Raw genomic sequence first — 55,866 nt, 5'->3', positions numbered from 1 at the left:
CGAGCAAGAGTTCTCGACGATCTTCCCCAAAATTGCGGGGGCATACATAGTTAGCGATGTCAAAGATGCGGCATTGCTCGAGTCCGTTTTTGCCGAATATAAGCCAGCGATCGTGTTTCATGCCGCAGCCTATAAGCACGTGCCATTGATGGAAAATTTCAATGCATGGCAAGCTGTGCGCAACAATGTACAAGGCACGCTTTGCCTTGCGCGCGCGGCTGTCCGGCACGGCGTGCGAGAATTTGTGCTGATCTCGACAGACAAAGCGGTTAATCCGACCAATGTTATGGGCGCTACCAAACGTCTGGCCGAGCGCGTCTGCCAGGTCATCCAATCAATATCCCCTTCCACACGGTTTGTGATGGTGCGTTTTGGCAATGTCCTGGGCAGCAGCGGCAGTGTCATTCCCAAATTTCGAGAACAGATTGCTGCCGGCGGCCCCGTTACCGTGACGCATCGCGAAATCACACGCTATTTCATGTTGATCCCAGAAGCTTGTCAGCTTGTGCTGCAGGCCGCGTTGCAGGCGAGCCAAGGGGAAGAGGGAGGGCGCATCGTCGTGCTCGACATGGGTGAACCTGTTCGCATTTATGATCTAGCGCGGGACATGATCCGTTTGTCCGGCTACACCGAAAGTGAAATCCGAATCGAAGTCACCGGGTTGCGTCCAGGTGAAAAGCTTTACGAAGAACTGCTGGCTGACAGCGAACACACGCTGGCGACACCACATCCGAAACTTCGCGTCGCAAAGCCAGATCACTCGGCGAACGAGTCATGGTTGCAAGAGATAGACGCTTGGCTAGCGATGCCGTTTTACGGGGAAGCGGAGACCAAGCAGCGACTAAAGCACTATGTGCCTGAATATTCTCCCGCAGTATAGCGATCATGATTGTAGTATTGGGCGAATGGGTCGGCATCTGCGGGCTACGCTTGCAGCCACTGGTCGGTGCGATCGAGGCCGAGGTGCTTGAGCGGGTGTGCTGCATGCCGACGAGACGCCAGTGCAGATGCTCAAGCCCGGCAACAAAGGCAAGACGCATCGGGCCTACCTGTGGGTGTACACGCCGAGTTCCTACGATGGCCTTCATCGCCGCCCCCTGGGGGTGATCTATGGAGGCGACAACTATTCTGCCGCGGGGGGGGCGTGAACAAGACCAATTTTCAATTCTGATATATAGCACCACTGGTAAGGATAAGTGCCTGATCCAATATGCCCAAGATAGGTCCGACAGGATTCTTTATTAAGTTTGAACCCATAGCTCAATAGTACAGACTTGGCCGTGTTCTGTTCTATCGCATCCTTAGTTATGTTTTCCACGCCCTGACGCCAGTAGCCTGGAATCAATGCATAAGTCGTTCCTCCACGTGTCATAACTATATGATGAATTTTTTCATCATATGCAGGCATTGCCCGCGGAAAGGGACCTTCAAGCGAGGCAAACGCAAGCTTATCCGGAAACATGGGAACCAACCAGGCCATTGGTGGATCCCCCGACGTTAGAAGAACGGTAGCTTTCGTCGGTTGTGCAATCGCAGGCACATCGACTGAAAACATTTTCCAAGCCCAACGATCATGTCCCCACGTATGCGCACCCCCGATAAGAACACCAAGCGAACTGATCGTAAGCAACACGGTGGATACTTTTTGTGCCCGATACCTTCCCAAAATCTGAGTGAACAGCAGATAGAGAAAGAGAGGTGCGCAGATTTCAATGGATACCAGGTAGCGCTGAATGCTGAAAAGTTTCATCCACAACAGGTACCCGATGCAGACATAGACAACAACGTATCCAGTTGGAGTGGTAAATTCTGGGACATTTTCGATATTGCGACGACGTCGTAGAAAAACCGTGGCAAGCCACCACCAAAAGACGATATACGCAATTGCCCATATTGCCTGGTGCAGCCTGATTTGCCCGGTACGCTCGGAGTCGATAGAAAAAACGAACGGAAAAACCAGGGCCTCCCAAAACGAATGAGGGAACCACTTGGCATCGACGGCACCGACAGGATAAGTCAGAGGGCTAGGGAAAATTGAGCTGTATTGTGGATAAATCGGATTCCCGTACATGTGCCACATCTTGAAGAGCCAGAATCCGCCTGTCGTGGCCAATCCTAGCAGTACGCCCAGACCGAATATGAACGCAACACGTAGTCTCGCCGACGCCGATAGAGAGACAAACAGCAGCCCCGCGCACAATGCGGCAGAGTAAACCACGGTAGTGAGTTTCAACCCTGCGCCGAGACCAGAAACCACCCCTCCCATTAGGATGATCAGTGCGACGCGAAAATTGAACTTACCCATTTGCGGCAACACGGACAGGATGATCAGCAGGGAAGCAAGGCTGAAGAGCGACGTGGTGTTGTCGCCCATAGAATTACCAATCCCTGACATAAAATTGGCGGTAAAGCACCCCGACAACGCTAGCCAGAATGCCGTTCGATTACGACATGGAGTCGGCAAATCGGCCAGTACTCGATGGCAGATTGCGAGAATCAGCACGAAATTGCATCCATGCAGTACCCCCATCGCGAACCCGACGAATACAGCCGGTAGCGACATAGCCATTATGTAATAGGGGATATCGAGCAGAGGATTGAAATAGCTCTGCATGGCGGCCGGAGCCAAGTCGATTGTTAGTTTTCCATGTAACGCAGCAAACGCGTTGTACAGATGGTAGTTACGTAGATCCCAATTTGAATCAGCGCCTTGCATCAAGGAGTAGACGCCAAAAACCAGCGGAACTATCCAGCACGCGATCTTCAGCGAGCGCTTTTGACTCATGTCCGGAAGGAAGCGGGAAAATGACATTTATCAGACTTGGTTATATCGTCGATATGAATGAAGATTTTGCTTATCGCCTGAACACCCAGTGCTTCGCCGCGAAAAAATTCACGAATATTCCCGCGATAGATCCGAACGCCACCCCAATGAGAGGTACAAAGCGTCCGTTGTGAAGGTGGATGACGATAAGTGAGTAGGTCACATAGTTGACGCTTGCGCCACCAAGCATCGAACAAAAGTAGCGCCACCATTCGGCAAAAATTGATTTCGCGGCTTGCTGGCGAAACGCATGGCGACGATTGATGACCCAGGTTGTCCAGACTGCAGCAAGAAAGGACAATCCTCTTCCCGAAAAAAAATTGAATCCACAGGCGAGCGCCGCGTAGAGCACCGCGACATCCACTAAAAAGCCAATTGCTCCTGCAATCGCAAACAGCGCAAACTGCCTGTTGATCATCAAGAACCAGGCCCAGGAATCATTAAATAGGCAAGCTGTTTCGCCTCGATGCGACCGCGGGTCACGGTATCAAGAATCAAGCCACAGACAAGAAACAACATGCCGAGCAACATAAGCGCGGCACACAACATGGCTGTTGGATATCGCGGAACAAGTCCAATTTGGAGATAGGTAACGAACAATGGAATAGCAAGTACGATAGAAAACAGCGCACAGATTGCCGCGCCCAACGAAAAAAACGTCAATGGTTTCTCAGTTCTGAAAAGCCTGGCGATCATGACGAGGATACGGAATCCATCGCGATAGGTATTGAGCTTACTGGCGGATCCTTCGGGACGCGCCTTGTAGACGGTAGTGATTTCCCCCACGGGCATTCGTAGTTCCAGGGCATGCACGGTCAGCTCAGTTTCTGTCTCGAAGCCAGATGCATGTGCGGGGAATGACTTGACGTAGCGCCGGGAGAATACACGGTAACCCGAGAGCATATCTGTGAACGTGTCGCCAAACACCGATGCGACGCATCGAGTAAGTAAGATGTTGCCGAACTGATGCCCGAATCGATAAGCGGCCTGCTCTTCGCTTTTCCGCGCTCCGACGACCATATCGAGTCCTTCAGTTCGCAGTTTCTCGATCATCTGCACCGCCGCTTCAGCAGCGTAGGTGCCATCACCGTCAACCATGACGTAAATGTCCGCCTCAACATCGGCGAACATGCGGCGAATCACGTTCCCCTTGCCTCGCAGACGCACCTCTCGAATCATCGCACCAGCTTCACGCGCGCATTTGACAGTGTCGTCAGTCGAATTGTTATCAAACACGTATATCAATGCATCGGGTAGCACACGTTGAAAGTCGCTGACAACGTCCGTAATGGTTTGAGCTTCATTCAGACATGGAATCAGAACAGCAATACGACACGGCGTTGAGAGGTTCATTTATCTAAAATTTAGGATTGAATCGCTGATATTGAATTATAGAATGTCGCAGTGGGCAATACTGTGCGTTGCAGCGCACTCGTTCGATGGCACCGAGGCAATTGACGTGCCGGTGCTGGCGGTAGGCGCCATCTAAGAACTTATCCGTAAATTATATTGACGCTGGCAGGTACTTTGCGAAAGGCGATGATTGCCGCGGCAAGGTGGTTGAGGGCGACGAAGCTACGCTCGAGTTTCTCGTAGCGCACGAGCAGCTTGCGGAAGCGATTGAACCAGCTATGGCAGACCTCGACGACCCAGCGCCGTGCCTTCTTGGTCGGATCGTGCTGCTTGATGTCGGCTTCGGTACGTCGACCGACGACATGAGGGATGTAGCCGTTGCGCTCGATAGTGCGAAGGTGCTCGGCCCCACGGTAGCCCGCGTCGGCGCACAGATGCTTGTTTCGCCGATGCGGCGGCCCCTTGCGCCTGACGACGATGGTGGTGAGCACCTCGTCAAGCCGCTTGCAGTCATGGACGTTCGCCCCGGTCACGACGAGCGACAACGGGACACCACGGCCGTCCACCAACAGGTGGCGCTTGCTGCCTTTTTTTTCCCCGATCGGTCGGGTTGGGGCCGACGGCTTGCTGCGCTAGCGGCGCTTTCATCATCGCGCCGTCGACACTCTGCCAGCGCCAGGCAATGCCCTGCATCTGGTCGTACTCGGCCAGGCCCGCCTTCCACAGGGCTTGGAAAAATCCCGCGGCCTCCCACTCAAGGAATCGCTTGTGGATGGCGCTTGCACTGCCGAAGCGCTCCTTGGGTAGCGCTTTCCACTGGCAGCCCGTGCGCAGCACGTAGACGATCGCCTCGAACACCAGCCGAGCCGGCTTGGGTGGCCGGCCAGCCCCTGGCTTGCGTACATAGATCTTGTCTGCGGCCGAGCGCGCAGGAATCAACGGCTCCACCCGCCGCCAGAACTCATCGGTCACCACCCACGACTCAACACGTTTGGCCAAAATGTCGATCCATCGCCGCGCCCAATGCGGCTCAGTTCGGCATTTTACCTATTTACGGATAAATTCTAAGTCTGGTCGAACGGCTGCAGTCCGTGCCCCTTGTCTTCGGCTTAGTTGCGGCGAGTCCCCTACGTTTAAAAGAGATAGCTCATAGGCTCTACTTTCCGCGCATGCCGCCGGCCTTGTGTTATGCGGCTTCGAGCGCCAAGCGTGGATGCATTCCGGCCCTGACCGCAAGAGCCATCAACATATCGAGGCTGAACTTGTCCCATTTGCCGCGCACCAGGTCGGATACGCGCGGCTGACCGATGCCCAATACTGTCGCTGCCTGTGCTTGCGTCCAGCCACGCGCCTCGATCGTCTCGCGCAGCGATGCCATGAGGTCCGCACGCAGCTTGAGCAGCGTAGCCTCTTCGCTGGAAAAGCCGAGATCGGTAAACACGTTGCCGCTCGATTCGATGATGGTTTCATTCATAGCTCAACCTCCGATTTGCCGGTAGCGGCGCGCTGCAATCTCAATGTCCGTCTTGGGGGGCTTCTGTGTCTTTTTCTGGAAAGCGTGCAGTACGTACACTGCATCCTCGAACTTCGCCACGTAGACCACGCGCCACTCCCCTTCAACGTGGATGCGCACTTCATAGGCCCCGGGCCCGACGGTTACCAGCGGTTTGAAGTCCGAGGGCATCAACCCGCGCTGTATGGCATCCAACTCAAATCCGGCATGGCGCCGAGCCTCAGCAGGGAAGTTACGCAAATCGTCCTGCGCGGAGCCAATGAAGCGGAGGGGTTTCATGCAAATGATTATATAAGCACTTAGATATTGACGCACGTCGCGTCCAGTCGCATAATTTTGACTCGCCCGCGAAACATCGTGGGCCTGGTTTGACAGCCAGAAATACTCAAGGCGGACGTTCCGCCACCCGGCGGATTTTTTACGTCCGTAGCCGATGCACGCCTTCTATGGGCGGCAGCGGTGGGAGCCTTCGGGCTGCCGGTTTCCTTGAGTGCCGGTCTGTCAACCCGCCGTCTGCTGCCCACCCGTTTGACAGCGGGAACAGCTTCAACGCTACTCAAGGAGGCCATCATGGCTAACCATCACTCGCGCACGTCTGCGCAATCTTTCTTTCCTCTCGGATCAAAAGGTGACCATCTTTTCAGCGTCAGGGCTGGCGCGTCGGTAGAAGACGTCTTGAATCAGGTCCATTGCATTTTGCTTTCGGCCTTGGAGGTTGCGCTGGAGACTGCTCGCGCTGCCGATACCTCGAAAGCCTGGGCCACGGTCTATCTGCTCGAGATGGCGCAGGCTGAACCGCCCCGGGTTTTGCGGAGGCTCTAACTCTTGAGAGAATAGAGCCATGAGCAAGAGCAATACGAGCAAGTTTTCCCCGGAAGTGCGTGAACGGGCGGTGCGCCTGGTGCAGGAGCACCGTGCGGACTACCCATCGCTGTGGCTGGCGGTCGAGTCGATCGCGCCGAAGATTGGCTGTTCATCGCAGACCCTGCTGACCTGGGTCAAGCGCCAGGAGATCGACAATGGCAAGCGCGAAGGGCTGACAAGCAGCGAACGCGACGAGCTCAAGCGGTTGCAGCGCGAGAACAAAGAGCTGCGCCGAGCCAACGATATCTTGCGCACGGCCAGCGCTTTTTTCGCGCAGGCGGAGCTCGACCGCAAGTTCAAGCTGTAAACGCCTATATCGACCGGCACCGCGATGCTTACGGGGTCGAGCCGATCTGCAAGGTTTTGCAGGTTGCCCCGTCCGCTTACCGGCGCCATGCTGCCCGCCAGCGCGATCCGTCGCTGCGCAGCGCCCGCGCCCAACGCGATGACCATCTCAAGCCCCAGGTCCATCGGGTTTGGCAGGAAAACCTGCGGGTGTACGGCGCGGACAAGGTCTGGCGGCAGCTGAACCGCGAAGGTATTGTGGTGGCCCGCTGCACGGTCGAACGTCTGATGCATGCCCAGTGTCTGCAAGGCGTACGGCGCGGCAAGCGGGTGCGCACCACGGTGCCCGATGAAACAGCCGTGCGCCCGCTCGATCGGGTGAACCGTCAGTTCTGGGCCGATCGACCCAATCAGCTCTGGGTCTCGGACTTCACCTATGTCTCGACCTGGCAAGGCTGGCTGTACGTGGCCTTCGTCATCGATGTCTACGCCCGGCGCATCGTCGGCTGGCGCGTGAGCACTTCCATGACAACCGACTTCGTGCTTGATGCCTTGGAGCAAGCCCTCTATGACTGACCCTGTCTCGTTTCCACGTACATCAAGTCATGCAGCCGAACGGGCATTCTCCCATGCGACAGGGGCGAGGAAGCCGTTGGCCGAGTGCAGGCGCTGGCGGTTGTACCAGCCCTCGATCCAGTCGACGATGTCTAGCCGCGCCTGCGCCCGCGTTTCGTAGCGTACCTGGTAGACACGTTCGACCTTCAGCGTCTTGAAGAAACTCTCCATCGGTGCGTTGTCCCAAGCATTGGCCCTGCGGCTCATAGACATCGTGATGCCCAGGCCGGCCGCCAACGCTCGGTAGCGCCCGCTGGCATACTGCGATCCGCGATCGGTATGTACGAGCAGACCCTTTTCGGGCTTGCGTTGCCACCAGGCCGATTGCAGCGCGGCGCATACCAAGCCCGCATCGATGGCCTCGGACATCGACCACCCCACGATCCGCCGGCCTGCCAAGTCCATCACTGCCGCAAGATACAGCCAGCCCTCGCCGGTGGGCACATACGTGATGTCGGCCACCCAGGCTTGGTCGGGCTGCCAGCCATCGAAACGTCGATCCAGCAGGTTCGGCGCCACCGGCAGGCGGTGGGCCGAGTCGGTAGTCACCACGAACGGCCTTCTGTACACCGGCCGCAGCCCTTGGCGCCGCAGGCTTTTGCGAACCCGCTCGGCACCGACGATCTGGCCCTGCTGGCGCAGTCTTTGCACGATTCGAGGACGTCCGTAGCTGCGGCGGCTGGCCTGGTGGAGAGCGGCCACCTTGGCATCCAGGGCCTGATTGGCCAACGCCCTCTTGCTGGGCGGGCGCACGCGCCATTGGCAGTAGCCGCTGCGCGAGACACCCAGCACGCGGCACAACCGGCTAACAGGGTACTGGTCGCGATGTTTGTCGATCCAGGCGTACTTCATCGCGACACTTTGGCGAAGTACGCCGTCGCTTTTCGCAGGATTTCTACATCCAGCTTCGCTTCGGCCAATTCCCGGCGCAGGCGGCTGTTCTCCGCCTCCAACTCACTGATGGGGCGACGGGTAGGCGCCTCCCCCGCGACTGCCCCTACGCCGGTGCTGGCCGAGGCAACGCTCCGCCTTGACCAGTTTCCCAGCGTGGCCACCGGCACGCCAAGGCGCCGTGCCGCTTCGTGCCCGCCCACCGAGGCCGCGAGCCTGACAGCCTCTGCCTTGAATTGCTCTGTGTACTGCCTCTTGGGCAGCCTGCCTTCTTTCATCTCGATTCTCCGTACCTTTGAAGTTAACAACTTCTTGATGTACGTGAAATCGAGGCAGGGTCAGTCGCCGTAAGATGCCGGCCTGACAAGGATTCGATGTGACAACCATGAGCTGGGCGGCGAAAGAATTCAAGGATATTGACCTGGGTGATCAGCGCTTGAACAAACGGGCGGTGCGGCTGGCGGAGCGATTGGCGGAGAAGCCTACGGCGAGCATTCCCGGTGCGTGCGGCGGTTGGGCGGAAACGGCGGCGGCCTACCGCTTTCTAGCGCAAGAGGAGTTAGCGTGGAGCGATATCCTTGCGCCGCATTGGCAATGCGCGCGTGAGCGGATGCGCACTGAGCCGGTCGTGTTGTGTATCCAGGACACGACGGAATTGGATTTTAACGGACAAGCGATAAATGGTTTGGGGCCGCTATCGTACGAAGCGCAACGCGGCATGTACCTGCATCCGACCTATGCGGTCACGCCGGCCCGCGAGCCGCTGGGCGTCCTTGATGCATACATGTGGGCACGCACACCCAAAGACGCGGACGGCGAGCGCAGTGACATCAAGGAAAGTACGCGCTGGATTGAAGGCTATGAACGCGTGGCCGAACAGGCGGACGCGCTGCCGCAAACGCGTTTGGTCTACGTGGCTGATCGCGAATCAGACATCATGGCGTTGATGGTCAAGGCTCGGGAACTGGGCCATCCGGCGGACTGGTTGATTCGCGCACAACATAACCGCAGTCTGCCCGATGGCGGCAAATTGTGGGACGAGGTGGTGCGGAGCGAGCCGCTCGGTGAGATTCGCTTCCACTTGCCATCGCGAGCCGGACAGGCAGCACGCGATGTGCGGCAACAGCTGCGGGCGCAATCGGTGGCGTTGCCGGATGGTCAAGGTGGCGTTCTCGCTGCGACCTGTGTCATTGCTCATGAAGTCGGCGCACCCGCCGGCGTTGAACCGGTGCAATGGCGGCTGCTGAGTAATCGGGTGGTCCACGGCCTGGAGGCGGCGGTCGAACTGATTGACTGGTATCGCGCACGCTGGGAAATCGAGATGTTCTTCCACGTGCTGAAGAACGGCTGCCGCGTGGAAGCCTTGCAACTGGCCACGGTCGAGCGGCTGGAGCGGGCGTTGGCGTTGTTTATGGTGGTGGCGTGGCGCATCGCCCGGCTGATGCGACTGGGTCGCACCTGTCCCGAGCTGGAGGCCGAACTTCTGTTTGAGCGCGACGAATGGCGGGCGGCGTACATCCTTCACAAGAAGAAGCCACCGAAGACACCACCTTGTCTCAACGAGGTGATTCGACTCGTCGCCATGCTCGGCGGCTTCCTTGGCCGCAAGGGTGACGGCGAACCCGGCGTGAAAACACTTTGGCAGGGGTTACAGCGCGTGATCGATTTTGCCTCTGGACTCAAATACGCACGCGAACTTCAGGACGAGTGAGTTGTGTGTAATGGAATGCGTCAAAAGGCCAAGGAGATGAGTCATGAATAAGCTCTCACCCACTGAAATGGCTTGGTTCATCGGAAATTCGCTTCTCGGCGCGGCGCGCCTGGCCGAATCGAGAATCGACGGTGACGAAACTCAGGATCGTATCGAAAGAAGCCGCCTATTTTGCCTGCTCGAACAACTGGCGCTCTTGGCTGAAGGCCTGGGCAACGAACTGAGCGAGCGTGAAATGCCCAGTACGGATACCTGCGATGCGGAGGTGGGTCATGAGTAAGCCCACCATGAGCCCTGCAGAAAGCATCGGCCGCATCGTGGCTTTGGCCAGGCTCGGCGAAGACGTCGCGGCGCAGGCATCCGAATCGCTGGGCCACGCTGTCGAAAAGATGCAGGGTGAGCACCTGCCCGAAATCCTGGCGCGAGAGTCCACCGTCGCGGCGCCACAAGCACCTGTGCGCAGACGCCAGTTATCGCGGTGCCGACAACGCTCGCACCATCGAAAGGCATGATTACTGGGTATTTCGGCTGAACATGAACGCAGATTTCGGCGGATCGTGAACAGCTGATTCGGGTGAGCGTGAACACGGATTTCGTTCGAACGTGAACGATTTTGTCTGTGTCCGGAATTGCTGTTCACGATGCCGTAACGGCGCCGTATGACGGCGTGACGGTGTTGCGCATAGGACCCACTCACGTGGGTATCGTCTGGACTTTTGTCCGGAGAAGACGATGCCCGCGCCAAGGATGACTATGCGTAAGATCAAAGACGTATTACGTCTGAAACTGGAGGCCGGACTCACACACGAGCAGGTCTCGGCGGCGTTGCGTATTTCCAAGGGCGTGGTGACCAAGTATCTGACGCTGGCCAGCGCGGCCGGACTGGATTGGGTCGCCATGGCCGCCATGGACGAGAGTGAACTGGAGCGACGCCTGCTTGCCAAACCTGTTCGGCAATCGGACTATGTGATGCCGCACTACGGCCGCGTCCACCAGGAGCTGCGGCGCAAGGGCATGACGCTGATGTATCCCTGTTGCGGCAGTGCAAGCGCAAAACTACTCTTATGACATAGTAAGACTAAGTGTTGGAGGTACGCTTTGACGGCGTTGCCGCCGATAATGGCGGGCGCTTGCTCCGGCAACAACCGACCCATGACCCTGCACCTGAACCCGCGCAAGCTGCTGTTGAGCAAATGGACCGCGCTTGCGCCCAAGAACAAGGAAAAGCACTTCCTGGTGGTGCGCGTGCTGGTGCCCGATGATCCGCTTGTGCCCATCACCGAGGTGGAGCTGGAGGCGGTCTACAGCGGGCGCAGCCGCGTCATTGCCTGGAAAACGCTGACCGACACGACCGTCTGGCGGCAAGGCTGGTGTTGATCCGCATCTACCCGACTTCGCGACCTATGACTCTTTCGATTGCCATTATCGGCGCCGGCCTGGCCGGCCTGTCGTGTGCCGTTGCCCTGCGCGAGGCCGGGCACCATGTCAGCGTTTTTGAAAAAAGCCGCGGGGCGGGCGGCCGCCTGAGCACCCGTCGCAGCGAGCCCTGGCAGGCCGATCACGGCGCACAGTACTTCACCGCGCGTCATCCCGATTTTCAGCGCGAGGTGCAGGCGTGGCTTCAGGCCGGCGTGGCGGCCGAGTGGCCGGTTGTGCCCGTGGTGCTGGGCGGCGATCGGCCCCCATCCCACGACGCGCCGGTGCGTTACGTGGGCGTGCCCGGCATGTCGGCCCCGGCCAAGCGGTTGGCCCAAGGGCTGGACCTGCACACCAGCCAGACCATCCAGGCGCTCGAGCGTGATGGCGACGGCTGGCGGCTGCGCAGCGCCGAGCAGGGCTTGCTGCCCGAGGTCTATTCGCACGTCGTCGTGGCGATTCCCGCGCCGCAAGCCGCGCCGCTGCTGGCGCACGCCTGCCCGCCGCTGTCGGCCGCGGCCGCTGCCCAGACGATGCAACCGTGCTGGACGGTCATGGCCCAGTTTGCCGCGCCGGTATCGCTGGGCTTTGAGGCAGCCTTTGTCAACGCCGGCCCGCTGCGCTGGCTGGCCCGCGATCGCAGCAAGCCGGGACGCAGCGGGCAGGAGTGCTGGGTGCTGCAGGCCAATGCCCAGTGGAGCGTCGCGCATCTGGAAGACGACGCGCAGCAGGTGGGCCGGCGCCTGCTGGCCGCCTTTGGCGAGCTGGGCGCACCGGCGCCGCAGTCGTTTACCGTGCATCGTTGGCGCTACGCCGACTGCCACGCGGGCAATCTCGGCAGCGCCTGGGATCCTGAACGCGGCATCGGCCTGTGCGGCGACTGGCTGCACGGCGGCAAGGTGCAGGGCGCCTGGTTGAGCGGCCGCCATCTGGCGCGGCAGGTGTTACAGGGCGTTCAGGCCGCGAATTCATGCGCGCGTACCGGGACACCTTCCATCAACTGTCCAAATGAGTCCGTGCAAGTGGGGCAATCGCCAGGTACTGCGCTTCGTGCACGATGAGAGCCTGGCCCAGCAGGGTGGCGCGCCCGGCCCGCGCGACAAGGGGCTCCTGAATTCGGCCTTGTCTCGTGCACTGAACCGGGTTGCCTACGGCGATGCCCCCGGAGGTTGCAATCAACCCGGAAGCGCCAGTCTCGAAGAGGTCGCGATGACCGGCTGCTTGTGCTGCTTATGCTGCTTACGTAGTTCGATCGCATCGACTTGCGACAAACTGACGTCCTCATCGTTCAGGTGGAATACCCGGATAGCGCTGTGTACTTGGGTTACCTGATCATCCAGTGAGCTTGCCGAGGCGGCCAACTGCTCGACCATCGCCGCATTTTGCTGCGTGATGTCATCGAGCTGCGTGACGGCGGCATTGACTTGCGAGACGCCGGTGGACTGTTCCTTGCAAGCGGTGTTGATTTGTTCCAGTAACCCCATCACTTGCTTGACTGAATCGATCACTTCGGTCATGCGTTCTCTGGCCTGCTCGGTTCGTTGATCGCCCTCGGCTACCCATTGAGAGGATTCTTCGATCAGCGCTTTAATTTCCTTGGCCGCCTGGGTCGTGCGATGGGCCAGCGCGCGCACCTCGCTTGCCACAACCGCGAAGCCCTTGCCTTGCTCGCCCGCGCGTGCGGCCTCCACGGCTGCGTTGAGCGCCAGGATATTGGTCTGGAATGCGACCCCTTCAATCACTTGGATAATGTCGCCGATGCGCCCGGAGGCCTGATTGATGTTTTTCATCGACTGCACCACATTTTCTACGGCCATGTGGCCGCGCTCGACTGCCGCGCTGGTGGTTTGGGCGACGCTTGCGCCTTGCTCGGCCAAGGTCGCCGTGTTTTGCACGGTACCGTTGATCTGATCCATGGCGGCCGCGGTCTGCTCCAGGCTGCTCGATTGAGATTCGGTGCGCGAGGACATGTCCTGGTTGCCGGCGGCGATTTCCTGTGAGCTGCTGCGCAGATTCACGACTTCGTCCTGCACGTCGCGCACAACCGTGCGAATGGATAAGGACATCTGCGCCAAGGCAAGCTGAATCCGGGCGAACTCTCCCTTGCCGCCGGTTTCGATGTCGCCGGAAAAATCGCCCGCCGCGAGTCGATTGGTCGTGCTCAGCACGCCGTTGAGGGGTCGAATAACCATGCGTATTTGCAGGGTTGCCATCACCAGCGCGCAAACCAGAACCGCGACGATATCGACCCAGGCCGGGTTTCTGTTCCATACCAAAAATGCCGGAAGCGCTGCCGCGATCAGCGTCGTCAGAAAAAACCGACCGCGCAGCCCCATGGTCAGTATTCGCCTGAGCCGGCCCACCAGGGTATTTTTCATAAGCTCACCATGGCGCAATACATGCGTGAGCCGGCCGCGATCTGCTTCTCTACGCATCTTGGCATAGAGGTGCTCGGTGTCCTGGATCTCTTGCGGTGTCACGTGTGTGCGCACCGACAGATAGCCGATGATCTCATCGCCGTTGCGCATGGGCGTCGCATTGGCGCGTACCCAGTAGTAGTCGCCGTTCTTGCGGCGATTTTTGACCAGGGCAGTCCAGGGCAGACCGGACTGAATGGTTTCCCACATGTCTCGAAAGGCTTCAGCCGGCATGTCGGGGTGCCGAACCAGGTTATGGGACTGCCCGAGGAGTTCAGCCTGCGTATAACCACTTACTGCAATGAAGTTGGTGTTGCAGTAAGTGATACGCCCCTTCAGATCCGTAATCGAAATTAGGGTCTGGTCGGAAGGAAAGTCATAGCCCTGCTGGGTAACAGGCAGATTCATTCGCATCGTTGTCTCCTGGGCAAATCATGAAGCGCTGAGTAGTTCAAGGTTGAACGTTTTTGTTAGGCACTTTCACGGATGATCGTTAAAGATCATGCTGACCTGCGCGGGCAAAAGAGATGCTGAGTGTGTCCGCGAATCTTGCAAATAGTATCTGCTTATTTCTATCGAACACACTCTACTGCAATTGTAAATTAATGTAAGGCCTCGAAAAATCAAAGATGCCGAATGTTTTTTAATTCGCGGCGTGCGGCTGCACCGGCGCCTTGAACACCCGGTTGTCGATGGTTTGCAGGGTCAGGACGGATCCCGCTGCAATCGCCTGCCCCGGGACCGCGGGCAGCGTGATGGTGGCGCGCGCGCCCATGTTCGCCGCCAGGCCCATCAGGGCGGGCTTGAACTTGTTGTAGGCGTAGTCGTTCACGATGGCCGATTGCGGCAGGTGGGCCAGGGCGTCCGGGCCCCACGCTTGCTGGACCTTGCCCGAGGCATCGAGCAGCTTTGCATCGACGATGTGCGCCGGGGCTTCCGGCGTGCCCCCGTCCAGATAGACCGTGAAGGTGACGCTGCCGTCGGCGGACGACGTGGCATGCGTGATGGTCAGGTGATGCACGGTCGCGCTGGTCGGGCCGGAATGGAACGGCGTGAGAATCGAGCCACGATAGTAGTTGTAGGTCAGCATGACGAAGGCCATGGTGACGACGGTCAGCGTCAGCGCGAGAGGACGCAGCACCTTGGACGCGAGCGGGCCGCTCGCCATCCAGGTAAACCAGGGCTTGGCCGCCAGGTCGGGCTTGCGGCGCGCGATCACGGCATCGAGGGACCATGCCGAGCTGCCGGCCAGGAACAGCGCCACGCCCATGCCGAAATTGCAGGCCGCCATCGTCCATTCGTCGATGCAGGTCGCGCCTTGCCAGCCATAGAGCAGCATCAGGACAAAGCTCAGGCCCATGGTCGCCAAGGCGGAAAGACGGGTGAGCAAGCCCACCATCAGGAACAGGCCGAAGAACAGCTCGATGGCGCTAAAGACGATGATGCTGCTATAGAGCAGCGCGAAGTGCCGCAGCAGGAAGTCGACGATGTGGCCGGTGCCGAGCAGGGCGCCGGGCATGGCGCTCTGGAATTTGTTGGCCATCCAGCTGGCGGCATGCGGGTCGAGCTTCTGCGGGGCGTAGATGAATCGGCGCGATCCGCCGCCCCAATAGATAAAGCCCTGGACGAATCGGACGGCCAGCATGGCGTAGGCCATGAGCGCCCATGCGCCGGAGGCGGCCAGCCCCGGTTCGTTCGCGGCATTCTTGGGCAACAGTGAGGTTTCGTGAAGGACTGCTCGGGTCGATGTCATGATTGGGCTCCTGAAAGATCGCCGCAATAAATTTCTTTTAGTAATAAATATATATCTAAATGGTATTTCATAAAAAACCTTGATGCAAGCGTGGTTAAGGAGGCCGCAGAGGACGGCCGAGCCGGTTCCGGGGCGCGAGTCGCCGGTGCTGAGGTACTATGTGCGGCCATTTCGCCGCCCCCTATGTCCACCCGCATCCTTATCGTCCGTACGTCTTCGCTGGGGGATATCGTCCATACCCTGCCGGCGATTTCGGATATCGCGCGCTATGTCCCTGGCGCGCGGATCGACTGGGTCGCGGAAGAGGCGTTTGCCGAAATTCCGGCCTGGCATCCGGCGGTGAACGAGGTGATTCCCATCGCGCACCGCCGCTGGCGCAAGACCTGGTGGCGCGAGAGCACCCGCCGTGAACGCAGCAAGATCGTCGATCGCCTGCGCGGTGTGCGCTACGACGTGGTGCTGGACATGCAGTCGCTGCTCAAGTCGGCATGGCTGGCGCGGCAGGCTCAGGGCACCCGGCACGGGCTGGACTGGCAGTCGGCCCGCGAGTCGATGGCCTCTTTGTTCTACGACGTGCGGCACCGGGTGTACTTCTGGCAGCCCGCGGTGGTGCGCCAGCGCCTGCTGGCCGGGCTGACGTTCGGCTACGCGTACGCCGGCGAGCCCGATTACGGCCTGCAGGGCTTTCTGGCCCAGGCGCGCGGCAAGCGCAATTACGCGGTGATCATGCCGTCGGCCAGCCGTGACGACAAGCTCTGGCCCGAGCAGGATTGGCATGCCGTTTTCGAGCGCCTACGCAACGAGGGCTGCGTCTTGCGCGTGCTGGCCGGCAATGCCGCGGAAACCGCGCGCGCGCAGGCCCTGACTGCCGGGCAGGAGGGGGTGCAGGTCATGCCGCGCATGAACCTGACCGGCGTGGCCACGCTGCTGGCCGGCGCGCGCATGATGGTGGGCTTGGATAGCGGCGTGACGCATTTGTCGGCGGCATTGGGACGCCCGACGGTGGGGATCTACTGCGCTTCTTCCCCGGTGCGCACGCCCTTGATCGGCTCGGCCTATACCGCCAGCCTGGGCGAGCAGGGCGCGCCGCCCTCGCGCGATGCGGTGCTGGCGGGCGTGGAGCAGGCGCTGGCGGAGCAATAGGCGGCCGGATCGGTAGGGTGTGTTCTGTGTGGCGGCGTGCTTGGCACGCCGTTTTTCATGGTCGGTCGCGACGGTGCGCTGTCGGGCGAGGATTTGAATTTAAGAAATAGTTTGAAAAAAAATGATATAAATTGCTCGAAAATAGGCTTCGTTCCCTGGTAGGCGGCTTATGTCGAAAGTGGTGATTGGTCCATGAAAGATTCCATCCAAACCCAAACGGCAACGCCTTTGCCGGACGACGCAAACGAGGCTCAGGCAGGCAAGGCAGGCATCGATCCCGCGGCCGACGTGCACGCGCCCGTGCCCACGCCCCGCGGCGTGCGGCAGGATGACGCAGCGGACACGGCGCGCATTCTGGTGGTCGATGACAATGCCGACATGCTGGATGTCTACCAGAAAATATTGAGTCCTCCAGGCTCCGACCGCTCGAAGCGCTTGAGCGTTCTTGAAAACGCGCTGTTTGAGGCCGAGTCCGCGGCCGAGCCGGCGCAGGAGAACCGGCATTTCGCGCTGGATCTGGTGTCCGACGGCAAGACGGCGCTTGCGCATGTGATCGCGGCGCGCGAGCAGAACCGACCCTTCGCCATGGCATTCATGGACGTTCGCATGCCCGGCGGTTGGGATGGCATTGAAACAGTGCGCCAGCTGTGGCGCGTCGATCCGGATATTCATGTCGTGCTCTGTACGGCGTATTCGGATTATTCGTGGGAGCAGATGCTCGCCCAGCTGACGCATCCCGACCGCTTTGTGGTGTTGCGCAAGCCGTTTGACGTAACGGAGGTGCGCCAGCTCGCCCGTTCGTTTTGCGAGCGCTGGATCAAGCTGCGGCGAGAGCGGGACCGGATGCGGGTCATGGTGCAGCGATTCAGCCAGGAGAGCCAGAAGGCCAGGCAGGCGCTCGAAGCCTCGGTGCGGCGCACCAAGCGCATTCTCGAATGCGACGGCGACGTGGCATTCGTATTCGATAGCCAGTGGTGCGTAACCTATATGAGCCAGACCGCCGAGGCGGCGTTCGGCTTGGGGGAAGACCAGGTGCTGGGCCAGAACTTCTGGCGGGCGATTGCCGGCTCCGAGCACACCGAAACCTATCGGATCAGCCACGATGCGGTCCAGTCGCAGACAGCGCGCAAAACGGTCGAATTTTGCAGGGTGCTCAATCAACTGATCGAGGTGGCGGTCTACCCTTATGGCGATGAGGTGTATCTATGCATCCGCAACCTGGCCGACCCTGCCGAGGGCGCAGCCGCGCGCGAGGCGTCCGAGGCGGCGATCCACAACGATCGCCTGACCGGGTTGCCCGACCGGCTCTCGGCATTGCGCTACCTGCACCATGTGCTCGATAGCCGGCGCGCAGAGGACGGCCCCTTGGTCGTGCTCAATTGCGACATCGACCGGCTGCGCGAAATCAACGAGCTGGTCGGTTACGACGATACCGACACCTTTCTTGCCGAACTCGGCCGCCGTATTCGGGCCTTTGCCGCAGGCCGCGCGTTTGCGGCGCGGGTCAGCGGGGGCGAGTTTTTATTTATTTTGCGGGGCGACGACGCGAGGGCGCCACGTCCCTGGGCCGACCGGCTGCTGCAGACGCTGACCGAGCCGTTCGTCGTCAACGGCGTCAAGCTGGAGGCATCGCTCAGTGTCGGCTTTGCCGAGCAGACCCGCCAGTATGAGACCGCGGGCGACCTGATGCATAACGTCCTGGCGGCCTTGGCGCTTGCCAAAGCCGATCGCGGCGGCGGCGTGCGGTGTTACGAGCGCGAAGCCGGGGCCGACCGCCACGCCAAAATCGAACTGCGCCAGGAGATGACGCTTGCCCTGGGCGCCGCCGACGATTTGCGGCTCTATTATCAGCCCCAATTGTGCCTGAGGACCGGTCGGCTCTACGGCGCGGAAGCTCTCATCCGCTGGCGGCATCCGCGCTGGGGCATGCTGGCGCCGGCCGATTTCATCGGCGTGGCCGAAGAGAGCTCGCTTATCTTGCGAATCGATGCCTGGGTGATCGACCGCGCTTGCCGGCAGATCGCCGACTGGAGACGCCGCGGGGTCGTCAAAGACGATTTTGTCGTGTCGGTCAATATTTCACCCCGGGGCATGTGCGACGAACAGTTTGTCAAAATCGTGCAGCAGGCCGTCGAGCGCTATGGTGTGCCCGCGGCGCGCATCGAGCTGGAGATTACCGAGAACATGATGATGCGCGATCTCGAGCAGGCGGTCAGTTCGCTCAACGCGCTCAAGGCCATTGGAGTGCGCGTGGCCCTGGACGATTTCGGCGTTGGCTATTCCAACCTCGACTACATCAGGAATTTTCCGATCGACAAGCTGAAAATCGATCGGGGATTTGTGAAGAACCTTGAGAAAGACGCGCGCTCGCTGCTGCTTGTCGAAGCCATAATCAAGCTTGCGAAATCACTCGATCTTTGCGTGGTGGCCGAGGGGGTGGAGAACGAATTTCAACGCACTTTTCTGCAAGAGAGCGGCTGCGATCTCGTGCAAGGGTATCTGACGGGCAGGCCGCTGGCCGTGGACGTGTTTGAAAAATTCTCCCAAGAGCACTGATTTCATCATGAAATGGATCGACCGCCGAGCGCACTCGGCGTGGCGCCTGGGCGCGGCCGCCGCTTCGCTTGTCACGCTGGTGCTGCTGCTGGCCGCCACGCTTTGGCTTTGGACAAACGCCGAGCGTGATTCAAACCGCGTTGCGCGGCAGTCGTTCGATTACCAGGTCAACCGGAACCGATTCTCGATTGAGCAGCGTCTTCTCGCTTATCGGGAGACCTTGCTCGGAGCAGCCGGTCTTTTCGATGCGAACGGCGATATGACCCGGCAGGCCTGGCACGCTTATGTTCAAGCGCTGCGAATCGAACACAATTATCCGGGTATTCAGGCACTGGGATTCGCTGTGCAAATTCCCCCCGATGGTTTGGCGGCGCATATTCGCGCGATTCGCGCCCAAGGGTTTCCCGATTACACGGTCTACCCTCCCGGTGTTCGGCCGGACATGACCGCGGTCGTTTTCGTCGAGCCTTTCGATTGGCGAAATCGGCGTGCGTTTGGCTATGACATGTTGACCGAGCCCGTGCGCCGCGAGGCAATGCAGCGCGCACGCGATACTGGCCAAGCCACTGCTTCGGGGAAAGTCACTCTGGTGCAGGAGACGAAAACGGGCGTGCAGAACGGGTTTCTCATGTACGAACCCGTATACCGCGGTGATGCGTCGCCGTTGACCAAGGCAGCGCGGCGCGCGCAACTTTTTGGCTACATTTATGCCGCGTTTCGCATGAACGACCTCATGAGCGGCATTCTGGGGCAGGACGATGTGTCCAAGACGCATGTCGAAATTTTCGACGGCGGCGATTTGTCGGCAACGCACCTGTTGTACGACAGTGTCATGGCGACGGATCCGGGCGCGTCCGTGCCGGCTTCAGCTCGCCCCGCATTCATGAAGGTAGTGCCCATTGAGTTCGGAGGGCGAGTCTGGACTTTGAAGTTCACGTCCTTGCCCAAGTTCGACGCCGCCATCGACGTGCAAAAGCCACGCCTCATTCTTGCCGCCGGATCGCTGATCAGCGTGTTGATGGCCTTGGTGATCTGGTCGCTGCTTGTCAGCAAGGAGCAGTCGATCGGTTTGATCAATGCCAATCACAAGCTCACCGATGAAATCGACGAGCGGATTCGTCTTGAGACCGAATTAAAGCAAGCCAAAGAGGCCGCCGAAGCCGCCAATGAGGCAAAAAGCGAGTTCCTGGCCAATGTCAGCCATGAATTGCGTACCCCGCTCACTTTGATTTTGGCGCCCGCCAGCCAGCTGTTGGCCACAACCGAGCCGCCTGGGAATTGGCGTGTCCAGATCGAGAGATTGCAGCGCAACGCGCTCATATTGCTCAATCGCGTGAACGAGCTGCTCGATTTTTCGAAGGCGCAGGCCGGAAAATTCAAGGCGCATATCGAAGCGGTAAATCTGACTGAACTCGTCGATATGCTGGCGGGCGATGCCGCGGTCGTTGCGGCGTCGATGGATTTGACGCTGGAGTGGTCGGTGGACGCCGAAGTGGGCACGGTGTTCATGGACCGAGAGCATCTGGAGCGCATCTTGCTCAATCTCATCGGCAATGCCTTGAAATTCACGCCGGCGGGCGGAACGATTCGCGTCGATGCCCGCGCCGTCGATAACGAAAAATTCGAATTGCGCGTCCAGGATACGGGCATCGGCATTGCGGCCGAAGATTTCGCCATTCTGTTCGAGCGCTTTGCCCAGGTGGACACGTCCGCGACCCGTCGCAACGGCGGCACCGGCATCGGTCTGGCGCTGGTCAAAGCGCTGACGACATTGATGAAAGGAGAAATCGCGGTTCATAGCCGGGTCGGGGAGGGAACCGAGTTCGTTCTTGAATTTCCTCGGCTTTCGCCGCAGGCTGCCGAGCAGCAAGCGTCCGATGCGCCGGCCGAGATCACCACGCCGCTGCAGCAAGCGCTGCGGCAGGCCTATTTCACCGAAGGCCTTGCGGGGCGCACGCGCGAGGACGTGGAAATTCCGTCGCCCGACGGCACGCCAGGCAAGCTGGTGCTTGTGGCGGACGACAGCGCCCAGATGCGCGCTTACATACGGGAATTGCTGTCCGACGCGTGGAGCGTCGTTTGCGTCGAGGACGGCGAAAAGGCCTGGCATGCCCTCTTGACCCGGCCGTTCGACATTGTGGTTTCGGATGTAATGATGCCGCGACTTGACGGGCTGCAACTGGCCGAGCGCATGAAGAGCAACAGTGCGCTACGCCATATTCCCATCATTTTGCTCACGGCCCGTGGCGATAGTCTCTCGAGTTCGTCCGGACTGGACCGCGGCGCGGACGATTATCTTGCCAAGCCATTCGTGCCCGAGGAGTTGCGGGCCCGATTGCGCGCGGCGGCGCGCATGAGCGATGTGCAGGCGACGCTGCGCGAAAAGTCCCGCGAAGCCGGCATGAGCATGCTGGCCACGGGAGTGCTGCACAATCTGGGCAACGTGCTGAACAGCGTGACCACGGGTGCCACCTTGATCAAGGAGCAACTCGATCGCAGCAGCGTGGCCGGCCTGTCGAAAGTGGTTGCGCTGCTCGAGCAGCAAGGCATGGACTTGTCCGGATTTTTCACCCACGACCCGCGCGCGCCCTTGCTGCCGCGCTATATCGCTGAGCTTTCCGGTCAGTTGAACGAGGAAAGGGATATGTTGCTCAAGGAGGCCTCGGTGGTTATCGATTGCTGTGAGCATGCCCGGGAGGTCATCAACAGCCATCGGCAGTTCGCCCAGCCCACCGACGATGTATCGGAAGTTTTGCTGGCGGGCGACCTGATGGACGCGGCTTATAAAATTGCCAGCGCCGCGTTCAATGTGGATGGTGTCCGTGTCGAGCGCCGTTATGAGCCGGCCGTCAGCCTGGTTACGGACCGCCATAAAGTGCTGCAGATCCTGATCAATCTGATCGCCAACGCTTTGCAGGCGATGGCGGATATGCAAGACAAATCACAGCTCGCACTTGCCGTCAAGTCGACGCAGGGCCGCGTCCAGATGATGGTCGAGGACAACGGCGCCGGCATCGATCCGACGCATTTGGCGGTATTGTTCAATCAGCGCTTCACCACGCGTGCCGAAGGCAACGGAATCGGCTTGCATTCCAGCGCCACCTGGGCCCGGGAACTGGGCGGCCAGATGCGCGTGACGAGCAAAGGTATCGGCCATGGTTCGATTTTCGTCCTGGATTTGCCTACGAATCCTCTGATCGAGAAGAACCAGAATCAGGCGCCGGATTACATCGTCATCTGATTTCACTGGCATCCCCTGGGATGCCTAGCGCCCCAGCGCCACCTTGTCCGCGTTCAACTCCTGCACCACGGTGCGGCTTTCATCCCCGGGCCGCACGCCCAGCCAGCCTTGTCCCAGGGCGTAGGCCCAGACATTGGCCAGCAGTATCAACAGGAACAGGATGCGCATGTCGAAGTCCGTTCTTAGGTGATGAGTCTGCCGGGATTATCCCGTATTTATTCCGGCCGTTGCTCGGTTTGCAACACCCACGCGGCCAGTCCGTCCAGCACGGGGCTTTCCACGTAGATCAGCCCGGTGGGTACGCTGCGCGCGGCGCCGGCCTGCGCCAACAGCGTTTCCACTTCGGCGCGTACTTCGGACCAGCCGCCGCCTGTCACGTAGATGTCGGGCGTTGCGCCGAAACGCGTGCGCGCGGCCAGCCACTGGCGCACGAGGGCGCCGGCCTGGGCGGCGGCCACGCCGCTGCTGATGGCCTGGTCGGTATCGGTGGGGTAGGCGGTGGCCAGGCCCTGCGCCAGCGGCAGGTTGGCGGTGCCGTGGGCCAGGGCCGCGCGCATCATGGCCGGGCCGGGCAGGATCAATCCGCCGAGAAAGACGTTTTCGCTGCTGACCGTGTCCAGCGTGGTGGCGGTGCCGAAGCTGGCGATCATCAAGGGCGGGTGCCGCGCGGGCTGGCGGGCCAGCACCCCCAGCATGGCGGCCCAGCGGTCGGCGCCCAGTTGTTCGGGATGCGCGTAGCCATTGCGCAGAATCAGGGTCTGCTTTTCGGCGCGCAGCCATGCGGTGCCGCCGCCGCCGGCCTGTTCGACGACGCGGGCGATGGCATCGCCGCGCTCGGCGCCGGCCACGTTGACGCCGACTGCGCGCGTGGGCTTGGCGGGCAAGGCGCGCAGCCAGTCTGCCAACGCCTGCAGGTTCGCGTGGTCGAAGGCGTGCGTATCGGCCTCGCGGTGTGCCGCGCCGGCAGGCAGCAGGCCGAGCTTGAGGCGGCTGTTGCCGGCGTCGATCAGCAGAATCATGAGAGCGGCCGGATGGAGACCTCGCCCACGATGATGGGCTGAATGGCGCCCTCGGCGGTGCGCAGCAGCAGGCGGCCATGCGCGTCCAGGCCCTGGGCGATGCCTTGCTGCACGATCTTGCCCTGGTCGATGACGTTGACCGGCTGGCCCGCGAGGGCGTCCACGCGGGCATAGCGCCGCGCGAAGGCGCCGAAGCCCTCGCGCTGCACATCGAGCACGGCCTGGTGAAAGCCGTTGGCCAGGGCGCGGACAATTTCGGCGACCCCGACGGCGGCGGGCGCACCGGTCTGGCCCCAGTCGGCGATGGGGCGTTCCAGGGCCTGGGAAAGCGCCTGGGCATCGCGCAGGTTTATGCCGATGCCCACTACGACGGTATGGCCGGCGCCGGGGCCGCCGGGATTGCGCAGCGACTCCACCAGCAGGCCGGCCAGCTTGGCCTGGCCCCATTGCAAGTCGTTGGGCCACTTGACGGTGAGCTGGCCGGCGGCGTCCTCGCCGATCAGCGCGCGCAGGCTTTCGCAGGCGGCCAGGCCGGTCAGCGGCGAAAGGGCCGGCAGCTCGGCCGCGAGCAGTTGCACATCGAAGGCGAAGGACACCATCAGCGCCGCGCCGGCCATGTTCTGCCAGGATCGGCCCATACGTCCGCGGCCGCTGGTCTGCAGATGCGCGCCCAGCAGCCAGGGTTTGTCCTGCGGATGTTCGCGCGCCCGGGCCAGCAGGTCGGCGTTGGTCGAGCCGGTCTCTTTCTTCCAGTCCACTTGCCCGAAGGCCGGCAGCCAGTCCGCCAGCAGGTGCGCGAGCGTGGGCGGGGCGGGCAGGGCCAGGGGCGTGGGCGGGGCGGATGTACGCAGCATGGGCCGATTGTAGGCCGTGATGCGTTTTTTTTTGAAAATCGGCCAACCTGACCGATCGATGCCCCAGGGGAAATATCGGCCGGGCGATTGGGTCCCGTATATCATTGGTGCGTCCCGCCTTTCAGCATCCTTTCGCTGTTGTCGATCATCCATGCCCAGCGCTTCGATCCCCCCAGTGCAGCCCGTACGCCGCGACGGCGGCGTGTGTTATCTGGCGGGAGACTGGACGGCGGTGGCCCTGGCCGAGGCGGGGGCCGTGACCTACCGGCGGCAGGAATTGCCGCCCGTGGGGCAGGACATGGATTGGGACCTGCTGGGCGTGACGCGGCTCGATACCGTGGGCGCGCACCTGATCTGGCATGCCTGGGGCGGCAAGCTGCCCACGCGGGCGCACCTGTCCGACAGGCAGCGCCTGGTGTTCCAGGTGCTGGCCGATCATGCCGGGCAGGCATTCGCCGCGCCGCGCCAGCGGGTCGACCGACTGGAATGGTTGCGCAAGATCGGCGACATGTGGGGCAACGCGGCCGAGAACGGCCGGGCCATGCTCGTGTTGTTTGGCCAACTGGTGCTGGATTTCCTGGGGCTGCTGGCCCGGCGCTGGCGGGTGCCCTGGAAGCCGATTTCCGCGCAGGTCTATCACACCGGCGCGCAGGCCCTGGGCATTACGGCCCTGGTGGGTTTTCTGATCGGCGTGGTGCTGTCGTATCTGTCGGCGCAGCAATTGCGCGTGTTCGGAGCGGACCGCTTCATTGTGCAGCTGCTGGGCGTGTCCATCGTGCGCGAGCTGGGGCCGGTGCTGGCGGCCATCCTGGTGGCGGGGCGTTCGGGATCGGCCATCACGGCCGAGATCGGGGTGATGCGCGTGACGCAGGAACTCGACGCCATGCAGGTGATGGGCATTTCGCACAGCCGCCGCCTGATTCTGCCGCGCGCCGTGGCGCTGACTATTTCCATGCCGCTGCTGGTGCTCTGGACGGATGCTCTGGCCCTGCTGGGCGGCGCGCTGGCGGCCAAGGCGCAGCTCAATCTTTCGGTGATGTGGTTCCTGCGCGCCTTGCCCGATGCGATCTCGATGACGAACTACGGCATAGGCCTGCTCAAGGGCGCCACGTTCGGCGCGCTGATCGCGTTGATTTCCTGCCACTTCGGCCTGCGCATCAAGGCCAATACCGAGAGCCTGGGGCAGGGCACGACGACGTCGGTGGTGACCTCGATCACCGCTGTGATCCTGGTGGACGCGATGTATGCGATTCTATTTAGTTCGGTGGGGCTGTGATGGGCGATGCCACAGACGATCCCGTGATTTCGGTGCGCGGCCTGCGCACGGCGTTCGGCGAGCATGTCGTGCACGACAATCTGGATCTGAGCGTGCGGCAAGGCGAGATTCTGTCCATCGTCGGCGGCTCGGGCTCGGGCAAGACCACGCTGCTGCGCGCCATCATCGGGCTGGACCGGCCCGCGGCCGGCGTGGTGCGGGTGCTCGGACACGACCTTTACGAGATGAAGCAGGTGGAATTCCGGCGCCTGTCGCGGCGCTGGGGCATGCTGTTTCAGGCGGGGGCGCTGTTCTCGGCGCTGTCGGTGTTCGACAATGTGGCTCAGCCCCTGCGCGAGCTGCGCGCGTTTCCGGAGGACCTCATCGCCGAGGTTGTAATGTGCCGCCTGGCCATGGTGGGATTGACTGAGCAGGACGCGGGCAAGCCGCCTTCGGATCTGTCCGGCGGCATGGTCAAGCGCGTGGCCCTGGCGCGCGCTCTGGCCCTGGACCCGAGCCTGCTGTTCCTGGATGAGCCCACGTCGGGCCTGGACCCGCAGCGCTCGGACGAGTTCGTGGCGCTGGTGCGCGCCTTGCATCGCGAGCTGGACTTTACGGTGGTGATGATCACGCACGATCTGGACACGCTGGTCGATCTGTCCTCTCGTGTGGCGGTACTGGCCGACAAGCGCGTGATCGCATGCGACGTGTTGCAGCGGGTGGTGCGGGTGGATCATCCCTTCATCAGGGAATTTTTCCTGGGCGAGCGCGGCCGCCGCGCCCTGGGTGCGCTGTTATCTGAAGAGAAGGTGGGGCATGGAGAATCGTAGTTATGCCTTGATGGCGGGCATATTCACACTCGCCCTGATCGTTGCGGCCGTGATCGTGGCGATCTGGCTGGAGCACGACAAGAAGGCCGTGGTGGTCTACGACATCGTTTCGGCGCATTCGGTGGGCGGCTTGTCGGTGCAGTCGTCCGTGCGGTTCCAGGGTGTGCCGGTGGGACACGTGGAGTCGATGACGCTGGACCAGGAGCGGCCGGGCCGCGTGCTCATCCGCATTGCCGTCAAGCCCACCACGCCCATCACCGACCGGACTTGGGCCGAGCTCGACATGCAGGGCATCACAGGCCTGGGCGTGGTCGCGCTGCATGACCCGGGTACGTCCACGCACCGCCTGCAGACATCGGCCGCGCACCCGGCGCGGATTCCCCTGCAGCCGGGCCTGCTCGAGCGGATCGAGGAAAAAGGCAGTGGACTGCTGGACGACCTCGACCAGGCGGCCGGCCAGGTCAAGCGGCTACTTTCGCCGCAGAACATGCAGGCCGTCTCGGCGACGCTACAGAATGCGGAGCAGGTCTCCGCGCAGATCAAGGCGGCAAGCGCCAGCCTGGGGCCGCTCGTCAAGAGCCTGGACGCCGCGGCGATGCAGACGAGCGATGCCGCGCGCCGGGCCAGTGCCGCGCTGGCCCGGCTTGCCGCGCCCGATGGGGTGCTGGCCTCGGCCACGCAAAGCCTGCGCCAGATCAGCCTGGCCGCGGCGCGCTTGAACACGCAAACCCTGCCCGATGTCAGCGACATGGCCGGCCAGGTGGGCGAGACGGCGCGCGGCGCCTCGTCCATTCTGCGCCGTGTGGGCGATACGCCGCAATCGCTGTTGTTCGGCCTGCCGCCGGCGCAGCCGGGGCCGGGCGAGGCTGGGTTTGCCGGGTTTGGAGAAAAGCGATGAGGCCTTCGATGCAGAGCCGCGTGAAATGGATGGGCGTCTTGTGTCTTGCGCTGGCCCTGGCCGGCTGCAGCCTGGGCAGGGTGGGGCCGGCGCCCGTGCTCTACGACCTGGGGGCCGGGGAAGGCCCGGCACCCGCGGGGGCGCAGGCGCACAAGCCGGTTGCGCTGATTTTCGATGCTGCGCCCACGCTGGGCGATACGGGCATGATCTGGCGCGTGGCCCATGGCGACCGTCCCAGGCTCTACGCCCGGTCGCGCTGGTCCGTGCCGCCGCCGGATCTGGTCAGGCTGCGCCTGACTGAACGCCTGGCGCGCCTGGGGCCGGTTCTACCCGACAACGCGGTCGGCCTGCCCCGATTGCAGGTGACGCTGACGCGTTTCGAGCAGGTGTTCTCGTCCGACGGCGCCACGAGTGCCGGACAAGTGGCTTTGCAGGCGGTGCTGCTGCGGGCCGATGGCCAGGTGATCGCGCAAAAGCGGGTGCGCTGCTCGGCCGCCGCCGCAACCCAGGATGCCGGCGGCGGAGCGCGCGCGCTCCGCCAGGCCACCGACGCGGCGGCCGATGAACTGGCGGCCTGGCTGGGCGGCGCGCTGCACTGAGACCGGCCGCATGGGCCAGGACTGAAGAAGAACGGATCGATATGGCAATACATACTGAAATCGTCGGTTTCGAAGGCGCGGCGGGGCGCATCGACTGCGCGCTCGATTGGCCCGAGGGCGCGCCGCGCGGCTGGGCGCTGGTGCTGCATCCGCACTCGCTGCAAGGCGGCGCGCGCGACAACAAGGTGGTGACGACCATCGCCCGGGCCTGCCTGCAGCATGGACTGGTGGCTGTGCGGCCGGACTTTCGCGGCGTGGGCGCCTCGGAAGGCGCGTTCGACAAATCGATAGGCGAGACCCAGGACATGCGGGCGCTGGTGGCGCAGTTTCGCGCGCGCCATCCCACGCTGGCCGCCCAGCCCTGGGTGCTGGGCGGGTTTTCCTTCGGCACCTCTGTTGCGGCTGGCCTGCATGCCGGGCTGGCGGCCGCGGGCGATGCGCGCCTGCCCGTGGCGCTGATACTGGCCGGCGCCGCCGTGCAGCGCTTTCAGCCGGCGGACATCCCGGCGCCGGCGCACACGTTCATGGTGCATGGCGAACGGGATGAAGTCGTGCCTTGCGCCGAAACCATGGACTGGGCGCGCGCGCGCAGCCTACCCGTAGTCGTCATTCCCGATGCGTCGCACTTCTTTCACGGCAAGCTGCTCATCCTGCGGCAACTGGTGCTGGATAAGTTGACGGTTGCCTTAGCAGCTTGACCCCTGGCCGATTGTTGTCGTGCGCTGGCGATAGGGCCGGGCAATCCGAAGCGTTGTCATCACACGCAACAAATACATTGCATTTCTTGCAAAATGGGGTGCGTCCATGCCGTCGTCGCCGTAAAGCGGCTGCCTATAATTGCACGCTATTGCCCGCCGTACGCGCGCTTGTCTTCGCTTGTCTTTTTACGTACTGGATGTTGTCGCTGATGAAGAAGCTATCCCCGTCTTATGCCCGTCTTGCCGTAGCGAGCCTGTTGATGCCGGCGGCGATCCTTGCCGTGGGCGTGCCCGCAGCCTGTGCGGCCGACGCGACGCCTGCCGCTTCCTCCGCCACCGCCGCGTCTACGCGCATCGCGGGGCTTTCCTCCTCCTCGTTTGCGTTCGTCGACCCCAAGGCGCTGGACGTGAGCAGCCTTTCCGTGGTGCCCGCGCCCTCGCTCGACGCCAAGGCGTGGATCGCGGTCGACATCACCAGCGGCCAGATACTGACCGAGTCCAATGCCGACATGCAGGTCCCGCCTGCGTCGTTGACCAAACTCATGACCTTCTACCTGGCCGCCGACGCGGTCGATGAGGGCCGCCTGCCGCTCGACCAGCAGGTGACGGTGTCCGAGAAGGCCTGGCGCACGGGCGGCTCGCGCATGTTCATCCAGCCGCGCCTGCCGGTCACGGTCGATCAGCTCCTGCAGGGCCTGATCGTCGATTCGGGCAACGACTCCGCGGTGGCCCTGGCCCAGGCCGTGGCCGGCAGCACCGACGCCTTCGTCACCTTGATGAACCAACAAGCCCAGAAATTGGGCATGCGCAATACGCATTTCGACAACGTCGACGGCCTGCCTGATCCGCAGCACATGACCACCGCGCGCGATCTGGCCATCGTGGCCGCGCACATCATCAACGACCACCCGACGCTGTTCCACTACTTCAAGCAAAAAGAATTCACCTACAACAACATCAAGCAGCCCAACCGCAACAGCCTGCTGTGGGCCGACTCGTCGGTGGACGGCATGAAGACCGGTTTTACCGACGCGGCCGGCTATTGCATGATCGCCACCGCGCTGCGCGGCGACCGCCGTATCCTGACGGTGGTGCTGGGCACGCCCAGCGCCACGGCGCGTTCGCAGGACAGCCTGCAGCTGCTGAACTGGGGCTTCCAGAATTTCGACGACGTCAGGCTGTACGGCCAGAGCCAGCCGGGCATGGACGTGCGTGTCTGGGAGGGCCAGTCCGAAAAGGTGCGCCTGGGGCCGCCCAAGCCGGTGTGGCTGACCGTGCCGCGCGGCAAGACCGGCGACATCAAGCCCGTGGCGCATTATCCTGATCCGCTGCTGGCGCCGCTGGCCAAGGGCCAGAAGGTGGGCACGCTCGATCTCACGCTGGACGGCAAGGTCGTGCGGACCGAGCCGCTGGTGGCGCAGACCGCGGTCGGGCGCGCCGGATTCATCGGTCGTATGATCGACTCGATCAAGCGGCATTTCGCCAGCAAATAAGCGGTGGTGGCCGGCGCGGCATCGCGCCGGGCCGGCCGCGTTCGCGCATCGCGATGCTCGCCGCCGGTCGGCGAGTTTTTCTTTTCCATTCTGCAGGAACGTGCATGATCATCCCCGGCATGGCGAGCGACAGCCAGGTCTATCTGAACGGCGAATTCATGCCGATCGGCCAGGCCAGGATCTCGGTGCTCGACCGCGGCTTCATCTTCGGCGACGGCATCTATGAGGTGGTGCCCGTCTACGACGGCAAGCCGTTTCGCATCGAACATCACCTCGATCGCCTGGAGCGCAGCCTGGCGGCCATCCGCATCGCCAACCCGCGCGATCGCGCCGGCTGGACGGCCCTGATCGGGCAGCTCATCGCGCGCGCGCCGGCGCCCACCTGTCTGGTGTACCTGCAAGTGACGCGCGGCGTGGCCAAGCGGGACCACGGCTTTCCCAAGGAGCCGGTCACGCCGACGGTGTTCGGCATGGTCAATACCTTGGTGCTGCCGACCCAGGCCCAGCGCGAGCAGGGCCTGTCCGTCATCACCTTGCCGGACGAGCGCTGGCTGCATTGCGAGATCAAGTCGATTTCGCTGCTGGGCAATGTGCTGGCCAAGCAGGCCGCGACGGACGCCGGCGTCGACGACGTGGTGATGTTCCGCGACGGCTATCTGAGCGAGGGTTCGGCATGCAATGCCTGGGTGGTGATCGGCGGCACCTTGTTGGCGCCACCCAAGAACAACCTGATCCTGGAGGGCATACGCTATGGCCTGATGGGCGAACTGGCCGAGCAGGCCGGCGTGCCTTTCGAGGCGCGCAAGCTGTCCCGGGACGAGGTGCTGGCCGCCGCGGAAATCATGCTGACTTCGGCCGCCAAGGAAGTGCTGCCCGTGGTCCGCATCGACGGCAAGCCGGTGGGTTCGGGCAAGCCGGGGCCGGTGTATGCCGCGCTGCGCGAGCGCTATGATGCGCTTGTCGCGGCGCTTTGAAATACCGCTAAAAGGGAGCAAACATGCAGATCCCGCCAGAAGAATCGCTGATCGAGTATCCCAGCGACTTTCCCATCAAGGTCATGGGCAGGCACCATCCCGATCTCGCGCAGACGCTTACCGAGATCGTGCTGCAGTTCGACCCGCAATTCGATCCGGCCACCGTCGAAATGCGCCCGAGCAAGGGCGGCAACTACCTGGGGCTGACCTTCACGGTCCGCGCCACCTCGCGCGAACAACTCGACGCGCTCTACCGCGCCCTGCACGGGCATCACATGGTGTCGGTGGTGCTTTAGCGTCAGCCGTCCGATGTAGACTTGACCCGTCGCGTTTCAAGCATAGAGGAGTCAGGTCATGCAATATCGTCGTCTGGGCAAGAGCAATCTGGACGTATCCCGGCTGTGCCTGGGGACCATGATGTTCGGCGAGCAGTCGCCTTTCGAGGCGGCCGCCGACATCGTGGCCTGCGCGCGCGAGCACGGCATCAATTTCATCGATACGGCTGACGTTTACAACGGCGGCCGGTCCGAAGAAGTCGTGGGCAAGCTCATTGCCCAGGACCGCGACGACTGGGTGCTGGCAAGCAAGATCGGCAACGCGCTCGACAAGGGCCGGAATCACGGGCGCTATTCGCGCAAGTGGCTGGTACAGGGCGTGGAGCAGAGCCTCGGGCGCCTGGGCACCGACTATATGGACATTCTTTATCTGCACCGCGACTATCACGCCGAGAACCTGGAGGAGACGGTGTTGGCGCTGGGCGAGCTGATCCGCGCGGGCAAGCTGCGCTATTTCGGCGTGTCCAACTTCCGCGGTTGGCGCATCGCCGAGATGGTGAGCCTGTGCGAGAAGCTGGGCGTGCCCAAGCCCGTGGTGTGCCAGCCTTACTACAACATGCTCAACCGGATGCCGGAAGTGGAAATCCTGCCGGCCTGCGCGCATTTTGGCCTGGGCGTGGTGCCTTACAGCCCGATCGCGCGCGGCGTGCTTACGGGCAAGTACGCGCCGGGGCAGGCGCCGGCGGCCGACACGCGCGCCGGGCGCGGCGACAAGCGCATCATGGATACGGAGTTCCGCGAGGAATCGCTCAAGATCGCCCAGGAACTGGTGGCCTACTGCGCAGGCCAGGGCATCAAGCCGGGGCACTTCGCCACGGCCTGGGTGCTGGCCAACCCTATCGTCACCAGCGTCATCGCCGGGCCGCGCACGCTGGCGCAGATGCTGGACTATTACGGCGCGCTGGATGTGGCGGTCAACGCCCAGCAAGAAGCCATGGTCGACGATTGGGTGACGCCGGGGCATGCGTCGGCGCATGGGTACAACGATCCGAACTACCCGTTCTTCGGTCGGCCCGCCGCTGCCTAAGGCTCGGCCCCGCAGCGCCGCGGCCCATTGCGGGGTTCGCATTTCGAGTAATGCCGGCTTTTGCGAACCGCGGGTTCAAAGGCCCGGAAATGCCAGGCCGGTTTGCAGCAGGTCCGGACTGATCCGATCCTGCCATTGGCCGCACCATTGCTCGAACTTGTCTGCCGTCATGGGGGGCGCAACGCCGTAGCCTTGTACATTCGAGCAGCCCATATCCACCAGCATCCGGGCCTGCTCCTTCGTTTCCACGCCTTCGGCGATCACTTCCCGCCGAAACGCCTGCGCCAAGCCCAATATGGCGCGCACCAGAAAGAGGTCGTGTTGGTTGTCGGCCATGCCGGCCACGAAACTTTGATCGATTTTGATGGTTTCGGCCGGCAGCTCTTTCAGATAGAGCAGTGAAGAATAGCCGGTTCCGAAATCATCCAGCGAAAAGCCGATGCCCATGTTGGCGCAAGTCTGCATGATCGTCGAGACCACGTGCAAGTCGAGAAATTTCTGGGTTTCGATGATTTCTATCTCCAGCAACTTGCGGCCGGCCAACAGGTCTCGGTAGGGCCGGGTCAGTTCCCGCAGACGCGATGCAAAGGTGGGAGAAAGAAAATGGTGAGGCGCGATATTGACGCTGATGCACAGCGCGTGCCCCAGCGCGAACCACTTTTCAATTTGCACGAGTGCGCGCTGGATTACGTAGTCGCCCACTTCATCGATGATGGGCATATCTTCGATCAAAGGGATGAAGTCGCCCGGGTAGATGACCTGGCCATCCGGGGTGCGCCACCGGATCAGCGCCTCGGCGCCATAAATTTTTCCGGTGACGATATCGACTTTAGGTTGGTACTCCAGAAACAGTTCCTGATTTTCCAATGCGCGTGAGACGCCCTTGATCAGTTCGTAGCGTTGTTTGGCTTTTTTATCCTGTTCCGGATCAAAAAACTGCATACGATCGCGCCCCGATTGCTTGGCCTCGTACATGGCCAGATCGGCGTGCCGTACCAGCACGTCGGGGTCGGATGCGTCGCGCGGGAAAACGGTAATGCCGACACTTGCGCTCAGGGTAATGAGACGGTCTCTGATTCGCATCGGCTCTTTGCAAATCTGAAGAACGCGGTGCAGCGCACCGAGATATTCCTCCTGTGCGTCGCGCGATTCGATGAGAAGCACGAACTCGTCTCCTCCGACGCGCGCCACGGTGTCGCTGTCACGCAGCACGGATGCCATACGCCGCCCCACCGTCGCCAAGACTTCGTCGCCGACGGCATGACCATAGTGGTCGTTGATGTCTTTGAATCCATCCAGGTCGAGGTAGGCCACCGCCACTTCGGATTGCTCTTTTTCGGCCCTGAGCAGGCTGCGCTCCAGGCGTTCGGCCAGCAAGAGCCGATTCGGCAGGTCCGTGAGCGAATCGAAGTGCGCCATGCGCTCCATCAGTTCTTGTTGTTCGCGTAGGCCGGTGATGTCCGCGAAGACGGCGATATGGCGTCCAGGCAGGTGGTCCTGCTCTTGCACGCGGCTGATGTTTATCAACACGGCCAGCGCTTCGCCGGTCTTTTTCCGGCTCCAGATTTCGCCTTGGCAATACCCGGTTGCCTTCAGCTCGCCCAGCATCTTGAGCTGGATTTCCGGTGCCTGGCGGCTGGAGCGAAAGATCGCGGGCGTCTTTCCTATTACGTCTTCCAGGCCATAGCCCGTGATTTGCGTGAATGCCTTGTTCACATGAATGAAGCGCCCATCGGCGTCCGCCACGATGATCGCCTCGGTGGCAAAATTGAATACCGTCTCGGACAGGCGCATCTGGTCTTCGAGGGTTCGCCGAAGGGTAATGTCCCGCACGATTTTCGAGGCGGCGATGATGATGCCGGACTCGTCCCGTATGGGCGATACGGTAACGGATACCGGGAAGGTGCTGCCGTCCTTGCGCAGGCGCACGGTTTCGAAATGTTCGACCCGTTTGCCCGCCGCGATCTGCGCGATGATGTGGTCTTCTTCATCGCGCAGTTGCGCGGGGAAAAGCCTTTTCACCGATTGCCCGATCATTTCCTCGGCGGTGTAGCCGAACATTTTCTCCGCGGCGGGATTCCAGCTGGTGATAATGCCGCCCAGCGTCTTGGACACGATCGCATCGTTGCTGCTTTCGATCAGCGAGCGCAGAAACTCCGAGGACACGCGAGTGGGATGCATGGTTTCAATGGCGCATGGTTGCTCGCTTTCTAGCCGCTGTTTTGTTCTGGGGGCACGAGGCTTTGAAGGCGGATGGATTTAAGCGCGGAAGGGTTCCCGGCCGCAAAGCATGCCGCCAGGATAGCGCGGTGGCGATGAATTTTTACTAAATAATTGAAAAACCAACCGCCAATCCAGCAGAGCGACACCGATTCTGACCAAGCCTGGCCCAGATTCCCCCGTTACGCTGTTTTTTCTAACCCTTCGGCCCAAAACGCCAGGGTTGCCTTAATCTCGCGCTCCCGGCGCGGACAACGCTGTTCTCGCTTCTGATGCAGGCCGCTGCCGTGCGGCAGCGGCCTGCATGCTTGCCGAAGACGATCGGCGCCCTTGAACTCAGAGCACGTAGCGCGCCAGGTCCTGGTTGGCCGCCGCGTCGGCCAGCTGCGCGTCGACATAGGCCGCGTCGATCTTCACGGTCTTGCCGCCGTGCGCGCCGGCATCGAAGGACAGTTCATCCAGCAGCTTTTCCATCACGGTGTACAGCCTGCGGGCGCCGATGTTTTCGGTGCGCTCGTTGACCGAGAAGGCCAGTTCGGCCAGCCGCTCGATGCCCTCGTCGGTGAATTCGAGGTGCACGTCTTCGGTGTCCAGCAGCGCCGAGTACTGCTTGATGAGCGAGGCATCGGTGTCGGACAGGATGCTCACGAAATCCTTGGCGGTGAGCGATTCGAGTTCGACGCGGATGGGAAAGCGTCCCTGCAGTTCGGGGATGAGATCGGACGGGCGCGACAGATGGAAGGCGCCCGAGGCGATGAACAGGATGTGGTCGGTGCGCACCATGCCGTAGCGCGTGTTGACCGTGGTGCCCTCGACCAGCGGCAGCAGGTCGCGCTGCACGCCCTGACGCGAGACGTCGGCGCCGCCGGTTTCCTGGCGCGCGGCGATTTTGTCGATCTCGTCCAGAAAGACGATGCCGTTTTGCTCCACATTGACGACGGCGGCGGTCTTGATGTCGTCTTCGTTGATGCGCTTGCCGGCTTCTTCGTCGATGATGAGCTTGAAGGCGTCCTTGATCTTGACCTTCTTGGGCTTGGTCTTGTCGCGCGCCAGGCCGGCGAACATGCCGCGCAGTTGCTCGGCCATTTCCTCCATGCCGGGAGGCGACATGACGTCCAGCTGCGGCACGGGCTGGGCGATGTCGATCTCGATTTCGGTGTCGTCCAGCTGGCCTTCGCGCAGGCGTTTGCGGAAAGTCTGGCGCGTGGGGCTTTCGCTATTGCGCTCGGGTTCGCCCGCGGCGTTGCGCGAGGGCGGCACGAGCACGTCCAGGATGCGGTCTTCGGCGGCGTCCTCGGCGTGGCTGCGCACGCGGCGCATTTCCTGTTCGCGGGACTGCTTGACCGCGAACTCGGTGAGGTCGCGGATGATGGTGTCGACATCGCGGCCGACGTAGCCGACCTCGGTGAATTTGGTGGCCTCGATCTTGATGAAGGGCGCGTTGGCCAGTTTGGCCAGGCGGCGCGCGATCTCGGTCTTGCCCACGCCGGTGGGGCCGATCATCAGGATGTTCTTGGGGTGGATTTCATGGCGCAGGGGTTCGGCGACCTGCTGGCGGCGCCAGCGGTTGCGCAGCGCCACGGCGACGGCACGCTTGGCGTTGTGCTGGCCGATGATGTATTTGTCGAGTTCGGAGACGATTTCTCCGGGGGTCATGGTGGAGGCGGACATGTCGTTTGCGTTCCGGGGTGTATGGGTTCTTGAGCTGCCCAGGGCTTGGGCCGCCGTCGTTAGCTGCGTTCTTTAGACGCCGAGGCTGCCCTGCGCAATTCCGATGCTCGGGGGCTAGAAGGCCCCTGTGCTTCGGATTGCTCCGGGGTCCTCGGCTTGCTGCATCGTGGGGGGCGAAGCGTTCTTACAGCGTCTCGACGAGGTGATTCTGGTTGGTGTATATGCACAGGTCGCCGGCGATTTCCAGCGACTTCTTGACGATTTCCGCGGGCGCCATCTCGGTGTTGTGCAGCAGGGCCAGGGCGGCCGATTGGGCGTAGGCGCCGCCCGAGCCGATGGCGGCCAGGCCGTGCTCGGGTTCGAGCACGTCGCCGGTGCCGGTGAGGACCAGGGTGTGCTCGGCGTCGGCCACGATGAGCATGGCTTCCAGGCGGCGCAGGACGCGGTCGGTGCGCCAGTCGCGCGTGAGTTCGACGGCGGCGCGCATCAGGTTGCCCTGGTGTTTTTCGAGTTTGGCCTCGAAGCGCTCCTGCAGGGTGAAGGCGTCGGCGGTGGCGCCGGCAAAGCCGGCCAGGATCTTGTCGTGGTAGAGACGGCGGATCTTGCGGGCCGTGGCCTTGATGACGATATTGCCCAGGGTGACCTGGCCGTCTCCGCCCAGGGCGACCTGATCGCCGCGGCGCACGCAGATAATGGTGGTGGCGTGAAACTGTTCCATGCTTGGCTCCCTTTGAGGGGATTAAGTAGGGGCTGCCGATCGGATTTCAAGGCTCAGGGCAGGTTGCGCGCCTGGGCCTTGGCGTTGATCAGGTCGACCAGCAGGGCATCGCGCTCCTGCAGCATTGCCTCGGTATCGAGTCCGGCCATCTCGGCGTTGGTGCTGTCCACCAGGGTTTTCTTGACCTCGCCGGTCAATTCGGTCTGGCCCTGCTCGGCCCAGATTCTTTCGATCAGGGGGCCGATATGGTCCAGGAAGTGCCGCAGGCCGCCTTCGCCGCCACCCAGCTCGCCCAGCAGCATCGGCCCCATCAGGGCCCATCGCAGTCCGGGGCCGTGGGCGATGGCCGCATCGACCTCGGACGCCGTCACGACGCCCGATGCCACCAAATGGTAGGCCTCGCGCCAGAGCGCGGCCTGCAGGCGGTTCGAGACGTGGCCGGTCAGTTCGCGGCGCACGCGTATGGTGATCTTGCCCAGCGACTTGTAGAACGACTCGGCACGATCGAGCGCCGCAGGATCCGTGGCCGCGCCGCCGACGACCTCGACCAGGGGGACGATGTGCGGCGGGTTGAAGGGGTGGCCGACCAGGATGCGCCCGGGATGATGGCAGCCCTGCTGCAGCTGGCTCGGGCGCAAGCCCGAGGTGCTGGATGCGAGGATCACGTCGGGCGCCGCCAGGGCATCCATTTTGACGTAGGCCTCCCGCTTGATATCCGCGCGCTCGGGACCTGACTCCTGGATGAAATCCGCTTGTAAGACGCAGTCTTCGAGGGAGTCCGCGAAGACTGGTTCGGGGGGGGCGGTCTCCGCGGTTGCCCCCAGCCGGTTCAGGGCCGGCCATGCCTTGCCGATGAAATCGCGCAGCCGTGCCTGGGCGCCCGGGGCGGGGTCGGTGGCGACGACGCGAAAACCGCGGGCGAGAAAGAAAGCAGCCCAGCTCGCGCCGATCAGTCCGGTTCCCACCACGCCCACTGTCTTGATTTCGCGATATGTCATATTGGAGCAAGAATACTCTTTCAGCACCGCCGCCGGCGTTTTCGGCGTGCACCAGACCAGGCCCTGATCGGCCAGATGCTGCTCGATGCAGGCCGCTCGCGCGCTGGCTCGATTCGGCCCATGCCGACGGGCTGTTCGGCAGGATATGGGCGGCGGTGGACGGCTGAGCTGCGCGCGCCCGGGGCGGGGTCACCACACACCGTAAAAGACGCCCGCCTTCTTGTATTGATGTGTGCCGCGTTCGACGTCCTGGTTCGATACGGTGGTGCGCCGGCGCTGGCGGCAGAACCATTCGAGCAAGCGCGCGCGCATGGCTTCGCGCACGCTCTCAAAGACCGGGTCGGCGCCCAGGTCGAAGAATTCATCGGGGTCGTTCGTCAGGTCGAACAATTGCGCGGCATCGCCCTGCCAGTGTATGTACTTCCATTGGGCCGTGCGCACCATCCAGCCGCGGCAGGCGTCGGGCCGGCGTCCGAGCAGCAGGCGCGCTTCGCGGTAGCTGTAATCGAGTTCGGAAAACACCGCGTCGCGCCATGGGCCGGCCGCGCCGCGCGTGAGCGCCAGTAGCGAGCGTCCCTCCAGGCGATGTTCGGCAAGCGGCAAGCCGAGTCCGTCGAGGATGGTCGGCACGGTATCGATGGCCTCGATGAGTGCGTCGCTGGCCGTATTGCGCGACCCGTCCGCCTCGGGCGACGGGTCGTAGACGATGTAAGGCACGCGCTGCACAGTGTCGTAGAACAGTTCTTTTTCGCCGAGCCAGTGATCGCCGAGAAAGTCGCCATGGTCTGCCGTGAAGATGATGAGCGTGTCCTGCCAGCGGCCCAGTTTCTCGAGCGCTTCCCAAAGTCGGCCCATGTGGTGGTCGACCTGGGCGATCAGCCCCTGATAGACGGGGCGGACCGTGCGGATCACCTCGTCGCGCATGAAGTTGCGGCATTCTTCCTGCTGGTGATAAGCGGCCGTGACGGGATGCGGCGCTTCGCGCTCGACCGCGTGCCGTCGAACCGGCAGGCATTGATCGAAGGTATATCGGTTGTGATAAGGCGCCGGCGCCATGTAAGGCCAGTGCGGCTTGACCAGCGACAGATGCAATACCCACGGCTCGTCGTTCTGCTTTTCGATGAAACGTATCGCCTGGTCGGCCGTATACGCCGTTTCGGAATCCGCCTCGCGTACGCGGGCAGGCAGGTGGGCGTTGCGCATGTGCCAACCGCTGACGATCTTGCCGTGCTCGTCCTGGGCCGATATGACGAAGTCGGTCCACGGGTCTTCGCTGTGATAGCCCTGCTGGCGCAGGTAGTTCGCATAGCCGCCATGCGGTTCGGCGTGATGGCCGTCGTAGCGATCGACCAGGGCGAAATGGCCTTCGCGCAGCAGCGCTCCCAATTCGCTGTCGCCATCGAGCCGCAGGCGCTCCAGGCCCTTGTGGTCGGGCATCATGTGCGTCTTGCCGACGAGCGCGAGACGCCGTTGCGCGTCTTTCAGATATTCGCCGAGCGTGATTTCGCCGGCCGCGAGCGGCACCCGATTCCAGGTCGCGCCGTGGCTCGATACGTATCGCCCCGTGTAGAACGACATGCGCGACGGGCCGCATACGCCCGATTGCACGAAAGCGCGGTCCAAGCGCATGCCGCGCTGCGCCAGCCTGTCGATGTTCGGCGTTGCCAGATAAGGGTGGCCGTAACAGGCAAGGTGATCGGCGCGAAGCTGATCGCACATGATGAAGAGGACGTTGCGGATCGAGGACATGGCGACAGCGGTGGTGGACTCTAGGCGGGTGGGCCGGGGCGCGCTGGGGGTGTCAGGCGGTGGGCGTTTCGAGGGATGCCCGGCCGAGGCCTTCGCGCATCGGCCACAATGCAATGAGGCCGATGACCATCGCCGCCGTCACGAAATAGGCGGGCATCATGCGGTCGCCAGTCAGGTCGATGAGCCAGGTCACCAGAAATGGCGAGAAGCCGCCGAACAGCGTCGTCGCGACGTTGTACGAGATGGATAGTCCGGTCGCGCGGACCTGGGTCGGGAACAGCTCTGCCAGCGCGGTCGAGGCCGGGCCGAGCGCTGCGGCCATCAGCACCGCGAAAACGATTTCGGCGCCCAGCAGCCGCTCCAGGCTGGGGGCGGCGACCAACCAGGCGAACAGCGGATAGACCGTCAGCACATAGAGGGCCATGGATATGCCGAGTACCGGCTTGCGGCCGACGTGGTCGGACAGCAGACCGAACAGCGGCGTCAGCAACATGCGCAGCAAGCCTGTGACGATGAGCACCGTGAATGGCACCGAGACCGGCAGCTTGAGCTGGTGCACGGCATAGACGGGCAGATAGACGTTGAGCACATACTGCGCCACGGTGCTTGCGATGACCAAACCGAAGGCGATCCACAGGGCCGCCTGGTGCTCGCGCCAGACCTGCGCGAGCGTGGCGCCCGCCGAACGCGGTGCCTTGTCTTGCGCGCGCACATAGGCCGGCGCCTCGTCGAGCCGGGTGCGAATGTAGAAGCCCACCGGGCCGATCAGCATGCCGAACAGGAAGGGGATACGCCAGCCCCAGCTGTCGAGCGTGCCCCTGGACAGGTAGCGCGTGACGAGCGCTCCCATCAAGGCTGCCGTCACTGCCGCGAGGAACTGGCCGAAGTTCTGCCAGCTGCCGTAGAAGCCGCGCCGGCGCGCGGGCGCGTATTCGATGAGCATCGAGGTCGAGCTGCCGAATTCGCCGCCGGCCGAGAACCCTTGCAGCAGGCGCGCAAGCACGACGATGACGGGCGCGGCGATGCCTAGGGCCGAATAGTCCGGCGTGAACGCCATCGCGGCCGACGAGATTGTCATCATCAGGATCACCAGCGACAGCGCGGCCTTGCGTCCGTGTCTGTCGGCGTAGATGCCCAGCAGGATGCCGCCGATCGGGCGCATGAGAAACGCGCTGCCGAAGGTGGCTGTGGTCAGCAGCATTGCGACGGCCGGACTCGTTTCCGGGAAAAAGCGCCGGGCGATGATCACCGAAAGAAAGCCGAAGACGATGAAGTCGTACCATTCGAACGCGTTGCCGATGATGGCGGAAATAATGGCGCGGCGCTGTGCGGTGGCGAGAGTCATTGGAAGTCTCCTTCAATTTTGTTTGCACAGATTCTGGAGTTTTGCTTTTTCAGCGTCCAATGAGATATTCAGAGCAACGTATTACTTTTTTCTCATGACTTCCATGTTTGACATCGATCGCTATTTTGCCCGCCAGATGAAACTGCGCCACCTGCATCTGCTCGTGGCGCTCGCCGACCTGCGCACGGTGGGCAAGGTGGCCGCCGAGTTGTGCGTCACCCAGCCGGCCGTGTCGAAAATGGTCGCCGAGATAGAGAAGGGCGTGGGTGTGGCGCTGTTCGAGCGCGATGGTCGCCGCATTCGGCCTACGCCCTACGGCGACTGCCTGATCCGCCACGCGCGCGAGCTGCTCGCGCATGCCCAGCGCGCCAGCACGGAATTGCAGGCCATAGCGGACGGTACGGGAGGGCGCCTCGATGTGGGCGTGTTGTCGGTCGCAGCGCCCGTGCTGGTCCCGCGCGCGATCGCCCTGTTCAAGCAGTATCTGCCCGCAGTGACGGTAGGCCTGTACGAGGGCACGCTCGATACGCTGATTCCCGAACTGCGCGCCGGGCGTCTGGACCTGATCGTCGGGCGGATGCCGCTCGGGCCGCTCGATCCGGATCTGATGCACCAGCCGCTGCTGGACGACCCGGTCGTCATCGTGGCCGCGGGCAGCCATCCGCTGGCGCAGCGCAGGCGCGTCAAATGGAAGGAACTCGAAGGCCATGCCTGGATCGTGCCGACGGCAAGCGCGCCCATGTACCGGCGCTTGCTTTCGGTGCTGGCTTCGCACGGCGTGCGCACGCCGGCCAATACGGTCGAGTCGGTCGTCATCGCGGCCAATGTCGCGCTATTGCAGTCGTGCGCCATGCTGGGCCTGCTGCCCAGATCGCTCGCTCAGCACTACGAAGAGGCCGGCGCCTTGCGCATCCTCCCCCTGACGCTGGGTGGCATCATGGGTTCGGTCTGCATGACCTGGCTGCGGGTGGGCGAGGACACGCCTGCGGCGACGCTGCTGCGCACCTGCCTGGACGAGGCGGCCAGGGGAATACAGGCCGGCTGACCTGCGCCCGTCCCGCCGTGCGAAGACGCGATTTCATGGACGCGAACTTATGGGACAGAACGCTAGGGCCGGCTTGCGGTGCCAACCCGCCAGCGGTCGCGCAGGATGGCACCGGCGAAATCCAGTATGGGACCGACCGAGCCGATAACGCCGCCCATGGCGATGAAGCCGTGGATCTGGTCGTTCAAGTGCAGTTCGGTGACGGGCACGCCGGCATCGTCCAGGCGGCGGGCATATGCGCGGCCCTCGTCGCAAAGCGGGTCGTTGGCGCAGGTCACGATCAGGGCCGGCGGCGCGTCCTTGAGTGTCGCCGCGCGCAGCGGCGAGGCATGCCAATGCTGTCGATCGGAGGCGGCGGGCGCATAGTGATCGATGAAAAAGCGCATTGTCGCATCGGTCAGCGAAACGCCGCTGTCCACCGTGACCCGGCGATAGCTGTCCGTGGACATGGACAGGTCGGTCGCCGGATAGATCAGGAGCTGGAAGGCGGTCCTGGGCAGGTCGCCATCGCGGCCCATCAGGGCCAGCACGGCCGCGATATTGCCCCCGGCGCTGTCGCCGCCCACGGCGATGCGGGCGGCGTCGATGCGCAACCGCGCAGCCTCGCGGGCAACGTAGGAAAGCGCGCTTGCACCGTCGCGGATCGCAGCAGGGTAGGGATGTTCCGGCGCGAGCCGGTAGTCGACGGCGATGACGCAAGCCTGGCAGGCCTGTGCGAGGTGGCGGCACAGCGCATCGTGGGTGTCCAGATTGCCCAGCATCCAGCCGCCTCCGTGGAAATACAACAGGCAGGGCAGGACCGCCTCGGCCGCGGTGCCGGCGGCCCGATAAAGGCGCATGGGAACCGGGCCGTTCTCGCCGGGGGCCGAGAGATCCCGGCATTGGGCCACGTCGATGGGCGCGGGCAGCGCCGCCGCCCTGCCCGCCGCATAGCCAGCGCGGGCTTCTTCGGGCGTTCCCGCCTCGTGAGGCCGTCTGCCCGCTTCTTTGCCGGCCTTCAGGACTGCTGCGGCATCGGGATGCAGGATTGGCATGGGCGCTCTGTGTCGAATGAGGGGGAGTGAGAACAAAGGCCACGCATGCATGCGTGGCCTTTGGGGAAGATCGGACTGGGGCGGGCGCTACGGTGCAAGTCAGTCGCCGTACAGCTTCTGGCGCATTTCGCGGCGCTCCTGCGCTTCCAGCGACAGCGTCGCGGTCGGGCGGGCCAGCAGGCGCGGGATGCCGATGGGTTCGCCGGTTTCCTCGCACCAGCCGTATTCGCCGTTGTCGATGCGGGCGATGGCCTGCTGCACTTTCTTGAGCAGCTTACGCTCGCGGTCGCGCGTGCGCAGCTCCAGAGCGTGCTCTTCCTCGATCGTGGCGCGGTCGGCCGGATCGGGTACGAACTGGGTTTCGCGCAAGTGCTCGGTGGTTTCGCCGGCGTTGGCCAGGATGTCCTGTTCGAGCTGCTTGAGCCGTTCCTTGAAGAAAGCCAGCTGGCGATCGTTCATGTAGTCGGCGTCGGGCATGGCCAGCAATTCCTTTTCGCTGGGCAGGTCGACGGTCGCTTCCGACTTGTTTGATTTTTTGCTTGCTGCCTTCGTTGCCATGAAAACACTCCACTATGAATCGATCCGGCCGCGCCTGTTCAAGATCAGGCGCGCCGGCGAGCCGGTAGGCCGCACTTATAACAAGCCATCAACCGGCCAGGCACTGCTCCAGGCCCCGGGTGAAAATCTCCTGGGGCAGTTTGCGTCCGATGAACACCATCTTGGTCGAGGGCTTTTCAGCGGACGTCCAGGGCTTGCCGGGTTCGGCGCCCATCATCATGTGTACCCCTTGGAAAAGCATACGGCGATTCAGGCCCTTCATGTAAAGGATGCCTTTGTAGCGCAGCAGGTCCGGGCCGTAAACCTGCACGACGCCGCCGAGAAACTCCTCGAGGCGGGCCGGGTCGAAAGGTTTGTTCGAACGGAACACGAAGGCGCCGATTTCATCATCGTGGGCGTGATGAGGGTGAGGGTGCTCGTGGTCGCAGTGTTCGCCGCACTCGTGATCGTGCTCGTGATCGTGATCGTGGCCATGGCCGTGATCATGGTCGTGTGCGGCATCGGGATGCACGTCGGCCAGGAATTGCGGGTCGATGTCCAGGATGGAGTTCAGGTTAAAGCCGCTGATGTCCAGGATGGATTTCAGGTCGGCCTGGCCGAAATTCACCGCTTCGATGGTGGCGCGCGGGTTCATGCGCACCAGGCGCTCGCGCAATGCGCGGTATTCGGCGTCGGTGACCAGGTCCTTCTTGGACACCAGGATGCGGTCGGCGAAGCCCACCTGTTTCTGCGCCTCGGGCTGGGTGTCGAGCGTTTCCATGCCGTGCTTGGCGTCGACCACCGTGATCACCGCATCCAGGCGGTAGTACTCGGCAATGTCGTCATCCATGAAGAAGGTCTGGCACACCGGGCCGGGGTTGGCCATGCCGGTGGTCTCGAGGATGACGCGCTCGAAGTTGAGCGTGCCGGCCTGGCGCTTGGCGCGCAGCTCGTTGAGCGTGCGCATCAGGTCGCCGCGCACCGTGCAGCAGACGCAGCCGTTGGACAGCTCGATGATTTCCTCGTCGCTGTCCTGCACCAGCAGGTCGTTATCGATGCTCTCGGGTCCGAATTCGTTTTCGATCACGGCGATGCGCCGTCCGTGGTATTCGGACAGGATGCGCTTGAGCAAAGTGGTTTTGCCCGCGCCGAGAAAGCCGGTGAGGATGGTGACCGGAACCATGGAGGCTAGGGGGGTATTCATAATGGCTGGGAACGCCGGAAAACGTTGGATTACAGCATAGTCGCCAGCCAGGGGCAAACCTGGGGCGGACTCTATGTATGGGGTCTTATGGCCCGATTTTCAAGGCCTGGGCAAATGTTGTGGCCCTTATTTGCTCAATGAGCATGGCCGTGGTCTTGGACCTGCGTGGCCTGGCAGTCCGGGCAGAGGGCGCGGATTTCGGTTTCGTGGGTGGCCAGGGCGAAGCCGGTCCTGGCCACGCGCTCGGCCAGCTGGCGGCTCATGGACGGGTCGCTGATCTCGGCCACGGCGCCGCAATGGGTGCAGACCACCAGCAGGTCGTGCGGGGCCCCGGCGGCGTCGTGGCAGGCGCTCCAGGCGTTAATGGCGTCCAGACGGTGTATGAGGCCTTCCTCGACCAGGAAGTCCAGCGCGCGGTAGACGGTGGGGGGCGCGGCGCCGTGATGCTCGGCCTTGATGGCGTCCAGCAGCTCGTAGGCCTTGATGCTGCGGCCTTGGCGCAGCAGCAGTTCCAGCACCTTGCGGCGTATGGGCGTGAGCCGCTTGCCGCGCTGGGCGCAGAGCGTGTCGGCCAGGGCGAGCCGGGCCTCGATGTTTTGCGTGTCGGTCGGGCGGTCGGACATGGGCGGGTGGGATCAGGATTTGCGGCCGGCGCGCGGATGGGCCTGATCGTAGGCGCGGGCCAGGTGCTGAAAATCGAGCCGCGTGTAGATCTGGGTAGTGGAGATATTGGCATGCCCCAGCATTTCCTGCACGGCGCGCAGGTCCTGCGCCGATTGCAGCACATGGCTGGCGAAGCTGTGGCGCAGCACGTGCGGATGCACCTGGGCGGGCAGGCCGGCGGCCTGGGCCAGCGCGGCCAGGCGCAGCTGCACCACGCGCGCGGCGATGCGCCGGCCGCGCGCGCCCAGGAACAGGGCGGCCCGATCGGCGGGCGGCGCGGCCGGGGGCAGCAGCGCGTCGCGCGCGGCAAGCCAGCGGTCGATGGCCTGCAGCGCGGCCTTGCCCACCGGCACGCTGCGGCGCTTGCCGCCCTTGCCCAGCACGGTGACTTCGGCCTCGGCGCGGTTGAGCCAGCTGCGCGATTCGTAGCCGTCCTCGCGCAGGTAGCGCCAGTCCAGCCCGGTGAGTTCGGACAGGCGCAGCCCGCTGGAATAGAAGAGCTCGAACATGGCCGCGTCGCGCACGGCGGCCGGATCGTCCGCGCGGTGCAGTTCGGCCCGGGCGCCGGCGTGCTCGAGCAGGCCCTGGGCCTGCTCGACCGACAGGGCCTTGGGCAGCCCGCGCGGCGCCTTGGGCGCGCGTACGCCGGCCACCGGATTGCCAGGCAGCCCGGCCTGCGGGACCCACCATTGGTAGAAACCGCGCCAGGCGGCCAGCGCGCGGGCCAGGCTGCGCGGCCCCAGGCCCTGGGCATGCAGGCGGGCGACGAATTGGCGGATGTGGCCGTTGGCAACGCGATCGAGCGGCAGCCTGGCCTGCGCGGCCAGTTCGGCCAGGCGCCGCAGATCGCGGCCATAGCCGGCCAGCGTGTGGCCGGCGTAGCGGCGGTTGGTCTGCAAGTGCTGCAGCCAGGCCTGCATGGGCATCGCCAGCGGGGCCTGCGCGGCGGGTTCCGAAACGATGACGGGCTCGGTGCTCATGACAGGCTTGGGCGGCGGTTCGGCGCGGGCGCTAGCCGGCGGCGGGTCCGGCCAGGCGCTTGAGCGCGGCGCAGGACAGGCGGGCGATGGTGTCCAGAAACATCGTGCCCATGTCGGGATCGAAGCGTGCCGGGTCGTCCGAACCGAGCAGCAGCAGGCCGATGCTCGATGGGTCTTCGGCGGGGCGCAGCGCGATCAATGCCAGCGACTGCGGCTTGGCGTCGAGCCAGGACACGGCTTCAAAGCCGGTGTCGTTGCCGCAGTAAGGCGCCTTGAGGCTGTCGGCGAAAGTGCGCAGGTCTTCGGAGACGCCCGCGGCGTAGCCGCTGTCGGCAGCCAGGCCCGGCAGGTTCCACAGGCGCAGGGCCGCGTGCTCGATCTTGAATTGTTCGGCCAGGCCCAGAGTGATGGCGCCGGGCAGGTGCTGGGGATTGGTCTGGCTGACCAGGCCGGCGCACCACTGCGCCAGGCGGTCCGCGATGGTTTCGTTGGCCGCGGCGTTGCGCGCCAGTTCGTTGATGCGCCATTCCAGTTCGCGGTTGCGCTCGCGCAGCGTGAAGATCTGCCGTTCGGCCAGTGAGACGGTCTGGCCGGAATGCGGGTGCGGCACGCGCAGGGCGGTGAACACGTCGGCGTGCTCCTCGAAGAAGGCAGGATACTGGGCGAGGAAGTCGGCGATGTCTTGGGCGGAATGGGTCATGGCGGGTGGGCGGCGGTGATTCAGCGGGTCAGGGCCAGAGAGAAAACCAGTTTGTCGATGTCGATCGCGCCGTTGAACACGGACTCGGCCGGTCCGGTCATGCGCAATTGGCGCCCGTCAAAAGCGATGGTGAGCACGCCGCCGCGCGTCTGCACGCGCACCGGGCTGGCCAGCAGGCCGCGGCGCACGCCGGCCGCCACGGCGGCGCAGGCGCCGGTGCCGCAGGCCAGCGTCTCGCCCGCGCCGCGCTCGTAGACGCGCAGGCGGATGTTGTGCGGATCCAGCACTTGCATGAAACCGGCGTTGACGCGCTTGGGAAAACGCGCGTGCGATTCGACCAGCGGACCGACCTGGGCCACCGCGGCGGTGTCGACGTTGTCGACCACCATCACGGCGTGGGGATTGGAGATGGCGACGATGGAGATGTCGGCGCTGCCTTGGATGCTTGCGGATTCGTAGGGCAGGGCCCAGAGCGTGTCTTGCTGCTGCGTGCGCCAGGCCAGGCCGCTGGCGTCAAAGGGCAGGGCTTCGGGATCGAAGCGGGTGCTGCCCATGTCGACGGTGACTTGTTCGTCGTCGCTTTCGTCGAGCACGATGATGCCGGTCATGATCTGGGCGCGCAGGGGGTTGCGGTCGGACAGGCCCTGTTCGTGGACGAAGCGCGCGAAGCAGCGCGCGCCGTTGCCGCAGTGTTCGACTTCGCCGCCGTCGGCGTTGAAGATGCGATAGCGGAAATCGGCGTCCGGATGGGTGGCCGGTTCGACCAGCAGGATCTGGTCGGCGCCGATGCCGAAATGACGGTCGGCCAGGGCGCGGGCGCGCTCGGGCGTCATGGCGATGGTTTGGCGCACGCCGTCCAGGACGACGAAATCGTTGCCGGCGCCGTGCATTTTGGTGAAGTTCCAGAGCATCTGTCGATTATCGCCTTGTTTGAGTTCTGTAGCCGCATGGACGTCTCGGGGGTAAATCGCTCCGGCTTCGAAGTGACGGGTTCGGCCGCCGCAGGAAAGTACCCCCAAGCCCCCCGAGGGGGCGCTTGCCTTGGGGCGGCCCGGCGGCAAGCAGCGGCCAAAGTCCGCTGAGCGGACTGCCCCGCCGCTTAGGCGCCTGCGCGCTTTACCTACCAGGCGTGCATGCTTGCCGAGCCCCGAGCTCCTAGGCTGAATTTCAATACAGCGACGGCTCGCCCTCGGGCCTGGTCTTGAAGCGCCGGTGTACCCAGTAGTACTGGCTGGGGCAGCGGCGGATCCAGGTTTCGAGTTCGCGGTTCAGGCGCGCGGTGGCCGCTTCCAATGTGTCTTGGCCAGGGAAGTCGGCCAGCGGCGGGTGGAATTGGACGTGGTAGCGGCCGGTGCCGGGATCCCAGAACCCGAAGGCGGGAATCACTGCGGCGCGCTGGCCCAGGCGGGCGGTGGCCAGCAGGGTGGCGGCGGGGATGCCGAAGAAGGGAACGAAGGCGGCGCCTTGCGCGCCGAAGTCCATGTCGGGAAGGTAATAGATGGGCATGAGGTTGCGCAGGTGGCGCACCAGCTCGCGAACGCCGTCGTGGCGGCTGACCAGGTGGATCTTGCCAAAGCGCGCGCGGCCCTGATTCATGATGTCATTGACCACGGGGTCGCGCTGCGGGGTGTACATGGTGGCCAGTTCGGACTTGTCGCCGCTCATGGCCAGCACGAAGCGCGTGCCCGTGGCGTCCAGCGCAATGAAGTGGGGCACCAGCAGCAGTACGGGCTTGCCGGCGTCGAATTGCTGCTTGACGTTTTCGTAGCCGGTCATATGGACCATGTCGCGGACGGCCTGTGCGCTGCCGTACCAGAGCACGCCGCGATCGACGAAGGATTGGCTGAGCGCGCGAAAGTGCTCGCGCAGCCAGCGTTCGCGCGTCTGCGCGGTCTCATCGGGAAAGCACAGTTCGAGATTGCGGCGCACGATGCCTTGGCGGCGCTTGGCCAGTTTCATCGAGAGCCAGGTCACGAAGCGGCCGGTGCGCAGGCGCGCCGGGGTGCTCATGCGCGCGAACCAACGCAGCAACCCGGCCAGCAGCCAGTATTTGATTTTGTCCATGGTCGGGAATCAGCGGAGGTATTGGTCCGCGTCGGGCGCGGGCGGGGCGCCGCGCGGCGTCTTGTAGCGGTTGTAGCCCCACAGGTATTGCTCGGGGAAACGGCGGATGAGTTGTTCCATCGCGGCGTTGATGAGCGCGGCCTGTTCGGCGGGGTCTTCGGGCAGGGGTTCGGGCACGCGCGCGCTGTGTACGCGCCAGCCTTGCCCATGGGGCAGGCGTTCGCTGGCCGTGACGATGAGGATGGAGTGGGTCTGCATGCACAGCTTGCCCGGCAGGGTCACTGTGTAGGCCATGCGGCCGAAGAAGGGCGCCCATACGCCCTCGCCCGCGCTGGGGACCTGGTCGGGCAGCATGCCGGCGATTCCGCCGCGCTTGAGTGTGCGCACGAATTCGCGCACGCCCTTCATGTTGGCGGGCACGGCGCGCATATTGGGCGCGTTGCGCACGACGCCCAGCAGCGAGGCCAGAATGGCCTTGCGCGGGATGCGGTACATGACGACGCCGGGTTTTTCGGGCGAGGCGTGCTTGAGGCGGCCATGCCAGGCGGTGACTTCGAAGCTGCCCAGGTGCGGGGTGAGAAACAGGACGCCGCGCCCTTCGGCCAATGCGTCGAGCGCAATATGCTCGTGCTCCGATACCACGCGCTTCATGCAGTCTTCGTTGCGGAACCAGATGCGCGGGGTTTCCAGGATCATCGCCCCCACCTGGGCGGCGGCCCGGCGCAGGAAGGCCGGGTCGGTGTAGCCGGCCTGCGCGGCGTTGGCCTGCAGGCGCTGGCGGTATTTGCCCGGCATGGCGTAGACCAGCCGGCCGAGCGCGCGGCCCAGCGCCTGTAATACCGGCAGGGGCAGGAAGGCGACGAGCCGGGCGATGAGTATAAGCATAGGGGGACGGGCACAATATACGGGCAGGCGTATTTTCGCTTAGAATGTGAAGTTAGTCGCCCAGTTAAACGACAACTTGCGGAGCGACGGCAGGCAAGGCCTTTGGTAGTTTCAGGCCCGCCGCCAAATCCGCTAAAGCGTCGCGCCCAGGTAGTCGTCCCGCGACGGGTTTGTTCGAAGCCAGCTTCGATACCCCCAAACCCTCCAGCCGACAGGTGTCCAGAGCGCAGCGCGCCCTGCTCAACCTACAAGGACCTTACTACCGTGGCCAACAACGATTTTCTCTTCACTTCCGAATCCGTGTCGGAAGGCCATCCCGACAAAGTTGCCGACCAGATCTCCGATGCGATCCTGGACGCCATTTTCGAACAAGACCCCAAGTCGCGCGTCGCCGCCGAAACCCTGACCAACACCGGCCTGGTCGTGTTGGCCGGCGAGATCACCACCAACGCGCACGTCGACTACATCCAGGTCGCGCGCGACACCATCAAGCGCATCGGCTACGACAACACCGAGTACGGCATCGACTACAAGGGCTGCGCGGTGCTGGTGGCCTACGACAAACAGTCCAACGACATCGCCCAGGGCGTTGACCACGCCAGCGACGATTACCTGAATACCGGCGCCGGCGACCAGGGGCTGATGTTCGGCTATGCCTGCGATGAAACCCCCGACCTGATGCCCGCGCCGATCTACTACGCGCACCGCCTGGTCGAGCGCCAGGCGCAGCTGCGCAAGGACGGCCGCCTGCCCTTTCTGCGCCCCGACGCCAAGTCGCAGATCACCATGCGCTACGTCGACGGCAAGCCGCACAGCATCGACACGGTCGTGCTGTCCACGCAGCACAGCCCCGACCAGTCCGAAACGCAGACCAAGATGAAGGCCAGCTTCATCGAGGCCGTGATCGAAGAGATCATCAAGCCCGTGCTGCCCAAGGAATGGCTCAATGAAACCCGCTACCTGATCAACCCCACCGGCCGCTTCGTCGTCGGCGGCCCGCAGGGCGACTGCGGCCTGACCGGCCGCAAGATCATCGTCGACACCTACGGCGGCGCCTGCCCGCACGGCGGCGGCGCGTTCTCGGGCAAGGACCCGTCCAAGGTCGACCGCTCGGCCGCCTACGCGGCGCGCTACGTGGCCAAGAACGTCGTGGCCGCCGGCCTGGCGCGCCAATGCCAGGTGCAGGTTTCGTACGCCATCGGGGTGGCCGAACCCATCAACATCACGGTCTATACCGAAGGCACGGGCCTCATCCCCGACGAGCAGATCGCCAAGCTGGTGCGCGAGCATTTCGACCTGCGCCCCAAGGGCATCATCAACATGCTCGACCTGCTGCGCCCGATCTACTGCAAGACGGCCGCCTACGGCCACTTCGGCCGTCCCGAACCCGAATTCACCTGGGAAACGACCGACAAGGCGGCTGCGCTCAAGGCTGCCGCGGGCAAGTAAGCCGCGCCGCCCGTATCGACAACCCCTGCCCCGGCAGGGGTTTTCTTTGTGGGGGCTTGCAAAAGCGCGCCTGCGGGCAGTGCTAACCTAGCCTGGATGAGTGCCATGATTCCCAACCCCGCAGGTGATCTGCCCGGCATCGAAGAAAAGCCGAGCGTCTTCACCATGTCCGACTCGCCCTGCGTGGCGGTCTGCACGACCCTGTACGACGACGTCTGCCGCGGTTGCGGCCGCACGGCCATGGAAGTGGCCAACTGGGTGTTTTTCAGCGACGAGGAAAAGCAGGTCGTCTGGGCCCGGATACGCGCCGAGGGATATCCGCGCAGGCCCTAGGCGGCTCGCGCCGCAAGCGCGCTCAGGCGCGCATATAGCCCCATCCCTGCGCCTGGCGCTGGGCGATGTGCAGCACGGCGGCGGGAACCACGGCGATAGGAGGCGGCGCGTTCAGGGCATTGGCCTGCAGGGTGTTGCCGCACAGGCGCAGATGGGTGTCCAGCGGATCGGGGTGCTGCAGGGCCGCGGCCACCGCGCCGGCGTTGGCGAGCAGTTCCACCTCGGCATCCGGCGCGGCCTTGAGCAGGTTGGCCAGGTTGCGGCGGCCACGTTCAAGCGCGCCCGGGGTGGGCGCGTGGATCAGCAGGCGGACAGGGGTGGCGCCGCTCATGGCCTTCTCGCGTTCGGGGGTCATTCCACTTCCAGGCCCAGTTCGGCAGACAGATGCTCCACATAGCCCGTGAAGCGCGGGTCCTTGCGGCCGCGCGGCCGCGGCAGGTCGATGGTCAGGTTCTGCGCCACCTGGGCCGGATGGCCGTCCAGCACCACCACGCGATCGGCCAGGAACACGGCTTCGTCGATGTCGTGGGTCACGAACAGCACCGCTGCGCCGGTCACCTGCCACAGGCGGATCAACTCGGTCTGCAGTTTGTGGCGCGTCAGCGCATCGACCGCGCTGAAAGGCTCGTCCATCAGCAGCAGATCGGGCTTGACGGCCAAGGCGCGGGCAATGCCCACGCGCTGCGCCTGTCCGCCCGAGAGCTGGTGCGGCCAGCGCTCGCCCAGTGCGGCCAGCCCCGTCAGTTGCAGGGCCTGCTCCACGCGCGCGCGCTTTTCACTTGCCGGCAGATCCAGCGTTTCCAGGCCATAGGCGATATTGCCCGCCACGCTGCGCCACGGCAGCAGACGCCCGTCCTGGAACACCACGGCGCGGCGGCGGCTGCCCGACCGGCGCGGCAGCGTAAAGCGCATCTGACCCGCGGCAGGCTCGATCAGGCCGGCCGCCAGGCGCAGCAGGGTGGACTTGCCCACGCCCGAGCCGCCCACCACCGCCACGAATTCGCCGGCCGCGATGTCCAGCGACAAGTCCGAGATGACGGGGTGGTCCGCGCCGGGATGGGTATAGCCCAGGGCTTCGAATTCGATCAGGGACGCCATGCCAACACCTTTTTTTCCAGCCATACGTAGATCAGATCGCTTATTGCGTAGACCAGCGAAATCGCCAGCATGTAGACCACCACGGCGTTGTAGTCGCCCACGCCCGCCGCCGCGTTCATCTCCTGGCCCATGCCGGGCACGCCCAGCAGTTCGGCCGCGATCAGCGTCATCCAGGCCTGGCCAATGCCGGCGCGGATGCCGGCCAGCGCGCCGGGGGCGATGGCCGGCAGCGTGATGCTCCAGGCACGGCGCCAGTAGCGGCCCTGGCCGAAGCTGCGCGCCAGTTCGTAGAGACGCGGGTCGATATGGCGCACCGCGCCGTAGGTGGCGAAGTAGTTGATCCAGAACACGCCGATGGAGATGACGAAGGCGGCGCCCGCGTGAGTGACCTTGAACCAGGCAATGGCAAAGACCACCCAGGCCAGGGGCGGGATAGGCCGAAGGATGCGCACCAGATAGGCCTGCAGCAGATCGAAGCGGTACAGCGTAGCCGCCGCCAGCCCCCAGGCGATGCCCATCAGCGTGCCCAGCCCCAGGCCCCAGAAGTAATGGATCAGGCTGGAGCCGACGGCCGGCAGCAGCCGTCCCGAGCGCCATTCCGCCATGAAGGCGGCCGGCACGGCAAAGGGATCGGGCAGCGTTTCGGGATTGACCCAGCCGAACGCGCCCACCGCTTTCCACAGCAGCACGAACAGGACAACGCCAGCCGTGCCATACAGCACACTGCGCAAGCGGGTTTTCATTGCTGGGCGCTGGCCTTGGCCGCCGCGTCATAGAAGCGGGTGTCGAACAGGCGGCTCAAGTCGACCAGCGGGCCTTGCTGCGCGTCCGTGTCTTTGAGAAATTGCTGCAATGCCTGCGTGGCGGGAATGATGACGTTCGGGTCGGCCTGGAACTGGTCCCTGGAATTGCGGATGGCCTGCTCGACCAGCTTGACCGGCAGGCGGCCGCCGGCCACATATTTTTGCACCAGCGGCGCGGCCTTGGCCGGATCATCGCGCAGCAAGGCCGTGGCCGAAATCTGCTCGGCCACCAGCGCCTTGACCAGATCGGGGTGTTCGCGGATGAGCTTGCCGCGAACCAGCAACACCGCGCCGGGCTGATGCGGAAACAGATCGGAGCCGTGCGCCACCACGCGCGCCTTGGGCTCCTTGTCCAGCACCGAGGTGATGGTGGGCTCGAGAATCGCGGCCGCGTCGACGGCGCCGGTCAGCAGCGATTGCTGGATCTGCGCCTCGCCCTGCGTGATCAGCGTGTAGGAGGCGGGGTCGGCCTTGATGCGCTTGCGCAGCCAGTACTGCAGGGCCGCTTCGGGCACCGAGCCGCGCGGATAGCTGGCGATGACCGGCAGGCGGCCCTTGTCCTTGGCAAAGCGCGCAAAGGCCGTGGACGCGTCGCTGCCCGGGGCGAAGTACGGCGCCAGATCGCCCCGCGCCACCAGGCTGACCTGCTCGACGACATTGGATGCCACGACCTTGAAGTCCCCTCCCTTGGCCGCGACCACCAGCGCCGGGCCGATGCCGACATACGCCGCGTCGAGCTGGCCGGCCAGAATGGCCTGGACCATGGCCGGACCGCTCTGGAACTGCACGAGCTTGGGCGGCGCGCCGTCGACGGCAGGCAAGGCGTTCTGGCCGGCCGCCACGAACAGCTGCGCCGCCGGAAGAATGGGCAAGTAACCGATTTCGAGCGGGGCGGCGGTTGACGCGGCGGACATTGCCGCCGACGTCGCGGCGGCCAGACCCAGGGCCAGCGCGGCCTGGGCAAGAATGCGTTTCATATTCTTGAATCCAAATAACTTGTGCGCCTGCCAACAAGGCGTTTTATATATTTTATTTGCATAAAGAAACATCCTTAATATCCTTTTGGAATAAGGAAATTCGGAATTCGGCAGATGCGGGCCGGAGCGACGGATCCTCAACCTGTCGGTAATTGGCTTGATATTGAAGCGGTCCGCGTGGCGTCCCGCCTTGCTCGGCGAATCAGTGAAAGTCTTCTTCGCGCTGATGGCGGACGGCAAGCACCATGACTTTTCCCGGTTTGGCGATCTCATAGAGAGCGACGTATCCCGTCGCGCCGAAGGGGATGATCAGCTCGCGGCGCAGGCTATTGCCCTTATCGCTTTTGCGATAGATGAAAGGAGTTTTGGCAAGATGGGTTTCGAGTGCCGTTTCAATCGCTGCAATCGCGCGTTCGGCTAGATTCAGGTCTTCGAGGGTTTCGGCGCGATCGAGCAAATAGGCATAGAGGCGATGCAGGTCTTTACGGGCTGCCGGGGCGAACTCGACCTCATAGATCATTTTGAAGAAGCGGCGCGTGCTTGCAGCTGCTTGCGTTTGTCATCGAGCATTTCACGCAGTTCCGCGACCACTAGCTTGGCCGGGTGCGATTTCCCCGTGCGCTGGAACTCCTGCCAGGCTGCTTCGCCTCGCGCATGAAACTCCGCCTGAGCGTGCCGATATTCGACCGCGCTGCGTACCGTGGCTTCGACGAACATGGAGAGGCTTTCCCCTTCCCGCAGCACGGACTCGGCGGCGGCACGCAGTTCGGGCTCGACGCGGACTTGGGGGAGGATGGCGGTTTTCATGGTGAAAATTGTGCTGCGTTTG

The 55,866-nt window shown here is 63.4% G+C and carries 55 protein-coding genes, 4 pseudogenes and 1 other annotated feature (1 of these 60 only partly in view); of the genes and pseudogenes, 26 read left to right on the top strand and 33 right to left on the bottom strand.

Annotated elements, in window-relative coordinates:
• On the top strand, positions 1-880 hold the 3' portion of the coding sequence (locus tag H143_RS0105710) for a nucleoside-diphosphate sugar epimerase/dehydratase (protein WP_019937275.1). It extends 953 nt beyond the left edge of the window; 880 of the gene's 1,833 nt are visible here — the last part of the coding sequence; the start codon falls outside the window, past its left edge; the stop codon is at positions 878-880.
• A 17-nt stretch (positions 881-897) separates the two neighbouring features.
• Positions 898-1,061 (top strand): annotated as a pseudogene (locus tag H143_RS22380) (transposase); the annotation flags it as partial.
• A 62-nt stretch (positions 1,062-1,123) separates the two neighbouring features.
• Here H143_RS22380 and H143_RS20040 read toward each other — a convergent pair.
• The 6 genes from H143_RS20040 to H143_RS0105665 all read right to left on the bottom strand — a co-directional run bounded on the left by H143_RS20040 (position 1,124) and on the right by H143_RS0105665 (position 5,969).
• A complete protein-coding gene (locus H143_RS20040) occupies positions 1,124-2,812 on the bottom strand; it encodes a hypothetical protein (RefSeq protein ID WP_231378460.1) in 1,689 nt (562 codons plus the stop codon).
• Positions 2,813-2,855: 43 nt separating this feature from the next.
• Entirely contained in the window at positions 2,856-3,242 is a 387-nt protein-coding gene (locus H143_RS0105695; protein ID WP_019937272.1) for a GtrA family protein, read from the bottom strand.
• Complete coding sequence (locus H143_RS0105690) at positions 3,242-4,177, bottom strand: glycosyltransferase (protein WP_026349767.1); 936 nt, start codon at positions 4,175-4,177, stop codon at positions 3,242-3,244. Before H143_RS0105690 ends, H143_RS0105695 begins: the two co-directional genes overlap by 1 nt.
• A gap of 140 nt (positions 4,178-4,317) precedes the next feature.
• Positions 4,318-5,176 (bottom strand): IS5 family transposase gene (locus H143_RS21960; protein WP_155803332.1). Its coding sequence is split into 2 segments (ribosomal slippage): positions 4,318-4,765 and positions 4,764-5,176, totalling 861 coding nucleotides; the frame shifts between segments, so codons are not numbered across the junction.
• A 187-nt stretch (positions 5,177-5,363) separates the two neighbouring features.
• Positions 5,364-5,651 carry a helix-turn-helix domain-containing protein gene (locus H143_RS0105670; RefSeq protein WP_019937269.1) on the bottom strand — a complete coding sequence of 96 codons (288 nt, stop codon included), beginning with the start codon at positions 5,649-5,651 and terminating at the stop codon, positions 5,364-5,366.
• A gap of 3 nt (positions 5,652-5,654) precedes the next feature.
• Positions 5,655-5,969, bottom strand: coding sequence for a type II toxin-antitoxin system RelE/ParE family toxin (locus tag H143_RS0105665; protein WP_019937268.1), 315 nt, complete (start codon positions 5,967-5,969; stop codon positions 5,655-5,657).
• Between the two features lie 291 nt (positions 5,970-6,260).
• Between H143_RS0105665 and H143_RS0105660 the strand changes: the two genes are divergently transcribed.
• From H143_RS0105660 to H143_RS21955, 3 genes and pseudogenes are all read left to right on the top strand, one after another.
• Positions 6,261-6,512 carry a DUF3077 domain-containing protein gene (locus H143_RS0105660; RefSeq protein WP_019937267.1) on the top strand — a complete coding sequence of 84 codons (252 nt, stop codon included), beginning with the start codon at positions 6,261-6,263 and terminating at the stop codon, positions 6,510-6,512.
• 19 nt (positions 6,513-6,531) lie between these two features.
• A pseudogene (locus H143_RS22880) lies at positions 6,532-6,735 on the top strand (IS3 family transposase); the annotation flags it as partial.
• The gene (locus H143_RS21955) at positions 6,660-7,415 is read left to right on the top strand and encodes an IS3 family transposase (protein ID WP_231378550.1); all 756 of its coding nucleotides are present in this window, start codon (positions 6,660-6,662) and stop codon (positions 7,413-7,415) included. The pseudogene H143_RS22880 and the gene H143_RS21955, both read left to right, overlap by 76 nt.
• Positions 6,816-6,932, top strand: a sequence feature (AL1L pseudoknot). (Overlaps the previous gene by 117 nt.)
• Positions 7,416-7,442: 27 nt before the next feature.
• Here the strand turns inward: H143_RS21955 and H143_RS0105645 are convergent.
• Positions 7,443-8,623 (bottom strand): IS3 family transposase gene (locus H143_RS0105645; RefSeq protein WP_155803331.1). Its coding sequence is split into 2 segments (ribosomal slippage): positions 7,443-8,335 and positions 8,335-8,623, totalling 1,182 coding nucleotides; the frame shifts between segments, so codons are not numbered across the junction.
• Between the two features lie 107 nt (positions 8,624-8,730).
• Between H143_RS0105645 and H143_RS0105635 the strand changes: the two genes are divergently transcribed.
• The 6 genes and pseudogenes from H143_RS0105635 to H143_RS0105610 all read left to right on the top strand — a co-directional run bounded on the left by H143_RS0105635 (position 8,731) and on the right by H143_RS0105610 (position 12,533).
• Complete coding sequence (locus H143_RS0105635) at positions 8,731-10,056, top strand: IS4 family transposase (RefSeq protein ID WP_019937262.1); 1,326 nt, start codon at positions 8,731-8,733, stop codon at positions 10,054-10,056.
• 67 nt (positions 10,057-10,123) lie between these two features.
• Positions 10,124-10,336 carry a hypothetical protein gene (locus H143_RS0105630; RefSeq protein WP_019937261.1) on the top strand — a complete coding sequence of 71 codons (213 nt, stop codon included), beginning with the start codon at positions 10,124-10,126 and terminating at the stop codon, positions 10,334-10,336.
• A 140-nt stretch (positions 10,337-10,476) separates the two neighbouring features.
• A pseudogene (locus tag H143_RS22375) lies at positions 10,477-10,569 on the top strand (IS5/IS1182 family transposase); the annotation flags it as partial.
• A gap of 240 nt (positions 10,570-10,809) precedes the next feature.
• Positions 10,810-11,079 (top strand): annotated as a pseudogene (locus H143_RS0105620) (IS21 family transposase); the annotation flags it as partial.
• A 129-nt stretch (positions 11,080-11,208) separates the two neighbouring features.
• Complete coding sequence (locus H143_RS0105615) at positions 11,209-11,433, top strand: TIGR02450 family Trp-rich protein (RefSeq protein WP_019937258.1); 225 nt, start codon at positions 11,209-11,211, stop codon at positions 11,431-11,433.
• A gap of 26 nt (positions 11,434-11,459) precedes the next feature.
• Positions 11,460-12,533 carry an NAD(P)/FAD-dependent oxidoreductase gene (locus H143_RS0105610; protein ID WP_019937257.1) on the top strand — a complete coding sequence of 358 codons (1,074 nt, stop codon included), beginning with the start codon at positions 11,460-11,462 and terminating at the stop codon, positions 12,531-12,533.
• Between the two features lie 114 nt (positions 12,534-12,647).
• Here the strand turns inward: H143_RS0105610 and H143_RS20030 are convergent, their stop codons facing one another.
• Together H143_RS20030 and H143_RS0105600 are read right to left on the bottom strand one after the other, a co-directional pair.
• Positions 12,648-14,303, bottom strand: coding sequence for a PAS domain-containing methyl-accepting chemotaxis protein (locus H143_RS20030; protein WP_033365387.1), 1,656 nt, complete (start codon positions 14,301-14,303; stop codon positions 12,648-12,650).
• Between the two features lie 229 nt (positions 14,304-14,532).
• A complete protein-coding gene (locus tag H143_RS0105600; RefSeq protein ID WP_081627006.1) occupies positions 14,533-15,642 on the bottom strand; it encodes a TQO small subunit DoxD in 1,110 nt (369 codons plus the stop codon).
• Between the two features lie 183 nt (positions 15,643-15,825).
• Here H143_RS0105600 and waaC point away from each other — a divergent pair, with 183 nt between their 5' ends.
• The 3 genes from waaC (at position 15,826) to H143_RS20025 (ending at position 22,582) form a co-directional block, all read left to right on the top strand.
• Positions 15,826-16,785, top strand: coding sequence for a lipopolysaccharide heptosyltransferase I (gene waaC, locus H143_RS0105595; protein ID WP_019937254.1), 960 nt, complete (start codon positions 15,826-15,828; stop codon positions 16,783-16,785).
• 192 nt (positions 16,786-16,977) lie between these two features.
• Positions 16,978-19,341: a bifunctional diguanylate cyclase/phosphodiesterase gene (locus H143_RS0105590; RefSeq protein WP_019937253.1), complete on the top strand. Its 2,364-nt coding sequence runs from the start codon at positions 16,978-16,980 to the stop codon at positions 19,339-19,341.
• 7 nt (positions 19,342-19,348) lie between these two features.
• Positions 19,349-22,582: a CHASE domain-containing protein gene (locus H143_RS20025; protein WP_019937252.1), complete on the top strand. Its 3,234-nt coding sequence runs from the start codon at positions 19,349-19,351 to the stop codon at positions 22,580-22,582.
• Positions 22,583-22,606: 24 nt separating this feature from the next.
• Here the strand turns inward: H143_RS20025 and H143_RS22645 are convergent, their stop codons facing one another.
• From H143_RS22645 to H143_RS0105570, 3 genes are read right to left on the bottom strand one after another with little or no spacing between them, the layout of a single operon-like run.
• Positions 22,607-22,750, bottom strand: a complete 144-nt coding sequence (locus H143_RS22645) for a hypothetical protein (RefSeq protein WP_019937251.1) — start codon at positions 22,748-22,750, stop codon at positions 22,607-22,609.
• 47 nt (positions 22,751-22,797) lie between these two features.
• Positions 22,798-23,601 carry a type III pantothenate kinase gene (locus H143_RS0105575; RefSeq protein ID WP_019937250.1) on the bottom strand — a complete coding sequence of 268 codons (804 nt, stop codon included), beginning with the start codon at positions 23,599-23,601 and terminating at the stop codon, positions 22,798-22,800.
• Complete coding sequence (locus H143_RS0105570; RefSeq protein ID WP_033366097.1) at positions 23,598-24,455, bottom strand: biotin--[acetyl-CoA-carboxylase] ligase; 858 nt, start codon at positions 24,453-24,455, stop codon at positions 23,598-23,600. The genes H143_RS0105575 and H143_RS0105570 overlap by 4 nt, the downstream gene beginning before the upstream one ends.
• 151 nt (positions 24,456-24,606) lie before the next feature.
• Between H143_RS0105570 and H143_RS0105565 the strand changes: the two genes are divergently transcribed.
• The 9 genes from H143_RS0105565 to H143_RS0105520 all read left to right on the top strand — a co-directional run bounded on the left by H143_RS0105565 (position 24,607) and on the right by H143_RS0105520 (position 32,564).
• Positions 24,607-25,731, top strand: a complete 1,125-nt coding sequence (locus H143_RS0105565; protein ID WP_019937248.1) for an ABC transporter permease — start codon at positions 24,607-24,609, stop codon at positions 25,729-25,731.
• Complete coding sequence (locus tag H143_RS0105560) at positions 25,731-26,540, top strand: ABC transporter ATP-binding protein (RefSeq protein ID WP_019937247.1); 810 nt, start codon at positions 25,731-25,733, stop codon at positions 26,538-26,540. The genes H143_RS0105565 and H143_RS0105560 overlap by 1 nt, the downstream gene beginning before the upstream one ends.
• Positions 26,527-27,438, top strand: coding sequence for an MlaD family protein (locus H143_RS0105555; RefSeq protein WP_026349763.1), 912 nt, complete (start codon positions 26,527-26,529; stop codon positions 27,436-27,438). The genes H143_RS0105560 and H143_RS0105555 overlap by 14 nt, the downstream gene beginning before the upstream one ends.
• A complete protein-coding gene (locus tag H143_RS0105550; RefSeq protein ID WP_019937245.1) occupies positions 27,435-28,037 on the top strand; it encodes an ABC-type transport auxiliary lipoprotein family protein in 603 nt (200 codons plus the stop codon). The genes H143_RS0105555 and H143_RS0105550 overlap by 4 nt, the downstream gene beginning before the upstream one ends.
• A 41-nt stretch (positions 28,038-28,078) precedes the next feature.
• Positions 28,079-28,735, top strand: a complete 657-nt coding sequence (locus H143_RS0105545; protein WP_019937244.1) for an alpha/beta hydrolase — start codon at positions 28,079-28,081, stop codon at positions 28,733-28,735.
• Positions 28,736-28,944: 209 nt separating this feature from the next.
• Positions 28,945-30,228, top strand: coding sequence for a D-alanyl-D-alanine carboxypeptidase family protein (locus tag H143_RS0105540; protein ID WP_026349761.1), 1,284 nt, complete (start codon positions 28,945-28,947; stop codon positions 30,226-30,228).
• Between the two features lie 104 nt (positions 30,229-30,332).
• Positions 30,333-31,202 carry a D-amino acid aminotransferase gene (locus H143_RS0105530; RefSeq protein ID WP_019937241.1) on the top strand — a complete coding sequence of 290 codons (870 nt, stop codon included), beginning with the start codon at positions 30,333-30,335 and terminating at the stop codon, positions 31,200-31,202.
• 23 nt (positions 31,203-31,225) lie between these two features.
• A complete protein-coding gene (locus H143_RS0105525; protein ID WP_019937240.1) occupies positions 31,226-31,498 on the top strand; it encodes a DUF493 family protein in 273 nt (90 codons plus the stop codon).
• A gap of 58 nt (positions 31,499-31,556) precedes the next feature.
• The gene (locus H143_RS0105520; protein ID WP_019937239.1) at positions 31,557-32,564 is read left to right on the top strand and encodes an aldo/keto reductase; all 1,008 of its coding nucleotides are present in this window, start codon (positions 31,557-31,559) and stop codon (positions 32,562-32,564) included.
• Positions 32,565-32,639: 75 nt separating this feature from the next.
• Here H143_RS0105520 and H143_RS20020 read toward each other — a convergent pair whose 3' ends face one another.
• From H143_RS20020 to H143_RS0105490, 6 genes are all read right to left on the bottom strand, one after another.
• On the bottom strand, positions 32,640-34,745 hold the full coding sequence (locus H143_RS20020; RefSeq protein WP_019937238.1) for an EAL domain-containing protein: 2,106 nt from the start codon (positions 34,743-34,745) through the stop codon (positions 32,640-32,642).
• A 375-nt stretch (positions 34,746-35,120) separates the two neighbouring features.
• A complete protein-coding gene (hslU, locus tag H143_RS0105510) occupies positions 35,121-36,455 on the bottom strand; it encodes an ATP-dependent protease ATPase subunit HslU (RefSeq protein WP_019937237.1) in 1,335 nt (444 codons plus the stop codon).
• 184 nt (positions 36,456-36,639) lie between these two features.
• The gene (gene hslV / locus H143_RS0105505) at positions 36,640-37,173 is read right to left on the bottom strand and encodes an ATP-dependent protease subunit HslV (protein ID WP_019937236.1); all 534 of its coding nucleotides are present in this window, start codon (positions 37,171-37,173) and stop codon (positions 36,640-36,642) included.
• Between the two features lie 53 nt (positions 37,174-37,226).
• Positions 37,227-38,171, bottom strand: coding sequence for a 3-hydroxyacyl-CoA dehydrogenase NAD-binding domain-containing protein (locus H143_RS0105500; protein WP_019937235.1), 945 nt, complete (start codon positions 38,169-38,171; stop codon positions 37,227-37,229).
• Between the two features lie 189 nt (positions 38,172-38,360).
• Positions 38,361-39,920, bottom strand: coding sequence for a sulfatase-like hydrolase/transferase (locus H143_RS0105495; protein ID WP_019937234.1), 1,560 nt, complete (start codon positions 39,918-39,920; stop codon positions 38,361-38,363).
• Positions 39,921-39,972: 52 nt separating this feature from the next.
• Positions 39,973-41,265, bottom strand: a complete 1,293-nt coding sequence (locus tag H143_RS0105490; RefSeq protein WP_019937233.1) for an MFS transporter — start codon at positions 41,263-41,265, stop codon at positions 39,973-39,975.
• Positions 41,266-41,359: 94 nt separating this feature from the next.
• On the opposite strand from H143_RS0105490, the gene H143_RS0105485 reads away from it, so the two are divergent.
• Positions 41,360-42,310, top strand: coding sequence for a LysR family transcriptional regulator (locus H143_RS0105485; RefSeq protein WP_019937232.1), 951 nt, complete (start codon positions 41,360-41,362; stop codon positions 42,308-42,310).
• 62 nt (positions 42,311-42,372) lie between these two features.
• Here H143_RS0105485 and H143_RS0105480 read toward each other — a convergent pair whose 3' ends face one another.
• The 9 genes from H143_RS0105480 to H143_RS0105440 form a co-directional block, all read right to left on the bottom strand.
• Positions 42,373-43,344, bottom strand: a complete 972-nt coding sequence (locus H143_RS0105480) for an alpha/beta hydrolase (protein ID WP_019937231.1) — start codon at positions 43,342-43,344, stop codon at positions 42,373-42,375.
• A 99-nt stretch (positions 43,345-43,443) separates the two neighbouring features.
• Complete coding sequence (gene dksA, locus H143_RS0105475; RefSeq protein WP_019937230.1) at positions 43,444-43,902, bottom strand: RNA polymerase-binding protein DksA; 459 nt, start codon at positions 43,900-43,902, stop codon at positions 43,444-43,446.
• A gap of 88 nt (positions 43,903-43,990) precedes the next feature.
• Positions 43,991-45,085, bottom strand: a complete 1,095-nt coding sequence (locus H143_RS0105470; protein WP_026349758.1) for a GTP-binding protein — start codon at positions 45,083-45,085, stop codon at positions 43,991-43,993.
• A 134-nt stretch (positions 45,086-45,219) separates the two neighbouring features.
• Entirely contained in the window at positions 45,220-45,708 is a 489-nt protein-coding gene (locus H143_RS0105465) for a Fur family transcriptional regulator (protein ID WP_019937228.1), read from the bottom strand.
• 12 nt (positions 45,709-45,720) lie between these two features.
• Positions 45,721-46,728 (bottom strand): tyrosine recombinase XerC, encoded by a 1,008-nt coding sequence (gene xerC, locus H143_RS0105460; protein ID WP_019937227.1) that lies wholly within the window; start codon positions 46,726-46,728, stop codon positions 45,721-45,723.
• A 31-nt stretch (positions 46,729-46,759) separates the two neighbouring features.
• Complete coding sequence (locus H143_RS0105455; RefSeq protein WP_019937226.1) at positions 46,760-47,428, bottom strand: DUF484 family protein; 669 nt, start codon at positions 47,426-47,428, stop codon at positions 46,760-46,762.
• Positions 47,429-47,448: 20 nt separating this feature from the next.
• On the bottom strand, positions 47,449-48,339 hold the full coding sequence (gene dapF, locus H143_RS0105450) for a diaminopimelate epimerase (RefSeq protein WP_019937225.1): 891 nt from the start codon (positions 48,337-48,339) through the stop codon (positions 47,449-47,451).
• Between the two features lie 256 nt (positions 48,340-48,595).
• Positions 48,596-49,492 carry a lysophospholipid acyltransferase family protein gene (locus H143_RS0105445; RefSeq protein WP_019937224.1) on the bottom strand — a complete coding sequence of 299 codons (897 nt, stop codon included), beginning with the start codon at positions 49,490-49,492 and terminating at the stop codon, positions 48,596-48,598.
• Positions 49,493-49,501: 9 nt separating this feature from the next.
• Positions 49,502-50,377: a lysophospholipid acyltransferase family protein gene (locus H143_RS0105440; RefSeq protein WP_019937223.1), complete on the bottom strand. Its 876-nt coding sequence runs from the start codon at positions 50,375-50,377 to the stop codon at positions 49,502-49,504.
• Positions 50,378-50,641: 264 nt separating this feature from the next.
• Between H143_RS0105440 and metK the strand changes: the two genes are divergently transcribed.
• Together metK and H143_RS0105430 are read left to right on the top strand one after the other, a co-directional pair.
• Complete coding sequence (metK, locus tag H143_RS0105435; RefSeq protein WP_019937222.1) at positions 50,642-51,826, top strand: methionine adenosyltransferase; 1,185 nt, start codon at positions 50,642-50,644, stop codon at positions 51,824-51,826.
• A 105-nt stretch (positions 51,827-51,931) separates the two neighbouring features.
• Complete coding sequence (locus H143_RS0105430; RefSeq protein ID WP_196801287.1) at positions 51,932-52,159, top strand: DUF1289 domain-containing protein; 228 nt, start codon at positions 51,932-51,934, stop codon at positions 52,157-52,159.
• Positions 52,160-52,181: 22 nt separating this feature from the next.
• Here the strand turns inward: H143_RS0105430 and H143_RS0105425 are convergent, their stop codons facing one another.
• From H143_RS0105425 to H143_RS0105400, 6 genes are all read right to left on the bottom strand, one after another.
• Positions 52,182-52,514, bottom strand: a complete 333-nt coding sequence (locus H143_RS0105425) for a hypothetical protein (protein ID WP_019937220.1) — start codon at positions 52,512-52,514, stop codon at positions 52,182-52,184.
• Positions 52,511-53,257 (bottom strand): ABC transporter ATP-binding protein, encoded by a 747-nt coding sequence (locus H143_RS0105420; RefSeq protein WP_019937219.1) that lies wholly within the window; start codon positions 53,255-53,257, stop codon positions 52,511-52,513. Before H143_RS0105420 ends, H143_RS0105425 begins: the two co-directional genes overlap by 4 nt.
• Positions 53,245-54,000: an ABC transporter permease gene (locus tag H143_RS0105415; RefSeq protein ID WP_196801286.1), complete on the bottom strand. Its 756-nt coding sequence runs from the start codon at positions 53,998-54,000 to the stop codon at positions 53,245-53,247. Before H143_RS0105415 ends, H143_RS0105420 begins: the two co-directional genes overlap by 13 nt.
• Positions 53,997-55,037 carry an ABC transporter substrate-binding protein gene (locus H143_RS0105410; RefSeq protein WP_019937217.1) on the bottom strand — a complete coding sequence of 347 codons (1,041 nt, stop codon included), beginning with the start codon at positions 55,035-55,037 and terminating at the stop codon, positions 53,997-53,999. The genes H143_RS0105415 and H143_RS0105410 overlap by 4 nt, the downstream gene beginning before the upstream one ends.
• 202 nt (positions 55,038-55,239) lie before the next feature.
• A complete protein-coding gene (locus H143_RS0105405; RefSeq protein ID WP_019937216.1) occupies positions 55,240-55,557 on the bottom strand; it encodes a type II toxin-antitoxin system RelE/ParE family toxin in 318 nt (105 codons plus the stop codon).
• The coding region (locus H143_RS0105400) for a YlcI/YnfO family protein (RefSeq protein ID WP_369751074.1) at positions 55,554-55,866 on the bottom strand (313 nt) is incomplete at its 5' end. The genes H143_RS0105405 and H143_RS0105400, both read right to left, overlap by 4 nt.

The organism is Bordetella sp. FB-8, from assembly GCF_000382185.1.
GTDB lineage: Bacteria > Pseudomonadota > Gammaproteobacteria > Burkholderiales > Burkholderiaceae_B > Bordetella.
Note: the sequence above shows the minus strand (reverse complement) of the source record. Positions and strands in the feature narration are given on the sequence as shown.

Coding starts and splice junctions, on each gene's coding strand:
- H143_RS20040 (WP_231378460.1), bottom strand. CDS start 2,812: ATGTCATTTTCCCGCTTCCTTCCGGACATGAGTCAAAAGCGCTCGCTG.
- H143_RS0105695 (WP_019937272.1), bottom strand. CDS start 3,242: ATGATCAACAGGCAGTTTGCGCTGTTTGCGATTGCAGGAGCAATTGGC.
- H143_RS0105690 (WP_026349767.1), bottom strand. CDS start 4,177: ATGAACCTCTCAACGCCGTGTCGTATTGCTGTTCTGATTCCATGTCTG.
- H143_RS0105670 (WP_019937269.1), bottom strand. CDS start 5,651: ATGAATGAAACCATCATCGAATCGAGCGGCAACGTGTTTACCGATCTC.
- H143_RS0105665 (WP_019937268.1), bottom strand. CDS start 5,969: ATGAAACCCCTCCGCTTCATTGGCTCCGCGCAGGACGATTTGCGTAAC.
- H143_RS0105660 (WP_019937267.1), top strand. CDS start 6,261: ATGGCTAACCATCACTCGCGCACGTCTGCGCAATCTTTCTTTCCTCTC.
- H143_RS0105635 (WP_019937262.1), top strand. CDS start 8,731: ATGAGCTGGGCGGCGAAAGAATTCAAGGATATTGACCTGGGTGATCAG.
- H143_RS0105630 (WP_019937261.1), top strand. CDS start 10,124: ATGGCTTGGTTCATCGGAAATTCGCTTCTCGGCGCGGCGCGCCTGGCC.
- H143_RS0105615 (WP_019937258.1), top strand. CDS start 11,209: ATGACCCTGCACCTGAACCCGCGCAAGCTGCTGTTGAGCAAATGGACC.
- H143_RS0105610 (WP_019937257.1), top strand. CDS start 11,460: ATGACTCTTTCGATTGCCATTATCGGCGCCGGCCTGGCCGGCCTGTCG.
- H143_RS20030 (WP_033365387.1), bottom strand. CDS start 14,303: ATGCGAATGAATCTGCCTGTTACCCAGCAGGGCTATGACTTTCCTTCC.
- H143_RS0105600 (WP_081627006.1), bottom strand. CDS start 15,642: ATGACATCGACCCGAGCAGTCCTTCACGAAACCTCACTGTTGCCCAAG.
- waaC (WP_019937254.1), top strand. CDS start 15,826: ATGTCCACCCGCATCCTTATCGTCCGTACGTCTTCGCTGGGGGATATC.
- H143_RS0105590 (WP_019937253.1), top strand. CDS start 16,978: ATGAAAGATTCCATCCAAACCCAAACGGCAACGCCTTTGCCGGACGAC.
- H143_RS20025 (WP_019937252.1), top strand. CDS start 19,349: ATGAAATGGATCGACCGCCGAGCGCACTCGGCGTGGCGCCTGGGCGCG.
- H143_RS22645 (WP_019937251.1), bottom strand. CDS start 22,750: ATGCGCATCCTGTTCCTGTTGATACTGCTGGCCAATGTCTGGGCCTAC.
- H143_RS0105575 (WP_019937250.1), bottom strand. CDS start 23,601: ATGATTCTGCTGATCGACGCCGGCAACAGCCGCCTCAAGCTCGGCCTG.
- H143_RS0105570 (WP_033366097.1), bottom strand. CDS start 24,455: ATGCTGCGTACATCCGCCCCGCCCACGCCCCTGGCCCTGCCCGCCCCG.
- H143_RS0105565 (WP_019937248.1), top strand. CDS start 24,607: ATGCCCAGCGCTTCGATCCCCCCAGTGCAGCCCGTACGCCGCGACGGC.
- H143_RS0105560 (WP_019937247.1), top strand. CDS start 25,731: ATGGGCGATGCCACAGACGATCCCGTGATTTCGGTGCGCGGCCTGCGC.
- H143_RS0105555 (WP_026349763.1), top strand. CDS start 26,527: ATGGAGAATCGTAGTTATGCCTTGATGGCGGGCATATTCACACTCGCC.
- H143_RS0105550 (WP_019937245.1), top strand. CDS start 27,435: ATGAGGCCTTCGATGCAGAGCCGCGTGAAATGGATGGGCGTCTTGTGT.
- H143_RS0105545 (WP_019937244.1), top strand. CDS start 28,079: ATGGCAATACATACTGAAATCGTCGGTTTCGAAGGCGCGGCGGGGCGC.
- H143_RS0105540 (WP_026349761.1), top strand. CDS start 28,945: ATGAAGAAGCTATCCCCGTCTTATGCCCGTCTTGCCGTAGCGAGCCTG.
- H143_RS0105530 (WP_019937241.1), top strand. CDS start 30,333: ATGATCATCCCCGGCATGGCGAGCGACAGCCAGGTCTATCTGAACGGC.
- H143_RS0105525 (WP_019937240.1), top strand. CDS start 31,226: ATGCAGATCCCGCCAGAAGAATCGCTGATCGAGTATCCCAGCGACTTT.
- H143_RS0105520 (WP_019937239.1), top strand. CDS start 31,557: ATGCAATATCGTCGTCTGGGCAAGAGCAATCTGGACGTATCCCGGCTG.
- H143_RS20020 (WP_019937238.1), bottom strand. CDS start 34,745: ATGCATCCCACTCGCGTGTCCTCGGAGTTTCTGCGCTCGCTGATCGAA.
- hslU (WP_019937237.1), bottom strand. CDS start 36,455: ATGTCCGCCTCCACCATGACCCCCGGAGAAATCGTCTCCGAACTCGAC.
- hslV (WP_019937236.1), bottom strand. CDS start 37,173: ATGGAACAGTTTCACGCCACCACCATTATCTGCGTGCGCCGCGGCGAT.
- H143_RS0105500 (WP_019937235.1), bottom strand. CDS start 38,171: ATGACATATCGCGAAATCAAGACAGTGGGCGTGGTGGGAACCGGACTG.
- H143_RS0105495 (WP_019937234.1), bottom strand. CDS start 39,920: ATGTCCTCGATCCGCAACGTCCTCTTCATCATGTGCGATCAGCTTCGC.
- H143_RS0105490 (WP_019937233.1), bottom strand. CDS start 41,265: ATGACTCTCGCCACCGCACAGCGCCGCGCCATTATTTCCGCCATCATC.
- H143_RS0105485 (WP_019937232.1), top strand. CDS start 41,360: ATGACTTCCATGTTTGACATCGATCGCTATTTTGCCCGCCAGATGAAA.
- H143_RS0105480 (WP_019937231.1), bottom strand. CDS start 43,344: ATGCCAATCCTGCATCCCGATGCCGCAGCAGTCCTGAAGGCCGGCAAA.
- dksA (WP_019937230.1), bottom strand. CDS start 43,902: ATGGCAACGAAGGCAGCAAGCAAAAAATCAAACAAGTCGGAAGCGACC.
- H143_RS0105470 (WP_026349758.1), bottom strand. CDS start 45,085: ATGAATACCCCCCTAGCCTCCATGGTTCCGGTCACCATCCTCACCGGC.
- H143_RS0105465 (WP_019937228.1), bottom strand. CDS start 45,708: ATGTCCGACCGCCCGACCGACACGCAAAACATCGAGGCCCGGCTCGCC.
- xerC (WP_019937227.1), bottom strand. CDS start 46,728: ATGAGCACCGAGCCCGTCATCGTTTCGGAACCCGCCGCGCAGGCCCCG.
- H143_RS0105455 (WP_019937226.1), bottom strand. CDS start 47,428: ATGACCCATTCCGCCCAAGACATCGCCGACTTCCTCGCCCAGTATCCT.
- dapF (WP_019937225.1), bottom strand. CDS start 48,339: ATGCTCTGGAACTTCACCAAAATGCACGGCGCCGGCAACGATTTCGTC.
- H143_RS0105445 (WP_019937224.1), bottom strand. CDS start 49,492: ATGGACAAAATCAAATACTGGCTGCTGGCCGGGTTGCTGCGTTGGTTC.
- H143_RS0105440 (WP_019937223.1), bottom strand. CDS start 50,377: ATGCTTATACTCATCGCCCGGCTCGTCGCCTTCCTGCCCCTGCCGGTA.
- H143_RS0105430 (WP_196801287.1), top strand. CDS start 51,932: ATGATTCCCAACCCCGCAGGTGATCTGCCCGGCATCGAAGAAAAGCCG.
- H143_RS0105425 (WP_019937220.1), bottom strand. CDS start 52,514: ATGACCCCCGAACGCGAGAAGGCCATGAGCGGCGCCACCCCTGTCCGC.
- H143_RS0105420 (WP_019937219.1), bottom strand. CDS start 53,257: ATGGCGTCCCTGATCGAATTCGAAGCCCTGGGCTATACCCATCCCGGC.
- H143_RS0105415 (WP_196801286.1), bottom strand. CDS start 54,000: ATGAAAACCCGCTTGCGCAGTGTGCTGTATGGCACGGCTGGCGTTGTC.
- H143_RS0105410 (WP_019937217.1), bottom strand. CDS start 55,037: ATGAAACGCATTCTTGCCCAGGCCGCGCTGGCCCTGGGTCTGGCCGCC.
- H143_RS0105405 (WP_019937216.1), bottom strand. CDS start 55,557: ATGATCTATGAGGTCGAGTTCGCCCCGGCAGCCCGTAAAGACCTGCAT.